We start from the raw sequence: 57,671 nt of genomic DNA, 5'->3' as shown, positions 1-57,671 counted from the left end.
CGCGCCCATCAGGGCGGGAAAGTGCTGGTCGAGGCCAAGAACCTGACCATTGAGTATCCGGGAAGGCTGGGCACTCCGGCCTTCAAGGCGGTCGACGGTGTGAGTTTCACGGTGTCCGAAGGCGAAGTCTTCGGACTCGTGGGGGAGTCTGGTTCCGGCAAGACCACCATCGGCCGGGCCATCGCCGGCCTCAACCGGACCACGGGCGGCAGCCTCAAGGTACTGGGCTACGAAATGCTGAACTTCAAGGAGCGCACCTTCAAGCCGCTCCGCAAGGAGATCGGCTTCGTGTTCCAGGACCCGGCTGCATCCTTCAACCCGCAGCTGACCATCGGCGACTGCGTCGCCGAACCGCTCATCATCCACGGCAACCCGACCCCGGCGGAGGCGCGCAAGCGCGTTGGCGAGCTGCTCGAGTCAGTGCAGCTGCCGGCGTCGTACGCCGACAGGTTCCCGCACGAGCTCTCCGGCGGCCAGCGGCAGCGCGCCTCCCTGGCGCGGGCGCTCATCCTGAACCCGAAGCTGCTCATCGCTGATGAGCCGACGTCGGCGCTGGATGTGTCCGTGCAGGCCGTGGTGCTGGAGCTCTTCAAGGAAATCCAGCGCGAGTTCGGGTTCGCGGCGCTGTTCATCAGCCACGACCTCGCCGTGGTGGACATCCTCTCGCCCTGGGTCGGGGTGCTTTACAAGGGCAAAATGGTCGAACAGGGGCTCGGGAACCAGGTGATGGGCAACCCGCAGCACGCCTACACCAAGAAGCTGATTGCCTCCCTGCCGGTCCCGGATCCGGACGAGCAGGCCCGGCGCCGCGAGGCCTTCCGCGACGTGCTCCACGGCTAGCCTTGTTTGGGCGCACACGTAAGGACATGCCCACCGTTCAGCTGGAACGGTGGGCATGTCCTTTGGCATGCCGGACTGCACCGGGCTACACCGGAGTGGGTCGGTGCGGCGTCCTGCAGGCGGCGCTTAACAGCAGAACTGATTAGGGCGGGTGCCCCTAGACTGGGTCAATGACCGAGCAGAACCATACTCTTCCCGATGCCGATTCCTTTGACCCGGGGGCCAGCTCGCTGGCAGGTCAGGTGGATCCCGCGGTGATGGCGGAGCTGTTGTCGATCCGCTCCAGCATCGACAACATCGATGCCACCCTCGTCTACCTTCTCGCCGAGCGCTTCAAAGCCACCCAGAAGGTCGGATTCCTGAAGGCTACCCACAAGCTTCCCGCCGGGGACCCCGGCCGTGAGACTGCCCAGATCGCAAGACTACGGCGGCTCGCCGCCGAGGCCCACCTGGACCCCGCCTTTGCGGAGAAGTTCCTGAACTTCATCATTGGCGAGGTGATCCGGCACCACGAAGCCATTGCCGAGGACCACGAGGCGGCCCTGGCCGCCGATGTCCAGGCTGTAGATTCCGCCCGCGCCCGGGACGCCGGCCAAGTCCCCGGGGCCGCCGGCCCGGCCGTCTCCGCCACCGCTTAGTCGTGGCCACGCAACAGAGAGCAGAGCCGGACCAGGTCACCGCCACGGCACTGGGCACGTGGCCGGGCGAGGACCCGGTTGAGGCCGCCCGCATCATCCGCGGCGAGCTCGGCAGCCCTCACCTGCCGTTCCTTTCCGAACTGCCGGACCGGGGCGTCGGCTCCGACGCGCTCGGCCGGACGGCGTCCCTGCTGGTTGACTTCTCCGTGGACGTGCAGCCCTACGGCTGGCGGATCGTGGACCGCCCCGGCCAGGACCTGAAGCGGGCGCGTTCGGCCCTGTCCACCGACATCAACATCCTCGCCGACGTGATCGGCGCCGAGGACACTCCGGCGCAGGACATCAAGGTCCAGCTCCGCGGGCCGCTCAGCCTGGCCGCCGGCCTCCACCTGCACAACGGGGAGCGCGCCCTGATCGACTACGGCGCCCGGCGGGACCTCGCGGCCTCCCTGGCGGCCGGAGTCGGCGGCTACCTCAGCCGGGTGGCCGTTGCGGCCCCCGGTGCCCGCATTGTGGTCCAAATCGACGAGCCGGACATCGCCTCGGTGCTCGCCGGGACCATCCCCACCTCAAGCGGATACCGGACCCTGCGCTCGGTGCCGGGCCAGGAGGCAACCGAAGCCTGGCAGCTTGTCATCGAAGCACTGCGGGCGGCGGGCGCCGTCGAGGTCGTCATCGCCGTCCCGGAAGTCGAGGCGCCCTTCGACCGGATCCTGGCCTCCGGGGCGGACGGTATCGCAGTGCCCCTGCGCGCCCTCACGTCCCGCCAATGGGAACAACTGGCCGGGGCGGTGGAGGCTGGCAAACGGTTGTGGGCCGGGGCGCTGGACGTCGCCAACCCCGCAGCAGCGCTGCCCCGCGTAGCCGACGTCGTGGAAACAGTCTGGCGGCCGTGGCGGCAGCTGGGCCTGTCCGCCCCGACCCTCGGCGGGCTGCGGGTCACGCCCTCGGACGGGCTGTCCGGGTATTCGCCGTCGTCCGCGACGGCGGTCCTGACGCGGCTGACCCAAGTGGCGGACGGACTCAACCAGCTCGCGCTCGGCTAGCGCCGCTCCGCGCCACTGTCAGGCGCCGCCGTCAACTGCGGGCTTCCCAACGGTCCGGCCTGGCGCGGTCCGGAAGGTATCCCGGGGCCGCCGCGTCACCGGGGTACGGTTCCAGCCGATAGTCGAAGTACCCGGCATAGACCAGGATCAGGCCGATTTGCGGCTGGATCACCTTGACCTGGATCCGGTGCTTCCCGGCGGCGCCCTCCTCGGGCGCCCACCACTGTTCGGCGTACGCCTTGGCATCGAGGGCGGCCGGCAGGGGGAGCCGCAGCGGTCCGAGGAAAAGCCTCGACGCCTCCGAGACCCCGCGCAGCCGGCCGTTCGCGGTGACGCTGAGCTTGAGGTCCGTGACGAGCCGGCGGTACCGCCCGACATAGTCCAGCAGGCCGTCCCCGCTGCCGGAATCATCGAAGCTTGTGGTGTCGTGGAACAACCGGGTGGTGCCCGGGAAGAAGATCTCGCGCCGGGCGGTAAGGCTGGAACGGCCGAACGGGTCGAGATGGGCGTGGTTCTCGATCCGGAACCGGATGCCCTCGCCGTATTCCGGGAAGAAGGCCTGCTCGCCCGTTGCGAGACGCAGCAGGGGGCGGAGCCAGCTCTGCCGGCAGCCGACCACCTCGAAGACGCCTTCCCCGACGCCGTAATGGCCGGAGCCGGGAGCCAGGGAGAAGTACTCCTGCAGCTCCGGCTGCAGCCGGGCAAAGTCAGAGCCGAGGGCAAGCTGGTAGATCGGGGTGCGCACAGAATCCTCCTGGGTTCCTGGAGTGATGACGGGTTCCTGTCCACAGCATGCGGGACGGAGGCCGCTTTGTCACAGTGGACGGCCGTCCGCGGCCCGCCCGCAGGCTGCGTTTTCGGGTGGCCCAGGGTGCCGCCGCGCCATGCCGGGGCACCGCAGAAAACGACAAAGCCATTGCAATAAGGGAATATATACATATGAAGGCACGGATTCTGGTAGTGGACGATGACGAGGCGCTGGCCGAGATGATCGGTATTGTGTTGCGCAATGACGGGTTTGAACCCGTTTTCTGCGCTGACGGCGGACAGGCGCTGGACATCTTCCGCTCCGCCAAGCCGGACCTCGTGCTGCTGGACCTCATGCTTCCGGGCATCGACGGCATTGAAGTCTGCCGCCAGATCCGCGCCGAGTCCGATGTCCCGATCGTGATGCTCACCGCCAAGGCAGACACCTCGGACGTAGTCCGCGGCCTTGAGTCCGGAGCCGATGACTATGTTCCGAAGCCCTTCAAACCCGCCGAACTCGTCGCCCGCGTCCGCGCCCGGCTTCGGCCCGGCGACCAGAAGGCCCCGGAAACGCTGCGCATTGCCGACGTCACGATTGACGTTGCAGGCCACCTCGTCAGCCGGGGCACCGAGCGTATCTCGCTGACGCCGCTCGAATTTGATCTGCTGGTCGCCCTGGCGCGCAAACCATGGCAGGTCTTTACCCGGGAACTCCTGCTGGAGCAGGTCTGGGGCTACCGTCACGCCGCAGATACGCGGCTGGTCAACGTCCACGTCCAGCGGCTGAGGTCAAAGATTGAACGTGATCCGGAGGCTCCCGAAGTCGTATTGACGGTCCGTGGTGTCGGCTATAAAGCAGGTTCCTGAGCCGTCGGACGGCCGCCCCGGAGCCGGTCCGGTGAGCGCCCCACTGGACCGGGGCGCCACGGAGAATGCCGCCCGAACCTCCATTGACCTTAACCCGCCGGGGATGATGGCGCCCAAAACCGGCACGGCTGGACCCGGCACCGTCGAACCCGGCGCTGCCCCGCCCGCCACCGTCGAACCCGGCGCTGCCCCGCCCGCCACCGCCCCGCCCGCCGCCGCCGCCGCCGTCGAACCCGCCGCCGTCGAACCCGGCACCGTCGAACCCGGCGCCGCCGAACCCGGCGCTGCCCCGCCCGCCCGGCACCCGGACGGTCCCGCCGCCGCCTGGCGGGCCATGCTTTTCCGCAGCAGGATCTGGGTCAAACGCGCCCGGATCGTGGGGGTGCGGGTGGCAACGCTGGTTGCCGTCGGCGCTTCCCGTCTGCTCCCGGGCATCCGTTACCTGCTCCGGTCACTGCACCGGAAATGGCGGCGGTCGCTGCAGTTCCGGACTGTGCTGACCACCCTGATGCTCGCCATCACGTCCTTCGCTGTCGTCGGCGCTTACCTGTCGAACCAGATCGCGAACAACCTCTTTCAGGAACGGCTCGTCCAGGCCGAGTCGGAGACGCGCTATAACGTCAAACAGGTCCAGGACACGTTCGACGGCGCGCAGGTCACCGACCAGTCCAGCGTCATCACGCTTGTCTACGACACGCTGAACGCCGTCGAGGGCCGCGGCGATGTGATCCAGCGCCGCTACGTCTTCGAAGCGATGCCGGAACAGACCAAACCCCGCAACCGCTGGGTCGAATCGCGGGCGTCGGACCAGCTCACCATCAGCGTGATCCCGACCGAACTGCGCACAGCAGTGCAGAACTCCGGCAAGGAGCAGTTCTGGGCCTCCACGGAGTTCCCGGTGGGCACCGAAGACCGGCCCGGGATTGCCGTTGGCAACAAGGTGACCTTTAACGGCACGGTCTACGAGCTGTACCTGATCTATGACCTCAATACGGCGCAAAAAACCCTCGACGAAATACAGAACGTGCTGCTGGCCGGTGGCGCGGTGCTGGCGCTGCTGATTGGTGCCGTGGCCTGGTACGTCACCCGGAATGTTGTCAGCCCGGTCAGCCACGCCGCGCTCGTTTCCGAGAAACTAGCGGCCGGACAACTGCAGGAACGCATGGTGGTCAAAGGCGAGGACGAGGTGGCCCGGCTCGGCGCTTCCTTCAACCACATGGCGGCCAGCCTCCAGGAGCAGATCACCCAGCTCGCCACGCTGTCCCAGATGCAGCAACGGTTCGTCTCCGACGTCTCCCACGAATTGCGCACCCCGCTCACCACCGTGCGGATGGCCGCGGAAGTGCTCTACGACGCACGCCATGACTTCGACCCCATCAACAAGCGCTCCGCGGAGCTGCTCTACAACCAGGTGGAGCGCTTCCAGTCATTGCTGGCCGACCTGCTGGAGATCTCCCGCTTCGACGCCGGCGTGGCAACGCTCGACGCCGAACCGGGCGACATTGCGCAGCTCGTGTCGCACGTGATGGAAGGCGTGGCCCCGGTCGCCGCGGAGTACGGCTCCCAGGTCACCCTCAACGCGCCCGCCGAAAGCGTCATCGTGGACATGGACGACCGCCGGATCGACCGGATCCTGCGCAACCTCGTCCTGAACGCCCTCGAACACAGCGAGGGCCGCCCGGTGAACATCTCCGTGGCCGCCAACGACACTGCCGTGGCCGTCGCGGTACGGGACCACGGCATCGGCATGACTCCCGGTGAAGCGGCACGCGTGTTCGACCGGTTCTGGCGCGCCGATCCGGCCCGGGCGCGGACGACCGGCGGCAGCGGTCTTGGACTGTCCATCGCCGCCGAGGACACGAAACTCCATAACGGCTGGCTCCAGGCGTGGGGACGGAAAGGCGGCGGCGCCAACTTCCGCCTCACCCTTCCGCTGCGCCAGGGCGAGACCATCACGAAGTCCCCGCTCCAGCTGGAGCCGGTCGACGTCGGCCTTCAGGGTTCGGTTGGCCAGCGGACCATGCTGCTGGTGGACCCCTCCCCGCCAGCCCGCGCCGACAATGGGAACCAGGCACCCGGAAGCGGACCCGGCCGGGGGCCGGAGGGTGCCGGCACGGCCGAAAAGGGCACCACAAACCCAGGCTCAACGGCACCCGGAACGAAGGAGGGGGCATGAGCGGAGCCTCGCGGAAGGCCGGCGGCGCGGTGGCCGCGCTGCTGGCAGTACTACTGATCCTGCTGACGTCGTGCGCCCAGATCCCACGCTCGGGCCCGGTCGGAAAAAGCACCGATGAGAGCGCCGGGAACCCCAAGAATGCGCCCGTGTTCTTCCCGTCCGCGCCGCGCGAGGGAGCCGGTCCGGACGCCGTGATCGAGGACTTCTATCTAGCGGGCAGCGGCTACGAGGACGACTACGCGGTGGCACGCCAATATCTGACCCAGGCATCGTCCGTAACCTGGAAGCCTGACCAGCGCGTGCTCGTCTTCCGGTCCGCCCGTGTCGTGCCGACCGGCGTCGAAAACGTCTTCAATTACGAACTGGACGTGGCCTACACCGTCGATGCGGATGGGGTGGCGACCCGGCTGCCGGAGGGCACCAAGGAGAACATTCCCGCCACCCTGACCCAGGTGGACGGGCAATGGCGGATTGCGGAGCTTCCGGACGGCACGGCGATCCCGGAAGAGACATTCAAGGTCATCTACGGCGCCTTCCCAATCTATTTCTATGACCCGACCTTCACCTACGCGGTGCCCGATGTCCGGTGGTTCATCAAGAAGAAGACCGTCAAGGCCATGACCAGCGCCCTCCTCGGCGGACCGGCTCCGTATCTCAAGGGTGCCGTCGTCAGCGCCTTCCCCTCCGGCATCAAACTGGCCCGGGAGTCGGTGCCGGTCGTCTCCGGCGCCGCCCAGGTGGACCTCACGGCCAAGGACCTCGTGGAGGCCTCAAATGAGGACCGGCTGCGGATGCAGACCCAGCTTGCCCTCACCTTCCGCAGCCAGCCCGGCGTCGTCAACGTCGAGCTGCGCGCCAACCAGGATCTTGTGCGAGTGGAGGACAACGGGTCAGTCCTTCCGCCGATCCGCGACCTGAATGTGCCTGGCCACCAGATCGCCGTGAGCGACAACGATCTGGTCCGGTATGAGAACAACCGGATCTCGCCGCTTCCCGACATCCAGCCGGTCGCAGCCCTGGCGCCACGGGCCCCGGCGGAGTCGCCCGTCTCGCCGGCCGCGGCCTTCCTCAACGCAGACCGCGGAACGTTGTACACGATCGTGCCCGGCCAGCCCGCGAGGGCGCTGACCACGCGGGCCACCCTTACCCGACCTTCCTTCGACCGCTACGACTGGGTCTGGACGGCGGGGCCAGGTGCCAACGGTGGCACGGAAATGATCGCCCACCGGCCTGCCGGCGTCGCGGAAGGTGCCACCATCCCCGCGGTGACAATGGCGCCGGCGTGGCTCGCCGGAAGTTCCGTGCGGGAGTTCCGGGTCTCACGCGAGGGTACCCGCGCCCTCGTTCTCTCGGAGCAGAACGGCAAGACCAAAGTCCAGGTGGCGGGTATTGTCCGGGGAGCGGACGGAACGCCCAAGGACCTCACCGTGCCGATTACTCTGCTGGCGTCGAACGATCCGGATCACGGCGTCTGGGTGGACGACAGCACTGTCGCGGTGATGCAGGGCTCCCCGAGCGGAGCCGTCACTCCCGAGTTGCTGTCCCTCACCTCGTCCGAGCCGCAGCAGTTGGCGCCGTGGCCGGGGCTGACTGCGCTCAGTGCTGGAAACGGCGGCGAGGAAATTTACGCCCAGTCTGCGGAAGGGATCTTCCTGCGGATCGGCAACGGCTGGTCCCCGCAGCTCAAAGGACCGGTCGATCCGTCCTATCCCGGCTAGGGACCGGTCGATTCGTCCTGTCCGGGCTTGCAGCCTCCGAGGCCGGTCCGGCACGGTCCTGTGACCAGCATCGGACAGGCTCCTGAGCTGAGCCGCGCAATTATTTTCCACATAACCCCCCAGTGCCGTGGTGCCGGGTGCGGCGCAGCCGGATCGTTGGGTTGTGGGAACACGCAGGGAACTCCGCGACCAGGACCGTAATGCCAGTGCCAGTGCCAGTGCCAGTGCCAGTGCGAGTGCGAGTGCCAGTGCCAGCGCCGGGACCAGTGCCAGCGCCGGTGCGGGGACCGGTGCCCGGGCCGGCCCCGGCACCGGCGCGGGCCGAATCCGGCGGGCGGGGCGGCGAAGCCGGCGGACAGCTGACCCTGACCTGGCTCCGGCTGCCGCGGATGCGGTGCGGCACCGCGGTGACTACTGCCAGCCGTTGGCGCGGCTGGCGGACCAGGCCGCGGCCGCCGCGGCCGAAGTGGTGGCACTCGCCGCGCCGGTGGACTGCGTCTGTTGCGGGGCGGAAGACCGGGCGCTCTGCAGCGGCTGCGAGCGGCAGGTCCGGAAGCTGATGAACAAGCCGTTCAGGGCGGAGACACGGGCGCCGGCACTCATGGACGTGAACGGCGCCGTTCTCCTTCCGGTCGTGGCGGCCGGCGCTTACCGTGCGGAGTTGGCGCAGGCGGTGTTGTCCTTCAAGAAGCACGGCCAAAATCAGCTCGCGGAGGTGTTGTCCAAGGGCCTTGCCGGTGCCATCCGGGCCGCGGCAGGGGAAGCCCCGGGGCTGCTGCTCGTGCCGGTGCCGACCAGCAACGGTGCCTACCGGAAGCGGGGCTTCAGCCCGGTCCACGTGCTGCTCGGCAGGCTCGACCGCCCCCGGGCGTCGGGGGCCGGCCCGCGCTCAGGCTTCGCCACCGTCCATGCCCTCCGGAAAAAAGGGCTGCGGGGCGGCGCCGGGCGGTCCGGCCAGACCGCCGTTGGCTTCGCCGGGCTGCAGGGAGGAGCCGGTGGACAAAAGGGGCTCAGGCGCGGAGACCGCGCGCAGCGCGTCCGGGGATCCATGCACGTCCGCCGAGGGTTGTTTGCCCCCGCGGTGAACGGCCGGTACTGCCTCATCATTGATGACGTGCTGACCACAGGTGCGACGTTGGCCGAGGCTTCCCGCGCGTTGGGTGCGGCGGGTGCACTGGTGAGGGGCGCCGTCGTCCTCGCCGCGACACGCCCGCCGGCGGCTTTCGGCTACGGGGAATCGGACCGCGCATTCGCGGGGCGGGGGCCCGTGAACGAAAAAAATAAACCGAGAAAGGATGAATAAGGGGTGGCTATGAACTAACGTCGGAGATGGGTACCAAGAATAGATGTACCTGTCGATAGCGGCTCGGAAAGGGGCTCGACTGTCAGTCAGATCAGCCCCAGGAAGTGCCGCCGTCGTGTCACCGAAGTCATTTGGAGGGCACCATGGAGTTCATGATCAGCGGACGCAATTTGACGGTTTCCGACCGGTTCCGCGAGTACGCCGACGAGAAGATCTCGAAGATCGCGTCGCTGGGGGACAAGGTCCAGAGGGTGGACGCGAAGGTTTCCAAGGAGACCAAGGCCCGGCAGACCGACGAGATGCTCACGGTTGAGCTGACCGTCCTGGGAAGGGGCCCCGTAATTCGGGCCGAGGCCAGCGCCGCAGACAAGTTCGCCGCGTTTGATCTCGCCTACAACAAGCTTCTTGAGCGACTGCGCCGGGCGAAGGACCGCAAGAAGGTCCACCACGGCAGGCACACCCCCAAGTCCGTCACCGAGGCGACGGCAACCCTTGAGCCCGCCAGCACCAGCGAGCCGATTTACGAAGAAGCGAACCACTGGCTCGAGCCCAAGGAAGCTCCCGCCGAGAAATCGCCGTATGAGGTCGAAAACGACATTCCGGCCGGAGACTCGCCCGTGCTCATCCGCCGGAAGGTCTTTCCCGCCGCGTCCCTCACACTCGACGACGCCGTCGACAACATGGAGCTCGTGGGTCACGACTTCTACCTCTTTGTGGACAAGGAGACCAAGGCGCCCTCTGTCGTGTACCGCCGCGAAGGATGGACCTACGGCGTCATCTCCCTCGACCAGACCTGCGAACCGGGCCAGGCCCCGCTCGAAGAGAAAATCCTCGCCTACCGCTCCGAGGATGAGCCGGCCAGCGCCTAAGCTGGTGCTGACCATCCACCGAAGGGACTGATGTGCACGATGTGCTGAGCCTTAAGCAGGCCCGGCGGATCGCACTGGCAGCCCAGGGATTGGACAAGGTACGGCCCGCCGGACCCGTGAGCGCACGGACGGTGGGCCGTACCTTTGCCCGCCTGCAGCTGGTCCAGATCGACTCCGTCAATGTTTTGACCCGGAGCCACTACCTGCCCTTCTTTTCCCGTCTGGGGAACTACGACCGCGCCATCCTGCAGCGGATGGCGAACAGCCACCCCCGCCGGATGATGGAGTACTGGGCCCACGAGGCCAGCTTCATCCGTCCAGAGCATTTCCAGGACCTCGTCCCCTGGCAGAGCAGGAAATGGGTCGGGGCGCATGCCATGGACGCCGAGCTGAGGAGCGACGTCGCCTCCCGGGTGCTTGAGGCGCTCGCGGCCGGCCGCCCGATGACCGCCGCCGAACTCACCGCACGCCTGGGGCACATCGAGGACCGGCAGCAGGACAACTGGGGCTGGAACTGGAACGCTGTGAAGCGGGTCCTGGAACACCTCTTCGAAGCAGGCCTCATTTCGGCCGCGTCCCGGACCGATTCCTTTGAGCGGCGCTACACCCTCACCGCAAAGGTGCTGCCACTAAGGCCGCCGGCCGATCATGGCGCCGGGGACGCCGGCCCTGACCCGGCCGCTGCGCTGGTGCGGCTGATCGATGCCGCCGCCCGGGCCCACGGGATCGGCACGGTGCGGTGCTTTGCTGATTACTTCCGGACGCCCCTGCCGGCGTCCGCCATCGCCGTAGACCAGCTCGTCGAAACAGGCAGGCTTCAGCCCGTCACAGTGGCCGGCTGGAGCAAGCCCGTCTACCGGCACACCGAGGCACGACTCCCGCGCACCGCCACCGGCCGCGCCCTGCTGAGCCCCTTTGACTCACTGGTCTTTGAGCGCCGGCGCCTCGAATCCCTGTTCGGTTTCCACTACCGCCTCGAGATCTACACACCCGAGCCGAAGCGCCGTTTCGGCTACTACGTGCTGCCGTTCCTGCTGCGCGACGGCATCGTGGCCCGGGTCGACCTCAAAGCCGACCGCGCCAACGGCCTGCTGCTGGCCAGGGCTGCCCACGCTGAACCCGGCGCTCCCGCCGACACCGCCGTCGAACTCGCCGCGGAACTGCAGCTCATGGCAGAGTGGTTGGGGCTGGCCCGGGTTATCGTCTCCCCGAAGGGGGACCTGGCGCCGGCCCTCGCGGACGCCGTGTCCGGGGCGGGAAATGGTGTATCCGCTCAGAGGGAACAGGCGTAACCGGCCCTGCGTCTCTCCCGTAGACTGAACACGCCAGAATTCGGCAGCTTGAGACTGGGAGCAACTTCACGTGGCATCACTTATCGAAAAACTACTCCGTACGGGTGACAAAAAAACCCTGAGGCAACTGCGGAACTATGCCGATTCCATTAATGCCCTTGAAAGCTCCTTCCAGACCTTCACCGACGCCGAACTGCGCGAAGAGACCGACCGGCTCCGCGCACGCCACCTTGACGGGGAGAAGCTCGACGACCTCCTCCCGGAGGCCTTCGCCGCCGTCCGCGAAGCGTCCTCCCGCACGCTTGGCATGCGCCACTTCGACGTCCAGCTGATGGGCGGCGCCGCCCTGCACATGGGCAACATCGCCGAAATGAAGACCGGTGAGGGCAAGACCCTCGTTGCCACCGCACCGGCCTACCTCAACGCCCTCGCCGGCAACGGTGTGCACGTCATTACCGTGAACGACTACCTGGCCGAATACCAGTCGGACCTCATGGGCCGTGTGTACCGGTTCCTTGGCCTGAGCAGCGGCTGCATCCTGTCCAACCAGGACCCCGCGCTGCGACGCGAGCAGTACGCCGCGGACATCACCTACGGCACCAACAACGAATTTGGCTTCGACTACCTGCGCGACAACATGGCGTGGGACAAATCCGAACTGGTCCAGCGCGGCCACCATTTCGCCATCGTCGATGAAGTGGACTCCATTCTCATCGATGAGGCGCGTACGCCGCTGATCATCTCCGGCCCCGCGCAGGGCGACACCAACCGCTGGTACAGCGAGTTCGCCAAGGTCGTCACCCGGCTGAAGCCGGAGGAGGACTACGAGGTCGACGAAAAGAAGCGAACCGTGGGCGTGCTGGAGACCGGCATCGAAAAGGTCGAGGACTACCTCGGCATCCACAATCTCTACGAGTCCGCCAACACGCCGCTGATCGGCTTCCTCAACAACGCCATCAAGGCCAAGGAACTCTTCAAGCGGGACAAGGACTACGTCATCCTCAACGGCGAGGTCCTGATCGTCGACGAGCACACCGGCCGCATTCTCGCGGGCCGGCGCTACAACGAAGGCATGCACCAGGCGATCGAGGCCAAGGAAGGCGTCGAGATCAAGGCCGAGAACCAGACACTCGCCACGGTCACGCTGCAGAACTACTTCCGCATGTACGACAAGCTTGCGGGCATGACCGGTACCGCCGAGACCGAAGCCGCCGAGTTCATGAGCACGTACAAGCTCGGCGTTGTTGCCATCCCCACCAACCGGGACATGACCAGGATGGACCAGGCGGACCTCGTGTACAAGAACGAGGCCGTCAAGTTCGACGCCGTCGTCCAGGACATTGCCGAACGGCACGCCAAGGGCCAGCCCGTGCTGGTCGGCACCACCAGCGTCGAGAAGAGCGAATACCTCTCGGGGCTGCTGGCCAAGGAAGGCGTCCGGCACGAGGTCCTCAATGCCAAGAACCACGCCCGTGAAGCTGCGATTGTCGCCCAGGCCGGGCGCAAGGGCGCCGTGACCGTGGCGACCAACATGGCAGGCCGCGGTACCGACATCATGCTGGGCGGCAACGCCGAGTTCACCGCCGTCGCCGAACTCGCCAAGCGCGGGCTGGATCCGGAAGAAAACTCCGAAGAGTACGAAGCGGCCTGGCCCGAAGCTTTCGAGGCAGCCAAGCAGTCCGTTAAGGACGAGCACGAGGAAGTCCTCAAGCTGGGCGGCCTGTACGTTCTGGGTACCGAACGGCACGAGTCCCGCCGGATCGACAACCAGCTGCGCGGCCGCTCGGGCCGCCAGGGCGACCCGGGCGAGTCCCGGTTCTACCTCTCGCTCACCGACGACCTGATGCGCCTGTTCAACTCGGGCGCTGCTGAACGGCTGATGAACAGCTCGGTGCCGGACGATGTTGCCCTCGAATCCAAGCTCGTCTCACGCGCCATCGCCTCGGCGCAGGGCCAGGTGGAGGGCCGTAACGCCGAGCAGCGCAAGAACGTCCTCAAGTACGACGACGTCCTGAACCGCCAGCGCGAAGCGATCTACGGAGACCGCCGCCGCATTCTCGAAGGCGACGACCTCCATGAGAAGGTCCAGTATTTCCTCGAAGACACGATCAATGCCTTCATCGACGAAGCCACCGCCGAGGGCACCGGCGACGACTGGGACTTTAATCTCCTGTGGTCAAACCTCAAGACTCTCTACCCGGTGAGCGTCACCCCGCGCGACCTCATCGACGAGGCCGGCGGAAAGTCCCGGATTACCGTGGACTTCCTCAGGGAAGAGGTCCTCTCCGACGCACGCCTGGTCTACCAGGCCCGCGAAGAGACCATCGGCCATGAAAGCATGCGGGAACTTGAGCGCCGGGTTGTCCTGTCGGTGATCGGCCGTAAATGGCAGGAACACCTCTATGAGATGGACTACCTGAAGGAAGGCATCGGCCTGCGCGCGATGGCCCAGCGCGATCCCCTGGTGGAGTACCAGCGGGAAGGGTTCATTATGTTCCAGGCCATGATGGAGGCCATCCGGGAGGAAAGCGTCGGCTTCCTGTTCAACCTTGACGTCGAGGTGACCCCCGCCGAGGACGTGGTCGTCGCGGACGCCGCCGGCCAGCACACCGAACATCACGAGCCGCAGATCCGGGCCGCCGGCCTGGAGGCGCCCGAAAAGCCGGCCCAGCTGCAGTACACGGCCCCCGGTGAAGACGGTTCCGCCCAGACCCGAGTTGAAGCCAAAGCCGCCGGCCGCTCCGGCAACCCGGCCAAGGCCGCGGCGCAGGACAGCACGCGCCGGGCGAACAAGAAGAAACGCCGCTAGCGGATCGGCCGCTGATGACAGCGCTGCCACCTGGCGTCATCGGGCAGTGACGAAACCTGGCCTTATTGGCAGTGACGAAAGAGGACCGGAACATGTTCCGGTCCTCTTTCCATGCTGCCGACTCCTCCTTCCCTCGTTCCCGTCAATGGTCCCCCCAACGCGACTTCGTGGATCGGCTTCGTCGGATGTCAGCCGATTTCCAGCACGGTGACCCGCCAGGCGAGCCGGCTGCGCTCCAGCCGCAGGGCGACCGCACGAACCCGCAACTCCTCGACCACCACGGCGCTGGCCTCATAGACATCCGCGGACACCCGGCAGGCCCGGACCGAGCGGACGGAGGCGTTTCGGTGCAGCCGTCCCGCCGTCGGTGCCGCCCCGCATGGCACCCTCCGGGTCAGGGCAGCCCGGTGCTGCAGTGCCGAGAGGCAGCGCTCGTCGAGCCGCCGGGCCAGCTGCTGCGCCGGCCGGGTGCCGGCCAGCACCTCGATGGCCGCCTGAACAGTGCTGCGCGAAATTGCGCAGATCTCCCGTTCTTCCTCGGCCAGCCCGGGCAGCGGCGCCACCGGAACCGGCGGAGCGGCGTTGGGGCCTGGCGGTGCCGCGCCTCCGGGGAGCAGACGCAGTGGCATAGCAGGGGAGACGGGGGCTACCGCGGCGGCGCGGGGGCTGGTCCTGGAGCTCATGATGCTTCCTTTGCTTTGTGGTTTGGCTGTTCTGGAACTCCGGCAGAGCCGTTGCCGGTGTGTTCCGGGCGGTCGCCTTGTGCGGCTGGGCGACTTCGGGGTTCAGGTCTTCAAAATCAGGGTGTGGGCGGAAGTCTGAGCACCTGACCGGGCCGCAGTAGGTGTGGGTTGGCTCCGATGACGTCCCGGTTGGCCTGGTAGAGCCGGGGCCAGTCCAAGGCGATGTCGACGTCGGAGGCATAAGGTCCCAGCCGGGCCGCGGAGAGGCTCCACAGCGAATCCCCGGGGCGTACAGTTACGACCGCTGCCTGGCCACCGGGTTGCTGGTGCCGCAGCGGGCGCCCCGCCAGCGGGCCGGGTTCGACCACCGGCCTGAGCGGCCGCCATTGCGGATTCGCGACGGCCGGCACGCCCTGCGCCAGCGTTGGCGCCGGCGCCGGCTGCGGGGTTGGCGCCAGCGTTGGCCTCTCGACGGACGGCGGGGCAACGCCAGTCGCGGCCGGGACCGGTTGCGGAGTCCACGCGGCGGATGCCGCGCGTGTGGCCGAGGCCGGTCCCGGGACGGACGGCTGGGTGGAAGCCGTTGCCAGCGGGGCGGTGAGCAGCTGAAGCCCGACGGCGGCCATGACCAGGCGGCGCATAAAGCCCGGGATGAACTTCCCGGCAGCCGAGGCCGCGCGGACCTTCCCGCCGCGTTGGAGGAGTGCCGCCGCCACAGCGATGACAAATGACATGGCCCACCAGACGATCACGATCAGACCGGCTGTGTTCGCCACAATGCCCAGCTGGTCTTCGAACGCCAGAGACTGCTGCCGTGCCGAGGACGCCTGCCAGCGCCGGACTATGCTGCCACCGGTTCCCGCAAGGAATACCCCCAGCAGCAGGATGGCTGCGGCCATAGCCGCGTCCCCAGGGAGCACGGGTACCCTGCGTCGGGGTACTACAGCGTTAGCCATCATCTCCGCCTCTCTGATTGCCAGCCGACCGACTTGGGTCGGTGGTGGCCTTTTGAGTAGTTTGATGTTGTTTAATGTGATTTAGCCCAGTGTGATCCCGTTAGCAGTATTTTGTCTAGGGGCATTTTCGAGCGCCGCTCATTGACCGCCGGGGATCGCGCGCCTACGCTGACGCCATGCGTTGGGATGCCCTCTTCGACGATCTCGAGACACAAGTGGCCGCCAGTGAGCGTCTGGATCTCGACGCGGAAATCTCCGAACGGACGCGTGCCGAGGCGGCAGCGGTGGAACTAGCGGATCGTCTGCGCGGCTCGCTGGGGCGACTGATTGTGGTGCAGCTTTCGTCCGGATCGAGGTTCGAGGGGACCCTGAGCCACGCGGGAAGCCAAGCGCTTGTGCTGGATGAGCCCAGGCACCAGGTGCTGGTTCCATACGCCTCGGCGGTCCGTTACCTCGGACTCTCCCGGCTGGCCGTGTCTGAGCCGTCCAAAGTCCGGCAACGCCTCGGCCTCGGGGGCGCACTGCGCGGGCTTGCGCGTGACCGGGCCGGGCTGGGCGTCCTGATTTCCGGCGGTTCAGCGGGAGAGATAACGCTCCACGGGGTGATTGACAGGGTGGGCCGCGATCACCTGGACCTGGCGGTCACCGGGGAAGGCGAGGAGCGTCGGACAGCCAATGTCCGTGAGTTGGCGACCATTCCGTTCACCGCGCTGGCCGGAATCAGGTCTGCCCGGACACCGGCCACCTAGACGATCGGGGACGCCGGCGACGGGTTGCGGAGGTGGGTCGCCGGGCAGGGGAGTCCGCGGTCGGGCCGTGGTGCAGCAGCAGGCGCACGGGATCCGGATGCCGGTCAGCGGGTCTTGGACTTTGCCTCTTCGATCATCCGGCTGGCTTCCGCATATCGTTCCTCGATGTACTGCTCGAGCATTTTCTCCTCGACACGCCACTGGCCTCTTCCGCCGACCTGAATGGCCTTGAGCTCACCGCTGCGAACAAGCGCGTAGGCAGACGGGGCGTTGATCTGGAGCTGCTCTGCGACGTCGGCGAGGGTGAGGAATCGGGGCATGACTCCATTTTGCCACCGAAGACTCCGACTGGGGCCGTTATCCACAGTTTGAACATCTTTGTTCCCGCGTCTTCCGGTCCGGGCGGGAAGCAGCAACAATGATGATGCCCGGCCTGATCCGGGGCTGCGATTACAGGGGGAGCGGGCGCATGGGTGTGACCACGGTGGGCGGCGGGGCGCGGCTGAAGAAACCGTCGTGGAAGGATCCCCGGCTCCTCGTGGGCATTCTGCTCGTCCTGGCCTCGGTGGCGGGCGTTACCTCCCTGGTCGGTGCGGCAGACCAGACCGCCGAGGCCTACACGGCGCGGGAAGCCATCGCGGTGGGCGAAACGCTGTCGGCGGACAAACTGAACCGCGTCAAGGTCCGCCTCGGCGACGTCGAACCGCACTATCTCACACCCGCAGCAGGGGTGGCCGATGGGCTTGTTGCCGTCCAGAGGATCGGCAAGGACCAGCTGGTGCCGCGAGAAAGTCTGGGGCAGCCCGACGGCCTGGACCGGAAGCCGGTTGCGGTGACGATCGAGGAGTCCCTGCCGGCCCAGGCAGTTGCTGGCTCCCGGGTCGATGTCTGGGTGGCGTTGCCTGATGCCCGGAACGGGTTCAGCCAGCCAACGCTGCTGTTGCCGGGGGCGGAAATCGCCCAGATCACTGCGGGCAGCACAGCCCTGGGGTCAGCCCGGTCCACCGTCGTGATGGTGCTGGTGACGGACGGGCAGATGCCAAACCTGCTGGGGGCACAGGCCAACAAGGCGAAGATCTCCGTGGTCTGGAACCCGGGTGGTGCGGGCCGATGAGCATCCCGGTCGTCACGGTCGGGGATTCGCGGGAAGACCTGGTGGGCAGGCTCGAACGGCTTCACGGGCCGGTGTCAGTTGTCCGGAGGTGCACCGAGCTGGCGGAACTGCTGGCGGCCTGCCAGGGCGGTCTGGCGCGGGCCGCCGTCGTGGCGGACGGAAGCGGGGAGCTGACGGCGTCGCTCGTCGACCGGCTGGCCGCCGTCGGCGTCGCCGTGCTTGCCCTGACCGACAGTCCAGAGGAAATGGCCCGGCTGGAGGGAATCGGCGTCGCTGCCGAACTGACCGGGGTGGACGCAGCCGTCCTGGCCCACCGCATCACCGGGGCCGTCGCCCAGCTGGCCGCAGCTGAGCCGCGGCTCCGGCAGGGAGACGTCAGCGGCCACGCTGCGGCCGGTCCGGCGCGGGGTCCGACCGGCGGCAGAGCCGCGCAGGGGACGGAACGATCCGGCACGGGTCAGATCCTTGCGGTCTGGGGACCCGCCGGTTCGCCAGGCCGGACCATGCTGGCGGCCAACATGGCGGCGGAACTCGCAGCGGAGGGAAAGTCGGTACTACTGGTGGACGCCGACAGCTACGGTGCCAGTGTCGCAGCCATGCTGGGCCTGCTGGACGAATCGGCCGGGCTGGCGCAGGCCTGCCGGCTGGCTGACCAGGGCCTCCTTGACCCAGGGGCGCTGCTCAGGATTGCGGTTCCCGTGGTCACGAGAGCGGGAACGTTCCGGGTACTGACCGGAATCACCCGCGCGGACCGCTGGACCGAACTCCGCGCCGCCGCGCTATCCCTGGTCCTGTCCCGGGCCAGACACGATTTCGACGTGACCGTCATCGATACAGGTTTCTGCCTGGAAAGTGACGAAGAGCTGAGCTTCGACACGATGGCGCCGCGCCGCAATGCCGCAACGCTGAGGAGCCTTGAACTGGCGGACACGGTGTTTGCCGTCGGGGCGGCGGACTCCATCGGCGTCCCGAGGCTGGTCCGTGGCCTGGCGGAGCTGGAATTGGCCGTTCCCAACGCGTCCCCGCGGGTAGTGCTCAACAAAGTCCGGCAGTCCGCTGTGGGACGCTCGCCGGAGCGACAACTCCGCGAAGCGTGGGAGCGGTTTGGACCCGCTGTCGCCCTGGGGGCGTTCCTGCCGGCCGATCCGGTCGCCACTGACGCGGCCCTGCTCGCGGGGTCCCTCCTGCTGGAGGCCGCGTCCGGCTCTCCCCTCCGGCAGGGGATCGCGGCGCTAGTTTGTGCACCTGTCCAGCGGAACCATCGATCCTCTGTATTTTCTTCCACAGCGAAGCGTTTACTTAAGGGCTAGGCTCGCCTTGAGGGCCGCAACGAAGCGGCCGCAAACTTTTTGATGGAGGCGTTTGTCGATGTCGTCTGGGTCCAGCGTGGAGGATCAACCCGTTTCGATCGGTGCCGGAGAAGGCTACCTGAAGGACTATTACGAGCACCTCGCTGAAGAAGACGAGCGGGCGTACCCTCCGGAGTTGCTGGCAGCGCGGGCGCAGACGCACCTTGAGACGGCGGCGGAACGGTTTCCCGGCGTCGCCAACATCGCCATATCAGACGAGGCCGACCGCAGCGTGGTCTACATCGTCACCGACGACATGCCTTTCCTCGTTGACTCGGTCAACGCGGAACTTGTCCGGCAGAGTGCCCCTATCCATCTGGTGATGCATCCGCTGTTCGTGGTGACCCGCAACCGTGAGAGCGGTGAACTCGTCAGGGTCGCCCGGGTTCCCTCACACCTGGGCATCTCCAGCGGGGACACCGCCGCGATGCCCAACCTTTCGCACCTGATCGCCCAGGGTGACAACGCCTCCCACATGGAATCCTGGATCGCCGTCGAAATCGACCGCGTCGACGACGCCAAGCGCGCGTCGCTGGTGGAAGGCATCGGGCGGGTGCTTGGCGATGTGCGTGCCGCGGTCGAAGACTGGCAGAAGATGCGGAACCGGGCACTCCAGATTTCGCAGGACCTGGACACGCTGGCCGATGCCGCGCAGATCGCCGAACTCCGCCAGGCCCAGGAGCTGTTGCGCTGGATGGATGACGGGAACTTCACCTTCCTGGGCTACCGCGAATATGAACTCAAGAACGAATCCGGCGAGGATGTCCTGGAACCGCGGGAAGAGAGCGGGCTCGGGCTGCTGCGCGGCGGCGCCGACACCCCGCACCAGATCCAGCACCTCACCGAGACGGGCCGGAAGAAGGCACGCGAAAAACGCGCGCTCGTCATCACAAAGGCCAACTCCCGATCCACCGTCCACCGCTCCGCGTACCTGGACTACATCGGCGTCAAGAGCTTCGACGCGGCCGGCAACGTCAACGGCGAGCGCCGCTTTATCGGGCTCTTCGCCACCACGGCCTACGCCGGCTCCGTGCGCGAGATCCCGGTGGTCCGCGAGAAAGTAGCAGCGGTGCTGAGCCAGGCCGGCTTCCCGCCCGATTCCCACTCCGGCAAGGACCTGCTCGGCATCCTCGAAACCTACCCCCGCGACGAGCTGTTCCAGATCGAAATACCCGATCTGGCCGCCATTGCAACCGGTATCCAGCGGCTGCAGGAACGGCGCCGGACCCGGCTGTTCCTCCGCCCGGACATCTATGGGCGCTTTATGTCAGCGCTCGTCTACCTTCCGCGCGACCGGTACACCACGAACGTTCGCCTGCGCATCGAGGAAGAACTCCGCGAGACCTTTGATGCCGTTTCCATCGACTTCGAGGCGCGGATGACCGAATCCGCCCTGGCCCGACTTTTCTTCCGCATCAGGCTTCCGAAGAACGCCGATGTCAGCAACGTCAACAGCGACGAACTCGAGAAGCGCCTGGTCCGCGCCGCCCGCTCCTGGGGCGAGGGGATCGCCGAGGTGCTGCGCGCCCGCGCCGATGGCAACGGTGGAATCAAGGACGCCGGCGCCAAGGAACTTGCCGCTGAGTGGGCCGAGGCCTTCCCCGCAAGCTACCGCGTCGATTACGAGGTGGAGGATGCCCTGGAGGACATCGCCCGCTTTGAGAAGTACGGTGCCGTGGCCGCTTCTGCCGGGGAGAGGGCCAAGGAACACCCCGGAGTCCACGTCTACCTCCCTGACGGCGCCGGAGCCACGCTCGAGGAGGACGCCCGCGTAAAGCTCTACATGCTTGAGCCCAAGAGCCTGAGCCAGATCCTGCCCTACTTCCATAACCTGGGCCTCGAGGTCCTGGACGAACGCCCGTTCGAGATCGAGACGGCGGACCAGCGTGACTTCTTCCTCTACGACCTGGGCCTGAAGTACCCGGCAGGGGTGGACCCGGTCAAGACGGGGCAGCTGCTCGCGGATTCCTTCGGCGCTGCGGTGTCCGGTGCGGTGGAATCGGACAGCTTCGACCGGCTGGTGCTGCGTGAGGGGATGCAGTGGCGCCAGGTTGTTGTGCTGCGGGCCTACGCCAAGTACATGCGGCAGATGGGCAACACCAACTCCTACGGTTTCCTGGCCGACACGCTGCTGGCCAACCCCGATGTCATCCGGGGCCTGAGCGCCCTGTTCGAGGCACGCTTCGATCCCTCGCTCGGCGAGGAGGCACGCCGGAGCCGGCAGGAAGGGGTCCTCGGGGGACTGGACGCAGCGATCGAACAGGTCGCGACCCTCGACGCCGACCGCGTCCTGCGTACCTTCAAGAACCTGATCCAGGCGACGCTGCGGACCAACTATTACCAGAACAAACCGCACCTGAGCTTCAAAATGAACCCGGCCGCCATTGACGGACTGCCGTTCCCCAGGCCCATGTTCGAGATCTGGGTCTACTCGCCCCGGGTCGAGGGCGTGCACCTGCGCTTCGGCAAGGTCGCCCGAGGCGGGCTGCGCTGGTCCGACCGGCGCGAGGACTTCCGCACCGAAATCCTTGGCCTGGTCAAGGCCCAGACGGTCAAGAACGCCGTCATCGTGCCGACCGGCGCAAAGGGTGGTTTCTACGCCAAGCAGCTGCCGGACCCGGCGGTGGACCGCACCGCGTGGATGGCGGAGGGCGTCGAAAGTTACAAGACGTTCATCCGTGGTCTCCTTGACGTCACCGACAACCTCGTCACGACGCAGGAGGGCGAGCAGCTGGTGCCGCCGGCCGACGTCGTACGGCACGACGGCGACGATTCCTACCTCGTAGTAGCGGCCGACAAGGGGACGGCCTCCTTCTCCGACATCGCCAACGGCCTGGCCGCGGAATACGGATTCTGGCTCGGCGATGCCTTCGCCTCCGGCGGCTCCGTCGGCTATGACCACAAGGCCATGGGCATCACCGCCCGCGGTGCCTGGGAGTCGGTAAAGCGCCACTTCAGCGAGCTGGATCTGGACACGCAGTCCGAGCCGTTCACCGTCGTCGGCGTCGGCGACATGTCAGGTGACGTGTTCGGCAACGGCATGCTGCTGTCAAAGCACATCCGGTTGCTTGCGGCCTTCGACCACCGGCACATCTTCCTCGATCCCGCCCCGGACGAGGCGGTATCCTTCGTCGAGCGCCAGCGGCTCTTCGAGTTGCCGCGTTCCTCCTGGGACGACTACAACAAGGCCCTGATCAGCGAAGGCGGCGGCGTGTTTGCCCGCCAGGCGAAGTCCATCCCGGTCTCAAACCAGGTCCGGTCCGCGCTCGGACTGCCCGACGGCACAACGCAGCTCAGCCCGCCGGAACTGCTGCGAGCGATCCTGCTCGCTCCGGCCGACCTGCTCTACAACGGCGGAATCGGAACCTACGTCAAGGCCAGCACGGAAACCCACGCAGAGGTCGGAGACAAGGCCAACGACACCATCCGCGTCGACGGCCGCGACCTGCGCGTGAAGGTCATCGGTGAAGGCGGAAACCTGGGCATGACACAGCGGGGACGCATTGAGGCTGCCCTTCAGGGCGTCATCCTGAACACCGATGCGATCGACAACTCTGCCGGGGTGGACTGCTCCGACCACGAGGTCAATATCAAGATCTTTGTGGACCGGATGGTTGCCGCGGGGAAGCTGGATCCGGCAGAGCGTTCGGAGTTCCTGGCGTCCATGACTGACGAAGTCGGCCGGCTCGTGCTGGAGGACAACATCGACCAGAACATCCTGCTGCTCAACGACCGGATGCGGGTTGCCGAATGGAGCCCCAGCTATGAGCGCCTGATGGACTGGCTGGAGAAGTCCGCCGATCTGAAACGCGATCTGGAGGCGCTTCCGAGCACGGAGACGCTGCGCGAGCGGCTGGACCAGGGCCAGGGGCTGACCTCGCCCGAACTGTCGGTGCTGGCGGCCTACGCCAAGATCGAGCTCGCCTCGGCACTGCGGGACAGCGACCTGCCCGATGACCCTTGGTTCCGGGGAGTCCTGCGGGCCTACTTCCCGCAGCAGCTGCGGGACCGGTTCGACGCCGAACTCGACACCCATCCGCTGCGGCGCGAAATCATCGCGACGGTGGTGGCGAACGACATGATCAACATGGGCGGCATCACCTTCGCGTTCCGCGCCATGGAAGAGACCTCGGCCACCGAGGCCGCTGTCGCCAAGGCCTTCGTGGCGCTCCGGGAAGTCTACGAACTGGACATCATGATCGGGGAACTCAATGAGTTGCCGGCGTCGTTCCCGACAGAGCACTGGAGCGCAGTCCACCTGGACATCCGGCGGCTCCTGGACCGGGCCGTGCGGTGGGTCCTGAGCCAGAGCAGCGCGTCCCAACCCATTGCCGAGATCGTGGGCGAGTTCAAGCCCCTGATGGATCCGATGCGGGCCCGCCTGCTGGACTACCTGCGCGGCGACGACCGTGCCCGGGTCGCCGAGTGGCTCGAAAAGGCGCGCCGCTGGGACCTTCCGGAGGACCTGGCACACCGCTGGGCGGAACTGTTCGAGAGTTTTGTGCTGCTGGACATCGCCAAGATCGTCCACGTCAGCCCGGAACCCGTGGAGAACATCGCCCATGTCTACTACACGGTGTTCAACCGCTTCCATGCGGATTCCCTGCTGGAGCGCATCACCAAGCTGCCCAGACGGGATCGCTGGCAGGCCCTGGCCCGGGCAGCGCTCCGTGACGATCTTTACTCGACCGTTTCGGATATGACCACGGCAGTGCTGGAGTCAACGCCTTCGGACCTGCCGGCGGAGGAGCGGCTCGTCGCGTGGGAGAGCCAGAATGTTGAGCAGCTGGGCCGGGCGAAGAGCATGTTTGACGAGGTGAACGCCCTCGAAGCCGATGACATGGCCTCGCTGTCGGTAGCATTGAGGCTCTTGAGGTCAATCGTTCGACGCTAGGCAGTTGACGCTGCCGCCGTCGCAAATGGAGGTGCTGTGGCAATCTTTACGGACCCTATCAGGGAGCATGCTGATTTCGGGCCGGGGGATGCCGAGTGGTTGCACCTCCTCGTCGGTGACTGGCAGATGGTCGCGGATCTGGCGTTCGCTGACCTGGCGCTGTGGTTCCCGCATCCTGAGTTCGGTTATGTGGCGCTGGCCCACGTCCGCCCCTCCACTACGCATACGGTGTTCCACTCCGACTTCGTGGGGGAGGGGATCCGGTCCGACCTGAAGCCGCTGGTCGACAAGGCGTGGGAGAGCCGGACCATCGAGCGGTCCAACGAGACCAACTGGAGCAGCGACATGGCCCTCCGGGTGGAGGCCGTGCCGATGGTCCGCAACGGCCGGACGCTGGCCATCGTCACGACCCACATGGACCTGTCCAGCTCGCGTATGCCCTCGCGGCTGGAGCTGACCTACCGGCAGTGCGCCTATGATCTGTTGCGGATGGGGACGCTGGGCCTCTGGCCGGACTTCGCCTCGCCCACCGGTTCCCGCCGCGGCGCGCCCCGTGTGGGGGACGGCCTGATCAGGCTCGACGCCGAGGGCATCGTCCAGTACGCGAGCCCCAACGGCGTCTCCGCGTTCCGCCGGCTCGGCGACGGCGAGTCGCTGGAGGGCCGGAGCCTGGCCGAGGTGACCGCGGGGCTGCTGAAGGACCGGCGGCTGGTCGACGAAACGCTGCCGCTGGTTGTCACCGGTCGCATGCCGTGGCGCAGTGAAATTGAGTCCCGCGGTGTCAGCCTGTCGCTGCGGGCGATTCCGCTGCGCGACGAACAGCAGCGCTTTGGCGCCCTGGTCCTTTGCCGGGATGTCTCGGAGCTGCGGCGACGGGAGATGGAGCTCGTTACCAAGGACGCCACGATCCGGGAGATCCACCACCGGGTCAAGAACAACCTGCAGACCGTGGCCGCCCTGTTGCGGATGCAGTCGCGGCGCATGGTCAGCGACGAGGGCAAGCAGGGGCTCGAGCAGGCGATGCGGCGGGTGGCCACCATTGCCCTCGTGCACGAGACGTTGTCGCAGGGCCTGACCCAGAGCGTCGACTTCGATGAGCTCATCGGCCGCCAGTTCCGGCTCTCCGCCGAGGTGGCTTCCCCGTCGCAGCAGGTGAAGACGGCGCGCTCCGGACTCTTCGGCGAACTGCCGAGCGACTTTGCCACCCCGCTGGCCCTGGTGATCAACGAACTGGTGGCGAACGCCGTCGAGCATGGTCTGGAGGGCCGGACCGGCACCGTCTGGCTGATCGCGGACCGCTCCGAAAGCGAGGACGGCGACGAGCTGCTCACCGTGACGGTGGAGGACGACGGCGTCGGCATCCCGGCGACGCCCTACGTGGAGGGACTCGGGCTGCAGATCGTGCGCACGCTGGTGACGAGTGAACTGGGCGGCAGCATTCAGTGGAGGGCCCGGGAGGGCGGCGGAACCGCTGTCCAGATCGTGTTGAGCCTCGCACCGCGGTAGCAGGGGCGGGTCTTGCGGCCGGATTCCTTTGGCCACATTGCCACCGGCCCTGCTGGCCTCGGCGGTTAACGAGCAATGGCCACAGACCGAGGTCTGCGGCCATTGCTGTTTTGGATGACGCGGATCGCCGGCTTTCCCGGCGTCACAAACCCGGCGTCAGGAGGCGCGGCGGGCGCGGGCAGCGCGGCGCTTCAGGGCGCGGCGCTCGTCCTCGCTCATGCCGCCCCAGACGCCGGCGTCCTGGCCGGATTCGAGTGCCCACTGCAGGCAGGTGTCGACGACGGGGCATCGTCGGCATACACTTTTGGCTTCCTCGATCTGCAGGAGGGCAGGGCCGGTGTTTCCTACGGGGAAGAACAGCTCCGGGTCCTTGTCAAGGCACGCTGCGCGGTTACGCCAATCCATGCTGATCAGTCACTCCATTTCTTGGGCACTCGTTAAATGCCTTTGTGAAATTATTCACTAGAGGCTTCATAAGAAAGGGGCCCTCTGGGGCCCCCTCGGTCATCTGGATTAAGCGTGTCATGTTAACGCTGCGTAAACAAGGGGTAATTGGCTGCAAAATGCCCTGGGATCGTGAGCGATGCATCACATTGGCTGGCGGCGCCCTCACATCTGAACGACTATGTCCGGTACTGTGCCAGTGTGTCAAGAGACCCAGAAAACTCCTCCAAAGCTGCCGGCAGCAGCGACGCCGGCCCCGCAGGGAACGCCGGGGCCCTGGCTCCGTCAGGACGGCCCGCGGGCATCCGGGTGATAGCGGCCATCGTGGCACTGGAGGCGACGGCCCTGCTGGTGGCGGCAATCTGGTACGGTAGCCAGCTCGTCACCGGTGCCCCCGTGCTCTCCTTCTGGGGCGCGGTGTTTACCCTGGGGCTTCTGCTGGCCTTCTCCGCCTGGCTTGTTGCCGTGTCCCTCTTCCTGTTCCGGGGATACCGCTGGCCGAGGGCGGCAGCGCTGGTGGCGCAGCTCTTCACACTCACCATCGGCTTTCCCACCATGACGGGCGGATACCCGCTGGCAGGCCTGGCCATGCTGGTGCCGGGGGTTCTCGCCATCATCCTGCTGTTTGACAAGCGGGTCATCGCGTTCGCCTCCCGGGTCGGTGGTGCACCGCCCGCACTGTAGGCAGCCCCGTCGTGGCGCCATGTACGCCGTCCCGCCGGGCCCGCGCCGCCGTCGGCTTCCCCTGCCCCAGGCCCGCGCCGCCGTCGGGTCCGCCCGTCCCGTAGCCGGCTCCTTACGGTTCTAGTCCTTTACTGCTGCCCGCGGCGGGGTCGACGGCCAGCTGCACCGCCCGGGCGCGCCCGTCTGAAATCACGACGGCGCGGCCTGGCGGAGGGTTTTGTTCGAGTTCGAACCTGACTCCGAAGAGTTCTCCGTCCATGAGCCCGCGGGGGCCGATGAGGACGCCCCGTCCCTGGCCGACTCCGTTCTGAGCCACCGGGACCCGTTGCCGGATGCCCGGGCCGAAGCCGGCGGTGAGGACCACCCGCCAGCCCATGTTGTTTAGCAGGAGCAGCCGCGCATTGGTTTCGGGGGACTGCAGGTCGAGGTCGTCGACCAGGAGAAGTGCCGCCGGGTCCAGCGCGCCGGAGCGAGCCGCCTCATGCGTCCTGATCCAGTACCGTTCAGGATCGGCTGGCGCCCGAAGGCAGCTGACGGCCGAATTGAGACCAGGGAGGGCCAACAGCAGCGACGTCTTCCCGGCGCCGGGGCCGCCGAGGACGGACAGGACGGCGCCGGGAGGCAGCGGCACGCCCGCCGGAAGGAGCTCGTCGCCGCCGACCCCGACGCACAGGTGTCCCGGGAGGGGAGGAGAGGTCCATGCTTCCGGGGCCCCGGCGCCAGCCGATGGTGCTGCGGCACGGATTGCGGCATTTGGTCCGGCCCGAGCCAGGACTTCCGCGACCGTCACCAGTCCGGGAAGGGGCTCGACTCGGAACGGCCGGGTCCGCACGGGCAGGGTGGCCGCGCCCCGGGTAGCGGGGGCGCGAGGCTCAAAGAGCTGTCCGACGTGCCCGGAGGACGCGGCAGCGTCCGATATCGGCCCAAACACCACGGCCCGGCCGGCGACCGATTCGGTGACGGGCATCCGAGGCCACGCCAAACGTACCTCTTCGGTCGAGCCGGCAGGCAGGAAGATCCGGTTGGGAATGGCAGCGAAGAACCGCGAGGTCACGAGCTCGCGTTCGCCGGACACCAGGACGGTGATCCCCGCCCGTGCGCCGTCCCGCACGATGTCCTGGACCAGATCTTCGGCCCATGCCAGAGGCCCCGCCCGAAACGCCGAAACCCAGGATCCCCAGCCGCACAGCGCCAGCACGAGAGCAGGGGCGCCGGGCGTGGAAGCGGTACCCAGTCTCGTTGTCATTTCTTCGGAGACACGCTCCAGCACGCGAACCGCCCGGCGGAGTTCGTGCAGTTCCACCACCGCGCCGACCCGCGGGGATGTCACTGCGCTGAATGTACCGCCGGCATCAAGGAGGTAGAGATGTGGTTCGTCTGGGCAGCCGAGGAGTTGATTCACGATGAGTCCAAGGACGGCATCCGTGCCGCCGCTATTCCCGGCGACCAGCGCCAAATGGCCGTGGCTGCCGGGATGCCAGCCGACTTCGGAGACGCGCTGTTCTTCGGGGATATCCAGCAGCCCCAGCCTGATGCGGCCGAGGCTCCCGTCCGGTGGGAAAAGTAACTGTTTGGGGAGCGTCTCCGCGACGGGACGGCGCGGTGTGGCTCCGCCGGTCGCAGCCCACGCCGCCGCTACTGCTTCCTCCAGTTCGGCGGCCGCCCGGGAAGGTAGCGGGGCGGGGCCGCCCGCCAGACCGGGGGACTCTCCAGCTGACGGGCGGTAGAGGAATTCCATCGCCTCCATGACGGTTGGGCAGCGGACCACCGGCTCGCCCGCTGACGCCAGTGCTGCCGTCTGAAACTGTTCCGGAGCTTCGTGTCCCCGCATAAGGTAGGCCCGGCCCGGACTCGTAATAGGGATGGCCGCCGCCAGCTTCGAGTTGATGATGTCGAACGATTCCAGCTCGGACTGGACCCTCAAGGCGACGCAGCTGGTCACGTTGGCGCGGATGTCCGCGGACACTGCGCCCTGGGGCCGCTGGGTTGCCATGATCAGGTGTATCCCGAGAGAGCGTCCGATCGCAGCAATCCGCATGAGCTCAGCCAGTGCGTCGGGAGCTTCGTCGACGAGCATCCTGAATTCGTCAATGATGAGAACCAGATGGGGCAGCGGCGGGCCGGCCGGAGCAAGGATCTCGTAGGCGGTGAGATCGGCCGCGTCGTACGTGGCGAGGAGCTCTTCCCGGCGGCGTACCTCAGCCGCGAGCGAGACCAGGGTGCGCGCCACCTCGTTGTCGTCCAGATCCGTGAGGAGCCCCACGCAGTGTGCGAGACCGGCCAGCGGACGCAGGCCGGAGCCGCCCTTGAAATCGATGAACAGCAGATTGACCCGGTGAGGTGGGTGCGCGGCGGCCAGCGCTGCGGCCAGGGTCCGGAGGAATTCTGATTTGCCGGATCCGGTGGTGCCCGCCACCAGGAAATGCGGACCGTCCGCCAGGAGATCCAGCCGCACAATGCCTGAAATTGCGACGCCGATCGGGACGCGTAAGCCCGGAGTGCTTGCCGACACGGCCCACCGCGTGGCGATGTCGGCTGCCGAGAGCGGAAGCAGCTCGCCAAGGGAACGGGCCTCTGGGAGGCCGGCGACGGGAGCTGCGGCGTGCGCTCTTGCCCAAGGCCGGCGGCAGTTGCGGTCAAAGATTCCGGACGGAAGCAGATCCGGAGTGAATTCCAGCGGGGCGCGGGCAGATGAAAGCAGAGCGGAGCGCTCCATGAGGACGATGGCCGCGCCGGTGGCCGGAGCCGGATCGCCGGAGCAGTCGAGGACCTGCCAGCCCAGGCTGACCGCCGCGGCGCGCAGGGCAGCGGCTCCCTGGGGCTTGACGATGATCAGCACGCCCCGCTCGTAGTCCGGACCAAAGCCGGCGGACAACGTTTCCAGGGTCGCAGCCTCCTGCGCGGAGAGGGTCGCAGCTGCCAGGAAGCGGGCGGCAAGAAGTGTTGGGGTTGGACCGTGAAGAACGATCCGGGTCCGCCGGGCCGCGGGGTAGCAGGCAAGCTGAAGCACGATGGATCTGACCAGCCCGGCGACGGCGGGTTCCGGCCCCCGAAGAGTCGTCACAGCCGTCGCGGGGTCAAGGGTCACCGGCATCATCCCGAGCGGCGGTGGCCGGAATCCGGACTCCGACGGTTCCAGCCGGACATTTGCGTCCTGCCGTGCTTGTCCCAGCCGTAGCCACACGGTGCCCGTGGCGGCAGTAGCTTTGACCGGGTCGGCCCCCGTCACCGCACAGCATAGGGATATATCGCCAGCGGATGGCGCGCCCCGCCGTCGTCGTTCCTTGTCCTCGCGCGCTGCAGCTGCGACGGCGGCGGACAGTTCGCGGCGCTGCCTTCTGCCGGCAACGACGGGCACCAGAACCGAAACCGCTGAGACGATGGTGAAGGCCAGGAAGATCCACATGCCCGTCAGGAGGGCCAGGCCGACTCCAATGGCCAGCGGCAGACCCGCAGCCAGCAGCAGGGCCGCCTTGTTGCTGTGCGCCGTGGGATTGCTGACCACCAACGGCGCCGAGACGTCGGCCCCCGCAGTGGCCGGAATCCCGGGGTCCACCGTCCCGGTGAACACCAGGGACATCAACGAGGCGCCGCACTGAATGGAGGAATCCGTGGAGATAGCCGCCGAATGCAACTTCCTTCCATCAATGCTCACGCCGTTGGCACTCCCGAGATCGGAGATTATGACGGCGGAATCAGTCACTTCCAGCCGCGCATGTTCGCGCGACAGCTCCGCATCCGGGATGACGATCTCGGTGCCGCTGCGGCCAATCCGGAAGCGCCCGCGCCGCAGCGGGACGACCAGGCCGGCGCCCGGCCCGCTGTGCACGACCAGGGCGAGCGGCGCCGCTTCCATAGCGGCTGCCGGTGCGACGCCGTCCACCAGGACGGCACCGTGCGTGAGCGGACCATCGCCAACATTCAAAGCAGCCGCCCGCACGCCGTCCACTGACAGCTTCCCGGTCCCGTATCGCCGGGAGATTGCCGCCTCCAGTTCCGCGCCGGGGCAGGTTGCCGGCACTTCGATGGACAGTTCCACCGGCCCGGACGAGAGTGCGGACCCCGGCGCCGGAACCAGGGTGCAGTGCAGCATCATTGAGGGGGATCCTTTCCGCGTCGTCGTTTGCATCTCACGCTAGGCGCGTGAGCGGCGACCGGGAGTGGGGGATTCGGCCTATGTGGACAGCCAACATCAATCGGGGAAACGACCGGCGTACGCCGCCCGCCGAGGGCGCTGCCAGGGTCTCGATTCGCCGGTGCACACCATGTCTCGGGTAGGCTGGACCAGCAGACAATGCACCACCTTGCGCTGCCCACATTCGAACCAGGAGATTTTGTGACCGCTGACCTCGTCATCGTAGGGTCAGGCTTCTTTGGCCTGACAATCGCAGAACAGGCCGCCACTGAGCTGGGCTTGAAGGTCGTCGTCATCGACCGCCGCCACCACATCGGCGGCAATGCCTACAGTGAAAAAGAGGAACAGACCGGCATTGAAGTGCACCGTTACGGAGCCCACCTCTTCCATACGTCTAACGAGCGTGTCTGGGAGTACGTCAACCGCTTTACGACGTTCACCAACTACGTGCACAAGGTATACGGCGTTCACAAAGGCGAGGTCTACTCCCTTCCGATCAACCTGGCCACGATTAACCAGTTCTTCCGAGCCAACCTGACCCCTGGCCAGGCCCAGGAACTGATCAAGGAACAGGCCGGGGAACTGGCCGGTACCGATCCGCAGAACCTGAACGACAAGGGCATCCAGCTCATCGGCCGTCCGCTGTACGAGGCATTCATCAAGCACTACACCGGCAAGCAGTGGCAGACTGACCCCAAAGACCTGCCCGCGGGCATCATTTCGCGCCTTCCGGTCCGCTACAACTACGACAACCGTTACTTCAACGACAAGTACGAGGGACTGCCGACAAACGGTTATACCGCGTGGATCGAGAAGATGGCGGAGCACCCGAACATCGAGGTCAAGCTCAACACCGATTTCTTCGACGAGTCGCACGAGTACAGCAAGAACAAGGTCGTCGGCAACATCCCGGTCATCTACACCGGGCCCGTCGACAAGTACTTCGACTCCTCCGAGGGAGACCTCTCCTGGCGCACCATCGACTTCGAGGAAGAAGTTCTCGACGTCGGGGACTTTCAGGGAACGTCGGTGGTGAACTACAACGACGCCGATGTTGCCTACACCCGCATCATTGAGCCGCGCCATTTCCACCCCGAGCGCGACTACCAGACGGAAAAGACCGTCATCATGCGCGAGTTCTCCCGCGCCGCGGAGAAGGGCGACGAGCCCTACTACCCGATCAACACCGCAGCGGACCGCGAACGCCTGCTGAAATACCGCGACCTGGCGGCGGCCGAGAAAGACGTCCTGTTCGGCGGACGGCTCGGCACCTACAAGTACTTAGATATGCACATGGCCATCGGATCCGCCCTGACGATGTTCGACAACCAGATCCGCCCACATTTTGAGGGCGGCGCAAAGATTGAAAGCGGAGGAGTGGACGCATGAGCGTTTCAACCGAAGTCTTGACCCAAGGAACAGTGGCCCGCGTGAGTGACGAGTGGCAGACGGTCCACCGGGTTGTCTTTCCGACCGACGGTGATACGGACACCCTCCCCCTGTACCTGGACTTCAATGCCGCGCAGCGGGTGGTGTCCGAGGATACCCAGAACTCCAAATCTGGCGCTGGCGTAACGGCCGTGTCCTCGGCCGGCGCCAAAGTGCGCTCGGACTTCATCGAGAACCGCCGGCAGCTGCACCTGCCAGCCTTCCGCCGCGTCTCCTTCGGTACCTACTTCAACGCTTTCCCGGCCAGCTACTGGCGGGCCCACACGGACGTATCCGGCGTCCGGCTGACTGTTGAAGTGGACGCGCCGGCGACTGTCGTGATCTCCCGGTCCACCGCACGGGGCACGTCTAACAGGGTTGAGAGCATTAGTGTCGACGCCGGATCACCGGCCGACGTCGTGCTGCCGCTGGCCAACTTCGGCGACGGCGGATGGTACTGGTTCGACCTTGTGGCAGCGTCCAACCAAGTCAAGCTCCTCGGCGCAGAATGGTCGGTGCGCAAGCCCGAAGGCTTCGTGCCAGGAACGGCCACGGTGGCCGTGACTACGTTCAACCGGCCCGACTACTGCGTCAAGCACCTGTCCACCTTCGCGGACTCGCCCGAACTCCTTGAGGTCCTGGACCGGCTGCTGATCACCGACCAGGGAACACAGAAGGTGCGCGACCAGGACGGCTATACGGAGGCGGCGGCGCGGCTTGGCGGTAAGTTCGCGCTGATTGAACAGGGCAATCTCGGCGGCTCGGGTGGATTTGCCCGTGGCATGCACGAAACCGTCGAGGAGGGCCGCAGCAAGTACGTGCTGCTCCTGGACGACGACGTCATTATCGAAACCGAGGGCGTGCTGCGCGCAATCAACTTCGCCGACTTCACCCGGAACCCGACGATCGTCGGCGGACACATGTTCAACCTCTATGAGCGTTCCGTCATGCACACCTTCGGCGAGGAAATTAATGAATACAAGTTCTTCTGGGGCGCCGTAGAAAGCACCAAGGAAGCGCACGACTTCTCTGCGAGCAACCTGCGCACCACCCCGTGGATGCACCGTCGGATCGACGTCGACTTCAATGGCTGGTGGATGTGCCTGGTTCCCACAAGTATTGTGCGAGAAATAGGTCTGGCGCTTCCGGTGTTCATCAAATGGGATGATGCGGAATACGGAATCCGGGCCCGGCGGCATGGCTATCAGACAGTCACTCTGCCCGGGGCAGCGGTTTGGCACATGCCCTGGACGGAGAAAGACGACACTATTGACTGGCAGGCGTACTTCCATCAGCGGAACCGGTGGCTCGCAGCGCTCGTTTACTCGCCCTACAAAAAGGGGGGGCTGCTGCCGCGCATGAGTTTCATGGTGGACGTAAAACACCTGCTCTCGATGCAGTATTCGGCGGTGGAGCTCCGCCTGGATGCCCTTGAGGATTTACTTAAGGGACCGTCCCACCTGCACGAGACGATCAAGACGAAGTTGCCCGAAATCCGTGCCCGCCGTGCGGACTTCGACGACGCCACGATCACCAAGGAAGTCTCCGGCTTCCCACAGGTGAGGCGGGTGAAACCGCCCCGCAGGGGGAAGAAGCCCAAAGCGCCGACGTCGATCCTGGGCGCCTTGGCCACAGCCGCGACGGCCGGCATCCGCCAGGTTTCTGGCGTTCGCCCGGGCGCCTTGGAGCACCCCGAGGCACTGGTGCCGGCAATGGACGCCAGGTGGTGGCGCCTGTCGCAGTTGGATTCTGCGATTGTGTCCTCGGCGGACGGGTCCGGCGCATCCTGGTACAAGCGCCAGCCTGAGCAGTTCCGGACCATGATGGCTCGCAGCGTCAAGCTGCACCAGCAGCTCCTGCGTGACTGGGACAAGCTGTCCAAGGTCTACGCCGATGCGCTGCCGGAGTTCACCTCTCCGCAGGCTTGGAAGCAGACCTTTGAAGCGATGACGGACAAGCCGGCTGACAAGACCCCGGAGCAGAAGTGACCTCAGCCAGTACCCATGGCGGGTCCGACGCCCTCGTCCGCCCGGGCGTGGGCGGCGGACTCGCCGATGTATTTAGACAGCGCTTCCTGCTCAAGTTGCTGGTGCGCAAAGAGCTGCAAATCCGTTACCGCGGTTCCGTGCTGGGCCTCCTGTGGTCCTACGTAAAGCCCGGTGTGCAGTTTGTTGTGTTCTACATTGCCCTCGGCGTGTTCCTTGGACTCCAGAAAAGTCCTGGCAATCCCGACGGCCTCGAAAACTACGCAATCTACTTGTTTTCGGGCATTGTGCTGATCAACTTCTTTACCGAGGCTCTGAGTAATGCTTCCCGGTCCATCGTCGGAAACGGCGGGTTGATCAAGAAGATCTATTTGCCCCGGGAGCTCTTCCCGGTCGCATCGGTGTGGGTGTCGGGGGTGCATTTCGTCCCGCAGTTGGCGGTCCTGCTTGTTGCCTGCTTCGTCGCGGGGTGGCAGCCGTCGGCACTCCAGCTCGCAGCCGCCGTGGCAGGGTTTATCATCATTGCCATGCTCGCCACGGGCCTGGGACTGTTGTTCGGCTCGGCCAACGTGTATTTCCGCGACTTTGAGAACATCGTGGACATGCTGCTGATGGTCGCCACCTGGGCTTCACCCGTTCTTTACTCGTGGACGATGGTGAAGGACAAACTCGGAGAAGGCTGGTTCACGGTTTATCAGTCCAACCCGATAACAATTGCCGTTGAGACCTTTCACTATGCCTTCTGGTTGCCCACAACCGACGGCAGCGCCCCTATGCCGCCCAATTTGCTGTCGCTGTGGATTCCGGTAGGGATTGTAGTTTCGTTCCTTCTCCTTCTTTTGGGTCAGTGGACGTTCCGTAGGCTCGAGGGCCGTTTCGCGCAGGAGCTGTAGGATGCCGGTGGCAATCGAAGTAAGAAACGTAAACAAGCAGTTTGTCCTGCGGCACACCCGGTCTCTCAAAGAGACGATCGTGTGGCTGGTCAAGGGACGCAAGGGCGACCTTTCCAAGAAGTTCCATGCCCTCCGCGATGTGGATCTTGAAGTGCAGCAGGGGGAGACCGTGGCCCTGCTGGGACTCAATGGCTCGGGCAAGTCCACACTGCTTAAGCACATTTCCGGGGTGATGCTGCCCGATACCGGCACGGTGCGGACCCGGGGCAAGGTTGCCGGGCTTATCGAAGTCGGCGCGGGTTTTCATCATGATCTCTCCGGCCGGGACAACGTCTATCTCAACGGCGCAATCCTGGGCATGACAGAGGCACAGATCAACGAACAGTTCGACTCGATCGTCGAATTCGCGGAGATCGGCGAATTCATCGACACCGAAGTCCGGTTCTATTCATCCGGGATGTACCTCCGACTCGCATTCTCGGTGGCAGTACACACAGATCCCGAGGTGTTCCTGGTCGACGAGATCCTCGCTGTCGGCGACGAACCCTTCCAGCGCAAATGCCTTGACAAAATCAAGGAGCTTTCCGCAGCGGGGAAGACCCTCGTCGTCGTCAGTCACGACCTCGAATTGGTATCCCGCATCTGCGATCGTGGTGTCGTCCTGCAGCACGGCAACGTGGTTTTCGACGGCCCCATTCAGGCGGCCGTTGCACGGCTGCGCACTGAAACCTCGCGCTGACCCCGGTGCCCACCGACATAACTTCAGTACGTAGCAGTGACCGGCGCGGGGGCCACCCTGCGGCCACGGAGACCGAATCACGCAGTGGCGGGGAATCCGCGGCGGCACCTGCCCCCAAGCAACCGTTCCGGACCGACATCCAGGCGTTGCGCGCGCTTGCCGTAAGCCTGGTGGTGGCCAACCACCTGTGGCCGTTCCGGCTGCCGGGCGGCTATGTCGGCGTCGACGTGTTCTTCGTGATCTCCGGATTTCTCATCACCTCGCATCTGGGCAAAGAGCTGTTCGCCCGCGGTCGAGTGCGGCTGGGAGAGTTCTACGCCCGGCGGGCGCGACGCCTGCTCCCGGCGGCATTCACAGTGCTCGGCGTTTCTCTTGCCTTCGCCTGGCTCTGGCTTCCCTACACCGTCTGGACCGCGAACGCCCAGGAAATCGTGGGCAGTGCCTTCTACGTCGAGAACTGGGTCCTCGCGGCCAAAGCGGTTGACTACTCGGCCATGAACTCCTCGGCAACCATGGTGCAGCACTACTGGTCGCTGTCGGTGGAGGAGCAGTTTTACCTGGTGTGGCCGCTTGCCCTCATCGGGCTCCACCTTTTAGCGGTGCGCCGGAACTGGGACAAGCGTCGGGTCCTGCTGGCGGGGCTGTGGGTGGCCACTGTTGCGTCGTTCGGCTTCAGCGTCTATCTGACCGCAGTCTCCCCCAGCGCGGCCTACTTCAACACGCCGGTCCGTGTCTGGGAATTCGGTGCTGGCGCCTTGCTGGCGCTGGGCGTATCCCGGCCCATTCCTTCCCTGCTGGCCCGCAACGTCCTGGCTGTACTCGGGTTTGGGATGGTGTTCCTTTCCGCGGTGGCCTACGACCATGCGACCCCCTTCCCCGGATGGACCGCTTTGCTGCCGGTGTGCGGGACCGTCCTGGTGATTCGTGCGGGCATGGGCGGCGGCCGGTTGTGGCACGACCGGCTCACTGCCGTCCGTCCCGTGCAATTCCTGGGCAATATTTCATACTCGCTGTACCTGTGGCACTGGCCGTTGATCGTCGTCGCGCCGTTCGTGCTGGGCACAACCCTTGACACCGCCGGCAGGGCGGTTCTGGCAGTGGCCGCACTCATTCTGGCGTGGCTGACGAAGCGGTGGGTCGAGGACCCCTGGATCCTGCGGCCCCGGCTGGCCTCCCGCCCGCGGCGCGTCCTGGCGGGCGTCGCGGCGGGCATGCTGGTCATCCTGCTCGCCGGGCTCACCCTGCATTTGCAGGTGGCGCCCAAGTCTGCGGCCGCCGCGGAAATCGCCAGGACAGATTCAGCCGGCCCCTGTTTCGGTCCGCTCGCTGTGGGAAAGCCCGAATGTGGCGATCCGTTCGCCCGCCAGGTCGGGAGCCCCTTCATGGGGCCTGAGAACGAGTACTGGGGGCTGCCGGCGGATTGCCTGGACCAGAAGGACACCCTCCACCTGGAACAACCAGGCGGACCGGCGGTTTGTGATTACTCGGACGGTCACCCTGAAAGCGAATCGGTGTGGCTCGTCGGGGACTCGCATGCCCAACAGTGGCAGGCCGCGATCTTTGAGCTCGCCCGGGAGAAACACTGGAAGTTGAACCTCAGCTATAGCGGCGGCTGCCCCCTGGCTGACGCGCCCTATGTTGGCTACAACGGAGGCTCCGCGGGCCCGAGGGAGGTGCGGCGGTGTGCCATCTGGGCAGCGAACGTGGCGGACGCCGTGGAGCGGGACAAAGCCGGAAAAGTCTTCACCTCGACCTTCTCGGCGGGGGAGCAGATCAATGACGGCACCCGCAGGCCTCAGCTGGAGCAGTACAGGGACGGCTTTAGCCGTTACTGGTCGCGGTGGTCGCAATCGGGAGCGACCGTTTATGCGATCGCCGATCCGCCGCTCAACGCCAAGGTCCGGGACGTCAACTGCATCGCAGTCAGTGCCGGCAACCCGGAGGCCTGCCGGGCGCCGCGGGAGGTCGCGCTTCCCAGCGATCCCCTCGTGGCCGCAGTGCAGGCCACCCAGGCCGCCGGCGAGGACCGGGTCCGGCTGCTGGACATGTCGGAGTTCTTCTGCGATGAGTCCTACTGCCACGGCGCGGTGGGCGGCCTTCCGATCTACTTCGATCCGGACCACCTGAACAAACAGCTGTCGATCCGGCTTGCGCCGTACATCGACGCACGTTTGGAGACCCTGGCGCAAGGCTGAGCCGGGGACCACGCGCAAAACGCCGAAGCGGGCCGGTACAGATCCGAAAGGATGCTGTACCGGCCCGCTTCGTCGCCGGTGGTCGCGCCGGCGCCAGAGACTCGGCGGCCCTTACTTGATGACCGCACCGCCAGTGGAAGTCCAGGAGATCGTTCCGCCCTGGAACCCCTGGGCAATGCCGCCGTTGGCGGTGGCGTATTGATCGGTGGTGGGGTAGCCCAGTTTGCCGCTTTCGAAGCCCTGGGCCGCCCAGGCGTCCCGGATCGGGCCGAACGTGGCATGGGCGCCCGTGGCCTCGGTCCAGTAGATGGAACCGCCCTGGTAGGCCTGTGCCCGGCCGCCGTTGGGGTAGCTCAGCTCGTCCGTGATGGGGTAGCCGAGCTTGCCGCCCTCAAAGCCCAGCGCGGCCCAGGCGCCCCGGATCGGGCCGGTGGACGCGTGGGCGCCGGTGGCCGCGGTCCAGTAGATGGAACCGCCTTGGAAAGCCTGGGCCCGGCCGCCGTTGGGGTAGCTCAGCTCGTCCGTGATGGGGTAGCCGAGCTTGCCGCCCTCAAAACCCAGTGCGGCCCACGCGGCACGGATCGGACCGCTAGTCGCACGGGCACCGGTGGCCGCCGTCCAGTGGATGGCACCGCCCTGGAACGCCTGTGCTCTCCCGCCATTGGCAGTGGCGACTTCGTCCGTCGTGGGATAGCCGAGCTTCCCACCCTCGAATCCCTGTGCGGCCCAGGCAGCACGGATGGGACCGGTTGTGGCGTGCGCCCCCGTCTCAGCGGTCCAGTAGATGGCGCCGCCCTGGTAGGCCTGCGCGATTCCGCCGTTGGGGTAGCTGAGCTCGTCCGTCACCGGGTAGCCGAGTTTGCCGCTTTCATAGCCCGAGGCAGCCCAGGCCTCCCGGAGGGGGCCGGAGCTGGTGCGGGCGCCGGTGGCCGCGGTCCAGTAGATGGCGCCGCCCTGGAACGTCTGGACCGTTCCGCCGTTCGCTGCCGGAGTCTGGTCCCCTGTGGGGTAGCCAAGTTTGCCGCCCTCAAAGCCTTGCGCGGCCCAGGCAGCGCGGATGGGGCCTGACGTGGCGTGCGCGCCGGTGGCCGCGGTCCAGTAGATGGCGCCGCCTTGGTATGCCTGAGCCAGGCCGCCATTGGGGTAGCTGAGCTCTCCTGAAACAGGGTAGCCGAGTATGCCGCTTTCGAAACCAAGTGCGGCCCAGGCAGCGCGGATGGGGCCGGAGCTGGTGCGGGCGCCGGTGGCTGCGGTCCAATAGATGGCGCCGCCCTGGAACGTCTGGACCGTTCCACCGTTCGCTGCCGGCCCTTGGTCACCCGTGGGGTAACCAAGCTTGCCGCCCTCAAAGCCCTCCGCGGCATATGCCGCCCGGATGGGGCCGGATGTGGCGTGCGCGCCGGTGTCCGCGGTCCAGTAGATGGCGCCGCCCTGGTAGGCCTGCGCGACCCCGCCGTTAGGGTAGCTGAGCTCGTCCGTGGTGGGGAAACCCAGCAAGCCGCCTTCGTAGCCCAGAGCTGCCCACGCTGCCCGGATAGGGTCGGCGCTGGCATGGGCGCCCGTGGCTGCGGTCCAGTAGATGGCGCCGCCCTGGAAGGTCTGGACGGTACCCCCGTTGGCTGTCGGCGCTTCGCCCGCGGTGGGGTAGCCGAGCTTGCCGCCTTCGAAGCCCTGCGCTGCCCACGCTGCACGGATCGCCCCGGACGTGGCGTGGGCGCCGGTGGTCGCCGTCCAATAGATAGCACCGCCCTGGAAGGTCTGGACGGTTCCTCCGTTGACCGTCGGCGTTTCGCCCGCGGTGGGGTAGCCGAGCTGGCCGCCTTCGAAGCCCTGGGCAGCCCAGGCCGTACGGATGGGCCCGGACGTGGCGTGGGCACCCGTGGCCGCTGTCCAGTAGATGGAGCCCCCCTGGTAGACCTGGGCAAGGCCGCCGCCGGGGTAGCTGAGGACGTCTGTGGTGGGGTAGCCGAGTTTTCCGCCTTCAAACCCCTGGGCGGCCCAGGCTGCCCGAATCGGGCCGTAGCTGGCGCGCGCGCCGGTGTCGGCGGTCCAATAGATGGAGCCGTTTTGGAAGGCCTGGGCTACGCCGCCGTTGGCCGTCGACATTTCGTCCGTGGTGGGATAGCCCAGCCTGCCGCTCTCGTAGCCCTGAGCAGCCCAGGCTGCCCGGATCGGGCCGGACGAGGCGTGCGCGCCGGTGGCGGCGGTCCAGTAGATGGAGCCACCCTGGAAGACCTGCGCGCGGCCGCCGTCGGGGGAGCTGAGCTCGTTCGTGGTGGGATAGCCGAGCTTGCCGGCTTCGAAGCCGAGTGCGCCCCAGGCGTCCCGGATCGCCCCGGACGTGGCGTAGGCACCGGTCGCGTTCGTCCAGTAGATGGCTCCGCCCTGGAAGCCCTGCGCCCTGCCGCCGTTGGGGTAGTCCAGTTCGTCCGTGATCGGGTAGCCGAGCTTGCCGCTTTCGAAACCATGGACGCCCCAGGCCGCACGGATGGCGCCCGCCGTCGTGTGGGCACCGCCGTCGGCGGTCCAATAGACCGAGCCGCCCTGGAAGATTTGGGCGACACCGCTGTTGGGGTAGTTCAGGGCGTCCGTGATGGGGTAGCCGAGGCTGCCGTTCTCGAAGCCCCGGGCGCCCCACAGGGCCCGGATGGCGCCGGCGGTGCTGTGCGCGCCGGTGCCGGGACTCCAGTGGATGGCGCCGAATTCAAAGCCAAGGTAGCCACCGCCGTCCTTGAGGGCATAGGTCTCACCGGAAGTCTGCGCTCCGAAGCGCCCGTCCAGTTCGGCCGCCTTGAGCGCCAACGGGGAGGGCAGGAACAGCAAGCGGTTCGGTGTGCCGGGCGTAGCCCCCTTGACGATCCCGACCGTCGCTCCGTTAATGAGGGCGGCGCTGACCTGTGCCGGCGTCATCGACGGGTTCCGTGACAGGAGGACGGCAGCAGCGCCGGCCACGTGTGGTGAGGCCATGGACGTACCCGACTCGATCCTCTCCACGCTGTCGGAGGAAAAGCCCGCAGACGTGATGTTGACGCCCGGTGCGTAGAGATCCACGCAACTGCCGTAGTTCGAGAATGAGGCCTGGTTGTCTCCTTTGTCGGTGGCGGCCACGGTCAGCACGGCGGAGACCCTGGCCGGCGATCCGGAGCAGGCGTTCTGGCGGTAGTTCCCTGCCGCGGCGACAACGGTGATGCCGTCATTTATTGCGCCCTGGACGGCAGCATCGAAGGCTGCGTCCTGGAAGCCCGCCATGCTCATGTTGAGCACTGCTGGTTGGCCGGCCATATGGTCGGCGGTGATCCAGTCCAGGCCCGCGATGACGTCGGAGGTGTAGCCGGAACCGTCGCAGTAGAGTACCCGTACCGGCACAATGGTGGCGGACTTCGCGGGGCCGTAGCGGGTGCCGGCCAGCGTGCCGGCGACATGGGTTCCGTGCCCGCTGCAGTCCCAGGTGCCGCCTCCCTCCAAGGGGCTGAATCCTGGAGCGATGCGCCCTTGGAATTCGACGTGCGAAGAGCGGATTCCGGTGTCCAGGACGTACGCCCTGACGCCGGCGCCGGTGCCGATCGGGTGGTAATAGGTGTTCAGCGGGAGGCCGCGCTGATCCGTCCGGTCGAGGCCCCAGGGCGCGGAGTCCTGGGCGATGCTGACACGCTGGTCGAGCTGGACCGCCATGACGCCGGGCGCTTGCTTGAGCTGCTCCGCCTCCTCGGGGGTCGCGGTGATGGCGGCTCCCTTGAGCGCATGGGTGAAAGTCTTCTCCACCGCCATGCCTTGGGATTCCAGGTTGTCAGCTTTTGACCCGACGTCTGTCGCGGGCGTGTACCGGACAATGTAGCGGGCTGTGCCGTCAGCCGGGGCCGGGGCGGGCGCTGTGGGCGGCACAGTTGATGCTGGGGCGGGCGGCGCCGTCGAAGGGTCCGCAACGGCCGGCGGGGACGCGGGCTGGGAGGCCTCCGGTCCGGAGGGAGTTGCGGTGGCAGTCGGAACCGAAGCGGCGGAGGCGGCCGGGGTGGCAGGTGCCTCCGCCGTCGCCGAAGGCGCCGGCGGGGTAACTATTGAGGGACCGGACTGGACGGCGGGAACCGCGATCGCCGTCCCGGTGCCCAGCGTCGTCAGCGTGCAGAGGGCGGCTGTAAAAAGGAAATTCCTCGTGGAGGCGGGGCGAAATGGCATGAGAAATCTTCCAGTCGGATATGCGGGGGGCCAGCCGCATATGAGGCTTTCCGCGACGTAAGACTGGAAATGGTCCCGGGCGGCGGAGCGCCCGGGACCTCAGTCTTCACCCATGAAGCTACACGATCAAAGAGGCTGTCCCGCCGAATTTCGTACGAGCCGGGCGCACAACTTCATACCTTGAGAATTCTTAGCGCAGAAGATGCACTAAACCTGCGTTGATTTCCGCGCCGAGGGGTGGCTCAATTGCCGCAGGCCGTGACTTTGTACAATTTTGCGTCGCCCTGGGAGTCAACGAGCGTGAAGTCCGGATCGGTTGCCATGTCCACGAGTCCTGGCATTGTATGGACGTGGCCGTGGATCTCGCGGGTACCGAAATCCAAGACGTAATACGACTTGAGTCTCTGGACCACTTCACAGATTGCGGGATCCTCGCCGGCCTGGTTGAGCCGGTTCAAAATGGTGCTGGTGTCGGCGCCGAACTCGCTGAAGATGTGAGGCGTCAGGGATTTCCGGTCCGCAATTGCGTAGACCATGGAGGCGCCGGTCCACGGGCTGGACACAACGACATTGTCGGCCGGGATCTCCGACGCGGCCCGCCGCAACAGGATCATTTCGTCGGCGTCCACCAGCCGCGCCGAGGGTGTTAGGGCGTAACTTCCGGCGGCAGAGGCGACGGATGCCGTCACAGTCCCGCCCTGGGAGAGCCCCAGCAGGCCAGTGAAGACGAGGACTGTGGCCGCGGCGGACGCGACTGCGACGCGGGACCCCGTGGCCCAAGCGGTCCACATGCGGGGGAGTTTCCCCTCGGCAAGTTGGGAACGGACCCAGCCATGGGCGAGGTCCGTCAGCCAGACGACGCCCAGGACTGCGACCGGCAGGGCCGCCACCGGCAGGAGGGCGGCAAGACGGAACGGGTCGTTGTACCAGACTCCGCCGAACCAAGTCCGGACCGGACCGAACGGATAACCCGAAACGACGATGAACATAACGCAGGAGATCCCGAACATCGCCAGCAGCCAGAGGAATCGCCGCTGGCGCAGCATCGCCCAAATGCCGAACAGCGTCATGGCGAAGATCAGCCAGGGTATCGGCCGGCCTTGCGGGGCTGAAGTGAGTGCTTGTCCGAAAGCTTGGGCAAGGCCCTGTACGGGCTGCCAAGTGGACTGCGCCTCGTCGGGGCGGATATTCTTCCAGGCGATCGCCAGGATTCCTACGTAGATGGCAAGCCCGAGGACGACGCCGGACGCGCGCCATACGTCGGATCGCTTCCGGTAGCGCATAAACAGTGCCACGGCAGCGGCCACCACTATCGGGAGCGTCCACGCCAGCAACGCCAACAGCGTGCTGGGGTGTGCCAGCGCCACGCCCGGGAGGGAGCCCAGTGTCAGGATCCACGCAGATACCGTTGGCAGCACCAGGCCGCGGGCAACCCGCAGTGCCAGAGCCAGCAGGCCGATGCCCGCCGGAAGCAGCGCGATCGACAGGAGGTTCGGGTAGAGCACGCCGAAGTCCAGCATGAGGTAGGGAAAGGACCCCAGACCGGCGGAGAACGCGGCGGCCGCGACTACAACGATCCGACGCCGGCCGAAGCTGGCTGTGGCGAGCAGGAGGCACGACAGCGGCCACACGAGGGCGGCGATGGCCACATTGCTGGCGTTTACGGCGGCCGGTACCGTGCTGCCGCTCAGTTGCTGGGTCAGCGACGCGACGTCGTGCCACGCGGCGGGATAGAAGCCTCCCATTCCGGTGGAGGAGGTGAATCCGCTGACCCGCAGAGATGACGCGTTTCCGGTATCGACGATGTAGCGCACCGCGTTGAGGTGGAAGACATTGTCAAAGGTCTGGGAGATGTTCTCGATATTGCCGAAAATCTGGCCCAGACGCCAAAACAACACAAGGAAGACAACTACGACTACAAACCAAGCGATGAGCATGTCCGCCCAGTACCGGTGCCCGTGCCCTGAGGCGCGACCGTGCACGGACCCGGCGGCCGTTAGCGGGGCGCCGTGCTCCCGCAGGGACCTGGGCAGCACACGGCGCAGCACGAGAATAAGGGCTGCCAGCACGGCTGAAACAGCCAGGACCACCACCATGCCCCAGGGCAGCCCGGCGAATCCGGTCAGGATCGCGGTGCCAGAGATGACGGAGACGCTCACGGGCCCGGCGGATCCTGCCAGCACCCAGCCCCGCGCTCCGGCGGCCCAGGAAACCAGAAGTCCGGGAACCATCAGCACAATAATGGCGGCGAATACAAGGGGGGCCAATTCGGCGTAGATCATGGGCATACCCCATCGCAAGGCAACATCGAACAACTTTCCGGGCGCGGTCTAAAGAATGGAGCGGTAGATCGAGAGGAGTCGTTGCTCCATGATTTCCCAGCTGAAGGTGGTCTCGAAAAGGGTGCGGGCACGTCGCTGAATTGCTGTAAGTTCAGCAGCGTCGGCAAAAAGCCGATCGGCAGCCTCTTCGAAAGAACCTGCTGAATAATCGCACACCACACCGACCTCATGGGCGCTTACCAGCTGGTCCACGCCTGTGTCCTTTGCCACAATAATCGGCAAGCCCAGCATCAAAGCTTCGTAGAACTTGTTCGGTGAGGAGTATTTATGGTTCGGCACGGCCGGGTCATAAACCGCAAGCAGGCAGTCAGCCGAGGCCTCAAGTTTGAGGGTTTCTCCGTAGGGCAATTTGCCGTGGAAAGTGATGTTCTCGAAATCCGTCGCATACTTTCGCGCCGTGGTTTCAAGGCCGCCGAACCCCCCGATATCCAGGTGCCAGTCAGGCCGCCGGGAGAACAGTTCGAGGAGTTCGGCCAGAAGGCGGCCCTCGCTCAGGATCCCAACGTAGACAAACCGCTTGCGCGGGTCGCCGGTCCGGATCGCCTGCACATCGGTTGCCGGCGGGGAGTTGTGGATGACGACGAGCCGCTTCGGCTTGGCCTTCGACAGCTGGGATTCGCGGTTCTCGCCCACGATGATCACCACATCGGCGCGGTTGATCACGAAAGTGTCAATGCTTTCGACGAGGGGCGCGACTGCCCGGGGAACGGAAAACGAGTCGACGAAGTAGTCGTAGATGTCATAGACCAGGGGAACCCGCAGGATCTTGGCCATGATCAGGCCGCTGAATGCGGTTCCGAGGTCGCTCGCGTGGATGGCAGTGATGCCTTTGCGGTGCTTCCACAGTTGGCGGAGCAGGAAGAACTGGAACAGCGCCATTCCGAGCAAAGTGCCGAGGCTCGCGCCGTAGCTGGACTTGATGCCGGACCGGAGGATCCTTGCCGTGCCGTTGGCGAATTCCAGGACCTCGTCCCGCGCCAGGTCTCCGTCGCGGTCCCAACCGAGAATCAGGATTTCCGGGTGTTCCTTAAGGACACTGTTGACTTCCTTTTCGACCCTCGGATCGGGAGCCACATGCGTGGCACGCAAAAAAGCAATGGTCATCCGTTCGTGCCAGCCTCGGCTGCAATCTGGGGGACGGCGGGAGCAAAGTCCGGCAGCCGATCTCCCGTTCCGAACAGGGCCTGAATGGCTGCCAGGGTGCGCGCCGCGGCCTGGCCGTCGCCGTACGGGTTCACGGCGTGTGCCATGGAGTCGTAGTGTGCCCGGTCATGCAGCAGGCCGTTAACTTCGGAGACGATACGGTCCTCGTCGGTGCCGATCAGGAGAACGGTACCCGCATGCACGGCCTCGGGCCGTTCGGTGTTCTCGCGCATGACAAGGACCGGCTTGCCGAGGCTGGGCGCTTCTTCCTGGACTCCGCCGGAGTCGGTGAGAACGACGTCGGCAAGGGACAGCATGCGGGTGAACTCGCCGTAGGCGAGGGGCTCCGTCACGATGACGTTCGGGAACTTCTCGATAAAGGGGAGGACCGCCTCGCGGACCGCCGGGTTCTTGTGCGCCGGCAGCACGATCGTGAGGTCCGGCTCGGCCTCGGCGATCCGGGCCAGGGCGCGTCCGACCCCGCGCATGGCTTCACCCTGGTTCTCCCGGCGGTGGGTGGTGACCAGCAGAATCCGCCGCCCTGTGTCCGCCAGTTCCTGGAGGACAGGATCGGAAAAAGGGATCTGCTTGCCGACGGTGGTCAGCAGGGCATCGATGACGGTATTTCCGGTGACCACGATGTCCTTTTCGGGGACGCCTTCGGCCAGCAGGTTGCTCTTGCTCTCCGAGGTGGGGGCCAGGTGCAGTGAGGTGATCTGGGAGGTGATTTTCCGGTTCGCCTCTTCGGGGAACGGCGAGTACAAGTTACCGCTGCGCAGGCCTGCCTCAACGTGGATGACCGGGATGCCGTGGTAGAACGCTGCAATGGCGCCGGCAGTCGACGTCGTGGTGTCGCCCTGGACGATCACGGCGTCGGGTTTGTGTTCGCTGAAGAGTTTGTCCAGGCCTTCGAGCGTGCGGGTCATGATGCCGGTCAGCGATTGTCGGGGCTGGATGATGTTCAGGTCATGGTCGGGGACAATTTCGAAGAGCTCGTTGACCTGGTCCAGCATCTGCCGGTGCTGCCCGGTGACTGTCACGACGCACTCAAAGTCCGGGGACTCCTGGAGTGCCGAGACGATCGGAGCCATCTTAATGGCTTCGGGGCGGGTGCCGTAGATCGGCATGAGCGTACGCATCAAAACTCCCTTTGGTGATCACATTGGAACTCTGGCCACCTTACCAAAGCTGCCGCTCAGGCCTCGGCCGCGTGGTCGGGGACCCGGCCGTGCTGGCGGAGAAGGAAGATCGGCCACACCACGGCGGCAGCGGCGTTTGCGGCGACGAAGCCCCACACTGCCCCGTCCAGCCCGTTGAGGAAGAGCCCGGCGAAGGGGAACAGGATGTGCATAACCGTCTGGATGGCCCTGCCCCTCACGAGGCTGCCGTGCGCAAGGATGCCCCGGGCGACGATGTAGTAGAAGTGCCCGACGAATCCGACGGCAACGTAGATGGTGCAAGCCACAGCGTAGTCCGACAGGGTGGCGAGGGCGCCGGTAACGAAGTCGAGCTGCGGGAGGACGACGCCAAGAACGGCGTAGCAGGCCAGCGCCATCAGCGCTGCGATGCCGAGCACGCCGAACATGACGTTCCGGCTAAGGAGCACCTTGGGCGGCATCTGGGAAATGTTGGGCCTGACCGGATCCAGTGCCAGCTGGATCGGCATGGCCACGCTGGAGATGCTGCGGTAGGCGCCAAAGCCGCTGGTTCCCAGGAAGGGCGCCATGGCGAGCGGGGCGCCGATCGAACCGGCGTCCATCAACAATGATTCTCCCAGCAACGGCGCGATGCGTGCCCGACGGTGCCGGACCCAGGTGATGAGTCCCGAACCGCGGCGCGGCCGCGAGGGCAGGAACAGCAGCGAGGACGCGATGCTGGCCAAAGCCCACCCGGTCAGCACTCCGGTGAGCGCGCCGAGGTCGTAGAAGAGGGCGGCCCCGAGTGTCAGAAAAAAGGCGACGACGCCTGCGAGGTCCGATGCCAGCACCGCCTGCGGGCCTCGGCTGGCGGAGTGGAAGAACCGCGCCCCGAGCCGGTAGATGCTGGCGGCCACGCCCACGGCTGCGGCGAGGGCGTGGCCCCAATTGCCGAGCACGACGGCGGCGACCGCCAGGGTGACGATGCCGGCGATGCCGGCGCCCATCAACAGCGCGCCAGAGTAGCTGTGCCATCCATCGTGGTCCGGGTCCTGCCCGCGGCCGCGGGCCCACGTGTCGCACACGGCGGAGAGCGCCATCGACCAGCCGAGCGCAAAGATGAGGTACGGCACGGAGAAGGCGCCATAGTCCGCGGTGGAGAACAGCAGCAGGGCGGAGATGGGCACCATGGCGCTGCCCACCGCGCCGAGCAGCGAGGAACCAAGGAAATGCAGCCGCGCCATCCTCAGGAATTCCGCGCAGTGTTGACGACGGCGAGATACTCCGCCGCGCGGCGTTTCCAGTCGAAGGAATCCACGAGTTCCGGCGCCGGTGGGGCGGCGGGGGAGTCGAGCGCTGACCGGACGTTGTCGGCCCAGGCGCCGGCGTCAGAGGCCTCGGCCAGCCGGACATCCGCTCCGGCCTCCAAGAGGTACCGGGCTGCTCCGACCGGGGTGCTGACGACGGCGGCCCCGGCGGCCACCGCTTCAAGCAGGGTGGTCTGGAACCCTTCGGAGAGCGTCGTGGGGTTAAGGAAGACACTGCCGCGGAGCAGTTCGGCGATCCGCGCGGGCGGCTGCTGGCCATGGATGACGACGCGGTCCGCCAGCGGGGAGGCCCCGGCGCGTGCGGCCAGTGCCGTACGGTCTATCCCGTCGCCGACAATGTGGAGTTCCATGTCCGGGTGGTCCGAGGCGAGTTGCTCCGCCGTCGCGAGGGCGAGATCCCAGCCCTTGCCCGGGACGACGCGGCCGACGTAGACGAGCCGCGTCCGCCGCGCCGGGCTGTCGGCCCCGGCGCCGGTAAACGCCGCGGTGTCGATGGCGTTGTGGAAGACCTCGCCGTTGACTCCCGCGAGGTCGCGGACGAATTCCCTGGCGCCCTCGGAGATGCACAGGACGCGGCTGGCGCCGCGCAGCACCAGGCGGCCCATGGTCCAGTCGACCAGATTGCTGGCCAGGGCCACCGCGGGGGAGACGCCCTTGACTGCCGCGGACCCGTGTTCCGTGTGAATGCCCGGTACTCCCAGCCGCTTGGCGAGCCGGACGCCGATCAGTGACATCGGGAAGAACCGCGTGTGCGTCGAGATTGCTGTCACGGATGTGTCCGCGAGCATCCGCCGGATTTTCCGTGAGGTCCGCGGCCACGGCCAGGCGAGTACGCCGCCTACTGCCGGGGAGCACTTGAACCGGACGATCCGGGGGTTAGCTTCCAGCTCCGACGGGGTGTCGTTGTCCAGGCAGAAGACGGTCACCCGGGCACCCAGGCTGGCGAGCTGGTTGGCCAGCGCAGCGACGTGGAACTCTACGCCGCCGACGCTGGGCAGGTAGTTGTTGACCACAAACGCAATATGGTGCGCGGAGTCCGGAACCGGAAGAACGGGGGCGGTCACTGTAACGGGAGGCTTTCTCTCGGGGCTGCACACCGCCGTCGTCAGCACTTAGCGACGGCCCGATGCGCCGGGTCTAAGTTTGACCACTATACCGGCAGGGTCCTGAAGCCCGGGCGGGGCGGCCGCCGGGCATATGGAATACTGGATTCTTGTGAGTCGCACATGGTTCGTTATTCCGATGTACAACGAGGCTACCGTCGTAGGCGGGGTCGTAACGGATCTCCGGAAGGAGTTTCCCAACGTTGTTTGCATTGACGACGGCAGCTCCGACGGCTCCCAGGACATTGCGCGGGCGGCCGGCGCCGTTGTTGTCCAGCACCCGATCAACCTCGGTCAGGGCGCAGCCTTGCAGACCGGTTTTGAATACGCACTCCAGGATCCCGATCTCGATTGCATCGTGACATTCGACGCCGATGGCCAGCACCGGATCGAGGACGCCAAGGCGATGGTGGAGCGGGTCCGCAGCGGCGAGGCCGAAATTGTCCTCGGCTCCCGCTTCCTGGACAAGCGGACCAAGCTTTCCCCTGCCAAGCGCGTGGTGCTCAAGACAGCCGCCATCCAGTCACGCCTGGCTACGGGCATGGACCTGACCGACGCCCACAACGGGCTTCGCGCCATCAGCCCCTCCGTTGCCGGACGAATTCACCTCACCCAGAACCGGATGGCCCACGCCTCTGAACTGGTGCACCAGTTGGCGAAGATGCAGCCGCGCTACGTGGAGCATCCTGTGGAGATCATTTACACCGACTACTCCAAAGCCAAGGGCCAGTCGTTGCTAAACGCCGTCAATATCGTCTTCGAACTGTTCTTCAAGTAGCAAAGGCCCCTGACATGTTGATCGTTGTCCAGATTGCGCTGGTCCTTGCCGTGATCATCGTCTCCGTAGCGCTAATGCGCGGCGGATCGAACGCCCGCCACCTTGCCATCCGCCGCATGATGCTTATCCTGTTCGCCGTCGTGGCGGTGCTCTCCATTTTCTTCCCGGGCCTGCTGTCCAGCGTCGCGACCTTCTTCGGCGTCGGCCGCGGAACGGACCTCGTGCTGTACGGCACGATCGTTTCTTTCCTGGTTTTCATGTCCACCACGTACCAGCGTTTCCGTCACATGGAGATCTCGATGACCAAGCTGGCCCGGCGCATCGCCATCGACGAAGTGCCGCGCCCTGAGGTAGCTGCCCAGTCGGAAGCCCGCTAGCCGCGGACTGCCAGAACCAAAGAGGCCGGGCCCAGAACCAGCGATGGTTCCGGGCCCGGCCTCTTTCGTTGCCCGGCCTATCAGGGGTTCTTCGTGATGGAGATGCCGCCCGTCGAGGTCCAGCGGATCGTTCCATTCACGAAGTTCTGCGTGCAACTCGTGGTGCCGGAACATTGCTCGCGGTCCCGGGGAACTCCCAGTGCTCCGTCGACGCCGCCCTGGCCGAGCCAGGCTTTGCCGATTTCCTTCGTGGTGTTCACTGTCTGCAGCCCGGTGGCCGCGGACCAGGTCACGTAGCCGGAGAGGAACCGCTGGAAGCAGATGGCGCCCTTGCACTGCTCGGCGCTGGCGGGGTAGGAGAGCGGGCTGGCGGTTCCGCCCAAGGATTCGTAGTAACCGCCAATTGTGGCGGTGGAGCCGTTAGTCCACACCGGCTGGATCTCTCCGGCGGCACTCCAGTACACGTTGCCGTACTGGAATTTCTGCACACAAGTGTTGTTCTGGCAGGTTTCGGCGCTGACCGGGAAACCGTACTTTCCGGCGATGCCGCCGAGGTTCAGGGTGTAGTAGGCCGCAATGGTGGAGTCGTCGTTGCTGTAGAACAACGGCTGGATTCCGCCGGAGGCGCTCCAGACAATGGTGCCGTACTGGAAGCGCTGCTGGCAGGACGTTGCGGAGCAGGTCTCCGGCCCGATCGGGAAACCGTAACGGCTCGCGGTGGCGCCGGACTTGACCCAGAGGCCGCCGATGGTGGAGTTGTCGCCATTGGTGAAGACGGGCTGGGTGCCCCCGGCCGCGCTCCACAGCACCCTTCCGCGCTGGAACAGCTGCTCGCAGTAGTTGGAGTAGCACTTCTCCGCCGACGTCGGGAACCCGTACTTGCTGTTGACCCCGCCGAGCTTGGTCCAGACCCCGCCCACCGTGGAGCTGTCGCCGTTGGTGAATACGGGCTGGATGCCGGTCGCTGCAGTCCAAAAGATCGACCCGCGCTCAAAATACTGCGCGCAGTAGCTGGCAGCGCAGGCTTCGCCGGTGGTGGGCAGGCCGTACTTGCTGTTGGGGCCGCCCTGCTTCTTCCAGTATGCGCCGATGGTTGAGTTGTCCGTCCCGGAGTAGATGGACTGTACACCCGTCCCGGCGGACCAGTACAGGTCTCCGGTCGCAAAGGTCTGGAAGCAGTAGTTGTCCTTGCAGGCTTCGCTGCCGGTGGGCAGACCGAACCGGCCCGAAGCGGCACCGGAACTGCGCCAGACTGAGCCGATTCCGCCAGACGTTGCAACGGACAGGACCCCTCGCTCGGCTGTCCAGTACGCCATCCGCCGCTCGAAAACCTGCTGGCACAGCGAGGCGTTGCAGCTTTCGAGGCTGGTCGCGCGCCCCCAAGCCCCGTTGGCGCCTCCGGCTGCGAGCCAGGCCTGGCCGATGCCGCCGCCGGTGTTGACAGTGACGCCGCCAGCGAATGACCGCAGCTGTGCGAGCGTACCGCGCCAGACGTTGGAGTCGCCGGCGAACGGTCCCGTGCTGCTGTATTGCCAGATGTCGTAGCCCATCCAGCCGTTGGGCAGGATGCCGGGCTGTTGAACGCCGTATGCCGCGATGTGCAGAGGGTTTCCGGAGAATCCACCGTTGTTGCCGGTGCACGTGCGCCACCAGTCCGTCGTGGTGTAGATCGCGGGAAGTCGCTTCGTCAGTGCATAGACGGTGTCGGAGAATTCCCGGGTCCAGGCTACGATCTGTGCCGGCGTCTGGTCGTAGCAGGTGTTGCCAAAGTACGAGCCGACATAGGGGTTGTATTCGATGTCCAGCAGTGGCGGAAGGGTCATGCCGTCGCCCGACCAGACGCCGCCGTTGGCGACAAAGTAGCGCGCCTGGTCCGCGGCCGTCCCCGCCTCCGGGTGGGGAATCGCGAAGTGGTACGAACCGCGGACCAGCCCGGCGTTGTAGGAGTTGTTGAACTGGGATGAGAATGCGGGACTGAGGTAGTAGTCGCCCTCAGTCGCCTTGACGTAGGCGAACTTGGCACCCATCCCGACTTCCGCTCCCCAATTCACAGCCGGCTGGTGGCCGCTGACATCCAGGCCCTGAACCCCGGGTGGAGTCCACGTGGACGCCGTCGTGGAGCCGTCGGCGGACGCCGCGCCGGGCGCGGCGGTGGTGGCTTCGTATTTGCGCACGCCATCCCCCATTCGCGCGCCATTCGGGCCGATGGTCGAGAGGAACTCGCTGTCCGAAGTGACGGACGGGTCGCTAGGTGCAAGGACAGATGTCGTGGTGCCGGCCAGGGACGAAGTGCTGAGGCTTGCCGGCCCGGCAGCCAGAACCGGGGATGCGGAGCCTATAACGAGGAGAACTGCCGCGGCGGCCGCGACTCCCGATGGCAGCCGGGGGCGGCCCCGTAGAAGGGAAATAGGGGGCCGGGTTCGAAGCATTTTGTTCTCCTGGAGGAAGTAGGCTTCCCGTCTCACCGCCTCCAGTTATGAGAAGCGCGGTGCGCATAAGGGCCGGCGAGCCGCCGGTAGCCTCCGCATGGTGGACACAACATAGCACCACAGGTGCTGGTGTTGCTAGAGATGCCAATGGTACCCGTGGGACCAGGTCCTGGGTGGGGGCGCGCTGTGGGCCTGCTGCCGCGTGCGCTGCTCAGCCGGCGGGTGGCGTTTCTAGCGCAGCGCGGAGGCGATTTGGGCAGCGAGGGCGCGGGCGGCTGTGGTGGTCACGTGGTTGCCGTCGCGGGACATCAGGACGTTGCTGTGCACGGCCGGGCACACAGACTCGTCGCAGAGCAGATCCACGGTGTCCACGAAGGTTCCTCCACGGGACGCTACGGCGTCGCGTTCCAGGGTTTGCAGGGCCGCGCTATAAGAGTCGGCACGGTTCACGGCGCAGCGGTCAGGGTCCTTCAGGTTTTTTGAGACACAGGAGTTCGGGCTTTGCTGCCAGCTCGGGTTATCGCCAATGATCACCGGTTCGGAACCGGCCGGAAGGCCGTCCAGGAGGGACTCGAGGCCGGCCGCCCACTGCTTGTCGTAGTCGGAACCGACGCCGGGGAAGTCGCGGTAACTGCGTTCCGAATTGGAAATCACCACTCGGTCCGGTTTGATCTCGCGGATCCGGTCCAGACCGGCCTGCTGGAACTGTTGGCAATTGAAGGGACCACTGATGTCCGGGTGGCCGGTAATGGGGAGCTGCACGGACGGGCAGGCGGACTTGGTGATAGTGACCAGCCGGAAGCCTTCGACGTCGGCGGCTTTCTTCAGGGCCGGGAACCAGTGCCCGGCATGGGAGTCGCCGAAGAGAACGACTGTCCGCGGTGAGTCCAGCTTGCCGAATTCGCAGCCGGTGGTGTTGTAGTCCGCGCCGTTGTTGTTGCACCCGTTGGTGAAAATGTCCGTGAGGTCCTTGTCCACGGTGTCCAGCGAGGGGGTGAGCGTAGCCTGGGGAATCCATCGGCCGCTGGCGTCGACCAGCGGATCGGCAAAGGGCTCGAGCCCGGCGCCAGCGCGGTCCGCGGCGACGGTCAGCTTGCTGAGTGCCTGGGCGGACTGCAGTGATTGCTGCTGCGCAAGACCCCAACCCCCGAAGCCTGCGGCCAGCACCGCCGTCGTGCCGAGCGCGATGGCGTAGGTCAGGCGTTTGCGGCGGTCGACGTTCAGGGCCTGGAAAGGCTTTTCGACGAAGTAGTAGGTCAACGTTGCCAGCACGACGGCGGCGACAGCCAGGACAGCTTTCTCCCGCAGCCGCAGCGGTCCGCCGGCGAGCAGCTGCGGGATGACGAGTAGCGGCCAGTGCCACAGGTACAGCGAATAGGAGATATTGCCCAGGAATAGCATCGGCTGGTTACCCAGTATCCGGTTTGCCCCCGGAGGCATCATCCCGCCGCTGCCGGCGAGGATGATGGCCACCGTGCCGAGCACCGGGAAGAGCGCCACCCAGCCTGGGAATTCCATGGACTTTGTGATGAGCAGCGCGGACAGGACTATCGTGGAAAGTCCAACCCCCAGCAGCAGGCCGCGCAGCCGGGCGTTCAATGCCGTCAGCTTGGCCGAAACCAGGTAGGTCAGCGCGCCCGCGGCCAGTTCCCAGGCGCGGGTGTGCAGGAGATAATACGAGCTGGTGGGCTGCGAGTGGGACAGCACGATGCTCAACGCGAGGGACACCGCAAACACGCCGCCCAGCAGGTACCAGAGCAGGTGGCGGGAGCGGCGGGCGCGGTGCAGCACGAGGAACAGCATGATCGGCCAGACAAAGTAGAACTGTTCCTCCACCGCCAGAGACCAGAAGTGGACGAATGGGGAGGGCTCCGGGTCGGCAAAGTAGCCGGAGGTCTGGGTCGCGAAGTTGAAGTTGGCCCCATAGAGCGCCGCGGCGATCAGGTCCTTGACGTAGCGGCCTGCCTGCAGCGGCGTCAGCAGTGTCATCACCGCGGTGCCGGAGGCCAGCAGCACCAGCAGGTAGACGGGCGCGAGCCGCTTGAGTCGCCGTGCGTAGAAGGCGGAGAAGGAGAAGGTCCCGGTGCGCTGCAGCTCGCGGATGATCAGTCCGGAGATCAGGAAGCCGGAAATCACGAAGAAGACGTCCACACCCACGAAACCGCCGGGGATGAACTGCGCCCCCATGTGATAGAGCAGCACCGAGCCAACGGCGATGGCGCGCAGGCCCTGGATGTCGTTGCGCAGCGAAGACTTCGGCGCAGTGGGCCGCGCGAGCGGGCGTTCGAGCGTTCGTTCGGCCGTGATCGGCGGCATGGAATACTTCCTGTTTCAGGGCAGTTCGGGCGCGAAATCCACAGGGCTCCGCCGGCATCCAAACTCCGGACGTCTCTTCCCATGGTAATTGTTGGGCGCCGCGGCGGCACAATCACTGGCCCGGTGCCACATGCGCGGAATGCGACGTGAGGCGCTTCCAACCTACACTGGAGCGCATGAAGGTATTGGTTACCGGCGGCGCCGGCTACATCGGATCGCACACGACGCTTTGTCTCCTCGAGGAGGGGCACGAGGTTGTCGTCCTCGACAACCTGATGAATTCGAACCCCGAGTCCCTGCGCCGGGTGGAGGGGCTCACCGGCAAAAAGGTGGACTTCCGCGAGGTCGACCTGCTCGATGCCGCCGCCGTCGATGCCGTCTTCGCCGAGGGCGGCTTTGAGGCCGTCATCCACTTCGCCGGGCTGAAAGCGGTGGGGGAGTCGGTGGAGAAGCCGCTCTGGTACTACCGGAACAATGTGGTGGGAACCCTGAACCTGCTCCACAGCATGGACGCAGCCGGCGTTCGCAGGCTGGTCTTCAGTTCCTCTGCCACCGTCTACGGCGCTTCGGAGGAAGTCCCGCTCATCGAAAAAGCCCCGCTGGATGCCACCAACCCCTACGGCCGGACCAAAGAACAGATCGAGGACATCCTCTCCGACCTTGGTGCCGCCGACCCGCGCTGGAGCATCGCACTGCTGCGCTACTTCAACCCGGTGGGTGCCCACGAGTCCGGCCTGATCGGAGAGGACCCCAGCGGTATCCCCAACAACTTGCTCCCGTTCGTGGCCCAGGTGGCGGTGGGTCGCCGCGAAAAGGTCATGGTGTTCGGCAACGACTACCCGACGCCGGACGGCACCGGCGTGCGCGACTACATCCACGTGATGGACCTGGCCGCCGGACACCTGGCCGCACTGGGCTACCTCAGCGGCAAGGCCGGCGTGTTCCGCTGGAACCTCGGTACCGGCCGCGGCTCCTCGGTGCTGGAGGTCATTGAGGCTTTCGGGAAGGCCGCCGGCCGCCCGGTGCCTTACGAATTTGCGCCTCGCCGCCCCGGCGACGCTGCGGTCAGCTACGCCGACGCCTCAGCCGCGCTGGCCGACCTTGGCTGGTCCGCGCACCGCAACCTGGCGCAGATGTGCAAGGACCACTGGCGCTGGCAAAGCAGCAACCCGCGGGGCTACGCCGCGGAAGCCGTGACGGTAGGAGCTACGAGCGACTAACGTTCCCAGCGCCGGCCCGCCCTCCGGCCGGGCCCCTGCCTGGCACTTATCCGCAAGCACCGCCGATTTCCTTGCCCGAATGCCCTGGTTCGTTGAGCTTTATCCGCTATTGCGTTGCCTCAAGGACGTACTGGGGCACGTGACCTAAATGGACTTGACCCTCGGCCGCCAATAGATGACGTCGTCGACAACAAACTTCACCCCTGGGCCCGTGGCGGTGAAGTCAACGCTTGATACAGTCGGGCATGCGTCCGGCCTCTCAGCGTCAGCCTCGGTGGCGAAGGCGGCCCGGCAAATCGGGTGCGCGGAGGAGGACTCCTGCTCGACGGCGTGAGCCTTGCGGCGTGCACCTCTTACGTCTTGTGGGTACGAGAAAAACTCCGGACGGGTGACCCACAAACCACGCGGCGGTACACGCCCGGCGGAGTCGAATGCCAAATGTGATGCCCCGAGTAAAGAATCCGCAACTGGACCGACAATCATCCAGTATCAACCGCGAGTCGGTGGATCAACTCACCAACATTGCTGCCCGTGTCGCGTCCTCGGCCCGGCAGATCATTCTCCACCGCCCCATCAACCCTCTGGAAAACGCTTCGACACCATCTAGCCGCTACCCAAGACAGCCTGGCCACCATCAACCCAGCCACAAGCGCGACCAGGACCTGCATTGGAACGCTCAAGGGCAGCGAGGCCGGGAAATCAGCCACGCCCGCAGCCTGCAAACCGCCGGAAACGGATTCAGGCTACCCTCCCCAGCGGACCGGTGGATTCAGGCTAAGCATTCAACATGGGAAAGGACCACGAGCCCTGATTGAGCCTACCGGGGCGGCGACTGACGCTGCCACCAGCATCTTCAACCTCACTCCGACCCGATGCCTCTCCCAGAGGTCCCACCTCGACGCCACTATTTGACGACCGTGCCGCCAGCTGGTGTCCAGTAGATGGCGCCGCCTTGGAAGGCCTGGGCCAGGCCGCCGTTGGGGTAGTTNCCGAGCTTGCCGTTTTCGAATCCTTGCGCTGCCCAGGCGGACCGGATGGGTCCGTACAGGCTTGGCTGGGCTCCGGTGGAGGGTGTCCAGTAGATGGCGCCGCCTTGGAAGGCCTGGGCCAGGCCGCCATTGGGGTAGTTGAGCTCGTCGGTGGTGGGGTAGCCGAGCTTGCCGCTTTCGAATCCTTGCGCTGCCCAGGCGGACCGGATGGGTCCGTACAGGCTTGGCTGGGCTCCGGTGGAGGGTGTCCAGTAGATGGCGCCGCCTTGGAAGGCCTG

39 protein-coding genes (1 of these 39 running past the window's edge) are annotated in these 57,671 nt (G+C 66.1%); 24 read left to right on the top strand and 15 right to left on the bottom strand.

The genetic code is table 11. The features are described 5' to 3' along the window. The 3 genes from AC50X9_RS08110 to AC50X9_RS08100 form a co-directional block, all read left to right on the top strand. Nucleotides 1-840, top strand: the end of a protein-coding gene (locus AC50X9_RS08110) for an ABC transporter ATP-binding protein (protein WP_494892228.1). Its footprint begins 852 nt before the window's first position; 840 of the gene's 1,692 nt are visible here — the last part of the coding sequence; its start codon lies beyond the left edge, outside the window; its stop codon occupies nt 838-840. Between the two features lie 170 nt (nt 841-1,010). Then, nucleotides 1,011-1,478 carry a chorismate mutase gene (locus AC50X9_RS08105; protein WP_494892226.1) on the top strand — a complete coding sequence of 156 codons (468 nt, stop codon included), beginning with the start codon at nt 1,011-1,013 and terminating at the stop codon, nt 1,476-1,478. A gap of 2 nt (nt 1,479-1,480) precedes the next feature. Further along, nucleotides 1,481-2,524, top strand: coding sequence for a uroporphyrinogen decarboxylase/cobalamine-independent methonine synthase family protein (locus tag AC50X9_RS08100; RefSeq protein WP_494892224.1), 1,044 nt, complete (start codon nt 1,481-1,483; stop codon nt 2,522-2,524). 31 nt (nt 2,525-2,555) lie between these two features. Here the strand turns inward: AC50X9_RS08100 and AC50X9_RS08095 are convergent, their stop codons facing one another. Further along, complete coding sequence (locus AC50X9_RS08095; RefSeq protein WP_494892222.1) at nt 2,556-3,269, bottom strand: DUF4166 domain-containing protein; 714 nt, start codon at nt 3,267-3,269, stop codon at nt 2,556-2,558. A 194-nt stretch (nt 3,270-3,463) separates the two neighbouring features. Here AC50X9_RS08095 and mtrA point away from each other — a divergent pair, with 194 nt between their 5' ends. The 7 genes from mtrA (at nt 3,464) to secA (ending at nt 14,305) form a co-directional block, all read left to right on the top strand. Further along, the gene (gene mtrA / locus AC50X9_RS08090; protein WP_494892220.1) at nt 3,464-4,138 is read left to right on the top strand and encodes an MtrAB system response regulator MtrA; all 675 of its coding nucleotides are present in this window, start codon (nt 3,464-3,466) and stop codon (nt 4,136-4,138) included. Between the two features lie 334 nt (nt 4,139-4,472). Next, complete coding sequence (gene mtrB / locus AC50X9_RS08085; RefSeq protein WP_494892480.1) at nt 4,473-6,314, top strand: MtrAB system histidine kinase MtrB; 1,842 nt, start codon at nt 4,473-4,475, stop codon at nt 6,312-6,314. Continuing rightward, nucleotides 6,311-8,032 carry an LpqB family beta-propeller domain-containing protein gene (locus AC50X9_RS08080; RefSeq protein ID WP_494892218.1) on the top strand — a complete coding sequence of 574 codons (1,722 nt, stop codon included), beginning with the start codon at nt 6,311-6,313 and terminating at the stop codon, nt 8,030-8,032. The genes mtrB and AC50X9_RS08080 overlap by 4 nt, the downstream gene beginning before the upstream one ends. Before the next feature lie 163 nt (nt 8,033-8,195). After that, nucleotides 8,196-9,335 (top strand): ComF family protein, encoded by a 1,140-nt coding sequence (locus AC50X9_RS08075; protein ID WP_494892216.1) that lies wholly within the window; start codon nt 8,196-8,198, stop codon nt 9,333-9,335. A gap of 143 nt (nt 9,336-9,478) precedes the next feature. Continuing rightward, nucleotides 9,479-10,204, top strand: a complete 726-nt coding sequence (hpf, locus tag AC50X9_RS08070; RefSeq protein ID WP_494892214.1) for a ribosome hibernation-promoting factor, HPF/YfiA family — start codon at nt 9,479-9,481, stop codon at nt 10,202-10,204. A gap of 32 nt (nt 10,205-10,236) precedes the next feature. Then, entirely contained in the window at nt 10,237-11,496 is a 1,260-nt protein-coding gene (locus tag AC50X9_RS08065) for a winged helix-turn-helix domain-containing protein (RefSeq protein WP_494892212.1), read from the top strand. Between the two features lie 70 nt (nt 11,497-11,566). Then, on the top strand, nt 11,567-14,305 hold the full coding sequence (gene secA / locus AC50X9_RS08060) for a preprotein translocase subunit SecA (RefSeq protein ID WP_494892210.1): 2,739 nt from the start codon (nt 11,567-11,569) through the stop codon (nt 14,303-14,305). A 188-nt stretch (nt 14,306-14,493) separates the two neighbouring features. Here the strand turns inward: secA and AC50X9_RS08055 are convergent, their stop codons facing one another. Together AC50X9_RS08055 and AC50X9_RS08050 are read right to left on the bottom strand one after the other, a co-directional pair. Then, nucleotides 14,494-14,988: an Rv3235 family protein gene (locus tag AC50X9_RS08055; protein WP_494892208.1), complete on the bottom strand. Its 495-nt coding sequence runs from the start codon at nt 14,986-14,988 to the stop codon at nt 14,494-14,496. A 116-nt stretch (nt 14,989-15,104) separates the two neighbouring features. Then, entirely contained in the window at nt 15,105-15,887 is a 783-nt protein-coding gene (locus tag AC50X9_RS08050) for a LysM peptidoglycan-binding domain-containing protein (RefSeq protein ID WP_494892206.1), read from the bottom strand. Nucleotides 15,888-16,120: 233 nt separating this feature from the next. On the opposite strand from AC50X9_RS08050, the gene AC50X9_RS08045 reads away from it, so the two are divergent. After that, complete coding sequence (locus tag AC50X9_RS08045; RefSeq protein WP_494892204.1) at nt 16,121-16,693, top strand: hypothetical protein; 573 nt, start codon at nt 16,121-16,123, stop codon at nt 16,691-16,693. A 104-nt stretch (nt 16,694-16,797) separates the two neighbouring features. On the opposite strand, the gene AC50X9_RS08040 is transcribed toward AC50X9_RS08045, so the two are convergent. Continuing rightward, on the bottom strand, nt 16,798-17,013 hold the full coding sequence (locus AC50X9_RS08040) for a helix-turn-helix domain-containing protein (RefSeq protein WP_494892202.1): 216 nt from the start codon (nt 17,011-17,013) through the stop codon (nt 16,798-16,800). Between the two features lie 149 nt (nt 17,014-17,162). Between AC50X9_RS08040 and AC50X9_RS08035 the strand changes: the two genes are divergently transcribed. From AC50X9_RS08035 to AC50X9_RS08020, 4 genes are read left to right on the top strand one after another with little or no spacing between them, the layout of a single operon-like run. Next, entirely contained in the window at nt 17,163-17,807 is a 645-nt protein-coding gene (locus AC50X9_RS08035) for a CpaB family protein (RefSeq protein ID WP_494892200.1), read from the top strand. Beyond that, a complete protein-coding gene (locus tag AC50X9_RS08030; protein WP_494892198.1) occupies nt 17,804-19,117 on the top strand; it encodes a CpaE/TadZ family protein in 1,314 nt (437 codons plus the stop codon). The genes AC50X9_RS08035 and AC50X9_RS08030 overlap by 4 nt, the downstream gene beginning before the upstream one ends. 58 nt (nt 19,118-19,175) lie before the next feature. After that, complete coding sequence (locus AC50X9_RS08025; protein WP_494892196.1) at nt 19,176-24,050, top strand: NAD-glutamate dehydrogenase; 4,875 nt, start codon at nt 19,176-19,178, stop codon at nt 24,048-24,050. A gap of 36 nt (nt 24,051-24,086) precedes the next feature. Then, nucleotides 24,087-25,556 (top strand): sensor histidine kinase, encoded by a 1,470-nt coding sequence (locus tag AC50X9_RS08020; RefSeq protein ID WP_494892191.1) that lies wholly within the window; start codon nt 24,087-24,089, stop codon nt 25,554-25,556. A gap of 156 nt (nt 25,557-25,712) precedes the next feature. Here the strand turns inward: AC50X9_RS08020 and AC50X9_RS08015 are convergent, their stop codons facing one another. Then, complete coding sequence (locus AC50X9_RS08015; protein ID WP_003804966.1) at nt 25,713-25,961, bottom strand: WhiB family transcriptional regulator; 249 nt, start codon at nt 25,959-25,961, stop codon at nt 25,713-25,715. A 240-nt stretch (nt 25,962-26,201) separates the two neighbouring features. Between AC50X9_RS08015 and AC50X9_RS08010 the strand changes: the two genes are divergently transcribed. Then, nucleotides 26,202-26,684: a hypothetical protein gene (locus AC50X9_RS08010; RefSeq protein WP_494892187.1), complete on the top strand. Its 483-nt coding sequence runs from the start codon at nt 26,202-26,204 to the stop codon at nt 26,682-26,684. Nucleotides 26,685-26,796: 112 nt separating this feature from the next. Here the strand turns inward: AC50X9_RS08010 and AC50X9_RS08005 are convergent, their stop codons facing one another. Beyond that, nucleotides 26,797-30,780, bottom strand: coding sequence for a type VII secretion EssC family protein (locus tag AC50X9_RS08005; RefSeq protein ID WP_494892185.1), 3,984 nt, complete (start codon nt 30,778-30,780; stop codon nt 26,797-26,799). A gap of 240 nt (nt 30,781-31,020) precedes the next feature. On the opposite strand from AC50X9_RS08005, the gene glf reads away from it, so the two are divergent. From glf to AC50X9_RS07980, 5 genes are all read left to right on the top strand, one after another. Beyond that, on the top strand, nt 31,021-32,208 hold the full coding sequence (gene glf, locus AC50X9_RS08000; protein ID WP_494892183.1) for a UDP-galactopyranose mutase: 1,188 nt from the start codon (nt 31,021-31,023) through the stop codon (nt 32,206-32,208). Beyond that, nucleotides 32,205-34,235, top strand: a complete 2,031-nt coding sequence (locus AC50X9_RS07995) for a glycosyltransferase (RefSeq protein WP_494892181.1) — start codon at nt 32,205-32,207, stop codon at nt 34,233-34,235. The genes glf and AC50X9_RS07995 overlap by 4 nt, the downstream gene beginning before the upstream one ends. Then, complete coding sequence (locus tag AC50X9_RS07990; protein ID WP_476911477.1) at nt 34,232-35,125, top strand: ABC transporter permease; 894 nt, start codon at nt 34,232-34,234, stop codon at nt 35,123-35,125. Before AC50X9_RS07995 ends, AC50X9_RS07990 begins: the two co-directional genes overlap by 4 nt. 1 nt (nt 35,126) lies before the next feature. Further along, nucleotides 35,127-35,864 carry an ABC transporter ATP-binding protein gene (locus AC50X9_RS07985; RefSeq protein WP_476911478.1) on the top strand — a complete coding sequence of 246 codons (738 nt, stop codon included), beginning with the start codon at nt 35,127-35,129 and terminating at the stop codon, nt 35,862-35,864. A 146-nt stretch (nt 35,865-36,010) separates the two neighbouring features. Continuing rightward, entirely contained in the window at nt 36,011-38,059 is a 2,049-nt protein-coding gene (locus AC50X9_RS07980; protein WP_494892178.1) for an acyltransferase family protein, read from the top strand. Nucleotides 38,060-38,170: 111 nt separating this feature from the next. Here the strand turns inward: AC50X9_RS07980 and AC50X9_RS07975 are convergent, their stop codons facing one another. The 6 genes from AC50X9_RS07975 to AC50X9_RS07950 all read right to left on the bottom strand — a co-directional run bounded on the left by AC50X9_RS07975 (nt 38,171) and on the right by AC50X9_RS07950 (nt 49,245). Continuing rightward, a complete protein-coding gene (locus tag AC50X9_RS07975) occupies nt 38,171-42,232 on the bottom strand; it encodes a S8 family serine peptidase (RefSeq protein ID WP_494892176.1) in 4,062 nt (1,353 codons plus the stop codon). 242 nt (nt 42,233-42,474) lie between these two features. Next, nucleotides 42,475-44,514: a DUF6541 family protein gene (locus tag AC50X9_RS07970; RefSeq protein WP_494892174.1), complete on the bottom strand. Its 2,040-nt coding sequence runs from the start codon at nt 44,512-44,514 to the stop codon at nt 42,475-42,477. 48 nt (nt 44,515-44,562) lie between these two features. Then, nucleotides 44,563-45,678, bottom strand: a complete 1,116-nt coding sequence (locus tag AC50X9_RS07965; RefSeq protein WP_494892170.1) for a glycosyltransferase family 4 protein — start codon at nt 45,676-45,678, stop codon at nt 44,563-44,565. Continuing rightward, complete coding sequence (gene wecB / locus AC50X9_RS07960; protein WP_494892166.1) at nt 45,675-46,856, bottom strand: non-hydrolyzing UDP-N-acetylglucosamine 2-epimerase; 1,182 nt, start codon at nt 46,854-46,856, stop codon at nt 45,675-45,677. Before wecB ends, AC50X9_RS07965 begins: the two co-directional genes overlap by 4 nt. Nucleotides 46,857-46,912: 56 nt before the next feature. Continuing rightward, on the bottom strand, nt 46,913-48,097 hold the full coding sequence (locus AC50X9_RS07955; RefSeq protein ID WP_494892164.1) for a hypothetical protein: 1,185 nt from the start codon (nt 48,095-48,097) through the stop codon (nt 46,913-46,915). A 2-nt stretch (nt 48,098-48,099) separates the two neighbouring features. Continuing rightward, nucleotides 48,100-49,245, bottom strand: coding sequence for a glycosyltransferase family 4 protein (locus AC50X9_RS07950; RefSeq protein WP_494892162.1), 1,146 nt, complete (start codon nt 49,243-49,245; stop codon nt 48,100-48,102). 133 nt (nt 49,246-49,378) lie between these two features. Here AC50X9_RS07950 and AC50X9_RS07945 point away from each other — a divergent pair, with 133 nt between their 5' ends. After that, a complete protein-coding gene (locus AC50X9_RS07945; protein WP_476911486.1) occupies nt 49,379-50,062 on the top strand; it encodes a glycosyltransferase family 2 protein in 684 nt (227 codons plus the stop codon). Between the two features lie 14 nt (nt 50,063-50,076). After that, a complete protein-coding gene (locus tag AC50X9_RS07940) occupies nt 50,077-50,439 on the top strand; it encodes a DUF2304 domain-containing protein (protein ID WP_476911487.1) in 363 nt (120 codons plus the stop codon). An 80-nt stretch (nt 50,440-50,519) separates the two neighbouring features. Here AC50X9_RS07940 and AC50X9_RS07935 read toward each other — a convergent pair whose 3' ends face one another. After that, complete coding sequence (locus AC50X9_RS07935; RefSeq protein ID WP_494892159.1) at nt 50,520-52,613, bottom strand: GH25 family lysozyme; 2,094 nt, start codon at nt 52,611-52,613, stop codon at nt 50,520-50,522. A gap of 486 nt (nt 52,614-53,099) precedes the next feature. Further along, nucleotides 53,100-55,184: an acyltransferase family protein gene (locus AC50X9_RS07930; protein ID WP_494892157.1), complete on the bottom strand. Its 2,085-nt coding sequence runs from the start codon at nt 55,182-55,184 to the stop codon at nt 53,100-53,102. Between the two features lie 176 nt (nt 55,185-55,360). Between AC50X9_RS07930 and galE the strand changes: the two genes are divergently transcribed. Further along, nucleotides 55,361-56,404, top strand: a complete 1,044-nt coding sequence (gene galE / locus AC50X9_RS07925) for a UDP-glucose 4-epimerase GalE (protein WP_494892155.1) — start codon at nt 55,361-55,363, stop codon at nt 56,402-56,404. Nucleotides 56,405-57,308: 904 nt separating this feature from the next. On the opposite strand, the gene AC50X9_RS07920 is transcribed toward galE, so the two are convergent. Then, the coding region (locus AC50X9_RS07920) for an LGFP repeat-containing protein (protein ID WP_494892153.1) at nt 57,309-57,671 on the bottom strand (363 nt) is incomplete at its 5' end.

It is taken from the genome of Pseudarthrobacter sp. HLT1-3, assembly GCF_059383535.1.
Note: the sequence above shows the minus strand (reverse complement) of the source record. Positions and strands in the feature narration are given on the sequence as shown.

What these genes read in the sequence shown, in the direction of transcription:
- AC50X9_RS08105 (WP_494892226.1), top strand. Translation starts at nt 1,011, where the DNA reads ATGACCGAGCAGAACCATACTCTTCCCGATGCCGATTCCTTTGACCCG.
- mtrA (WP_494892220.1), top strand. Translation starts at nt 3,464, where the DNA reads ATGAAGGCACGGATTCTGGTAGTGGACGATGACGAGGCGCTGGCCGAG.
- mtrB (WP_494892480.1), top strand. Translation starts at nt 4,473, where the DNA reads ATGCTTTTCCGCAGCAGGATCTGGGTCAAACGCGCCCGGATCGTGGGG.
- AC50X9_RS08080 (WP_494892218.1), top strand. Translation starts at nt 6,311, where the DNA reads ATGAGCGGAGCCTCGCGGAAGGCCGGCGGCGCGGTGGCCGCGCTGCTG.
- hpf (WP_494892214.1), top strand. Translation starts at nt 9,479, where the DNA reads ATGGAGTTCATGATCAGCGGACGCAATTTGACGGTTTCCGACCGGTTC.
- AC50X9_RS08055 (WP_494892208.1), bottom strand. Translation starts at nt 14,988, where the DNA reads ATGAGCTCCAGGACCAGCCCCCGCGCCGCCGCGGTAGCCCCCGTCTCC.
- AC50X9_RS08050 (WP_494892206.1), bottom strand. Translation starts at nt 15,887, where the DNA reads ATGGCCGCAGCCATCCTGCTGCTGGGGGTATTCCTTGCGGGAACCGGT.
- AC50X9_RS08045 (WP_494892204.1), top strand. Translation starts at nt 16,121, where the DNA reads ATGCGTTGGGATGCCCTCTTCGACGATCTCGAGACACAAGTGGCCGCC.
- AC50X9_RS08040 (WP_494892202.1), bottom strand. Translation starts at nt 17,013, where the DNA reads ATGCCCCGATTCCTCACCCTCGCCGACGTCGCAGAGCAGCTCCAGATC.
- AC50X9_RS08035 (WP_494892200.1), top strand. Translation starts at nt 17,163, where the DNA reads ATGGGTGTGACCACGGTGGGCGGCGGGGCGCGGCTGAAGAAACCGTCG.
- AC50X9_RS08030 (WP_494892198.1), top strand. Translation starts at nt 17,804, where the DNA reads ATGAGCATCCCGGTCGTCACGGTCGGGGATTCGCGGGAAGACCTGGTG.
- AC50X9_RS08025 (WP_494892196.1), top strand. Translation starts at nt 19,176, where the DNA reads ATGTCGTCTGGGTCCAGCGTGGAGGATCAACCCGTTTCGATCGGTGCC.
- AC50X9_RS08015 (WP_003804966.1), bottom strand. Translation starts at nt 25,961, where the DNA reads ATGGATTGGCGTAACCGCGCAGCGTGCCTTGACAAGGACCCGGAGCTG.
- AC50X9_RS08005 (WP_494892185.1), bottom strand. Translation starts at nt 30,780, where the DNA reads ATGATGCTGCACTGCACCCTGGTTCCGGCGCCGGGGTCCGCACTCTCG.
- AC50X9_RS07995 (WP_494892181.1), top strand. Translation starts at nt 32,205, where the DNA reads ATGAGCGTTTCAACCGAAGTCTTGACCCAAGGAACAGTGGCCCGCGTG.
- AC50X9_RS07985 (WP_476911478.1), top strand. Translation starts at nt 35,127, where the DNA reads ATGCCGGTGGCAATCGAAGTAAGAAACGTAAACAAGCAGTTTGTCCTG.
- AC50X9_RS07975 (WP_494892176.1), bottom strand. Translation starts at nt 42,232, where the DNA reads ATGCCATTTCGCCCCGCCTCCACGAGGAATTTCCTTTTTACAGCCGCC.
- AC50X9_RS07970 (WP_494892174.1), bottom strand. Translation starts at nt 44,514, where the DNA reads ATGATCTACGCCGAATTGGCCCCCCTTGTATTCGCCGCCATTATTGTG.
- AC50X9_RS07965 (WP_494892170.1), bottom strand. Translation starts at nt 45,678, where the DNA reads ATGACCATTGCTTTTTTGCGTGCCACGCATGTGGCTCCCGATCCGAGG.
- wecB (WP_494892166.1), bottom strand. Translation starts at nt 46,856, where the DNA reads ATGCGTACGCTCATGCCGATCTACGGCACCCGCCCCGAAGCCATTAAG.
- AC50X9_RS07955 (WP_494892164.1), bottom strand. Translation starts at nt 48,097, where the DNA reads ATGGCGCGGCTGCATTTCCTTGGTTCCTCGCTGCTCGGCGCGGTGGGC.
- AC50X9_RS07945 (WP_476911486.1), top strand. Translation starts at nt 49,379, where the DNA reads ATGGAATACTGGATTCTTGTGAGTCGCACATGGTTCGTTATTCCGATG.
- AC50X9_RS07940 (WP_476911487.1), top strand. Translation starts at nt 50,077, where the DNA reads ATGTTGATCGTTGTCCAGATTGCGCTGGTCCTTGCCGTGATCATCGTC.
- AC50X9_RS07930 (WP_494892157.1), bottom strand. Translation starts at nt 55,184, where the DNA reads ATGCCGCCGATCACGGCCGAACGAACGCTCGAACGCCCGCTCGCGCGG.
- galE (WP_494892155.1), top strand. Translation starts at nt 55,361, where the DNA reads ATGAAGGTATTGGTTACCGGCGGCGCCGGCTACATCGGATCGCACACG.